This window comes from Streptomyces sp. NPDC043996, assembly GCF_056435225.1.
The window spans coordinates 10,256-63,543 of sequence record NZ_JBWKEY010000027.1 but is presented as its reverse complement, the minus strand read 5'-3'; the positions used below and the strand labels follow the sequence as shown (position 1 = coordinate 63,543).

Sequence of the window (53,288 nt, the reverse complement as noted above, 5' to 3'; positions counted from 1 at the left end):
GTTACATTCCGAACCCGGAAGCTAAGCCTCACAGCGCCGATGGTACTGCAGGGGGGACCCTGTGGGAGAGTAGGACGCCGCCGAACTCCTTTTGAAAGAGCTGGTCCCTGAACTTTGGTTCAGGGACCAGCTCTTTTTTATTTTGCGTCACTTGTTGTTCACGTTGCGCGATCAGCATCCGTGACATGGGCACAGAAGCTTTGCTGCGGGCCGCAGGAGTAGGGAGCGGTGACGAGGTCATCGTTCCCGCGTACGGGAGCGGCACGGTCGCCGAGGCCGTGGTCTCCGTGGGGGCCATGCCGGTGTTCGCGGACATCGACGCGACGACCTACTGCCTGGACGTCGACGCGGTGGACACCGTCCGCACCGAACGCACCGCGGCCGTCGTCGCCGTACGCCGATTCGGGAACCAGGCCGACATGCCCCGGATGCACGAGCTCGGGCAGAAGCACGGGCTGCTGGTCCTCGAAGAAGGCGAGCCCGACGCCACGTACGAGGACGTCGCGCGGCGGCGCGCGCACGCCGCGTACCTCACCGGGCGTCTCAACGGAGTGATCACGCCCGTCTGCGGTGAGAGCCACAGCTACCAGCAGTACGTCGTGCGCGTGCCCGGGAACGGGCGGCCGGACCGGGACGCCTTCGCACACGTGCTCCGGGCCAAGGGAGTCGACTGCCGGGTGCCGGTGAAGACACCCCTGCACCGCACCCCGCAGTTCTGGCGCGACGTGGAACTGCCGGAGACGGAACGTGCCGCCGAGGAGACGCTGGCGCTGCCCGTGGACGCCTGGCTGTCGCGGCGGGACCTCCAGCGGATCGTATCGGCGTGCAACGCGCTCGGAGGGCTGCTGCAGCCGGCGTTTTAACGGCGTCACCGGGGTGGTTCGAGACCGCCGGATGTTCGGGTAAGATTTATTCCGTTGCCGCGCGGGAAACCGCGAAAGGCGCAACTGGCCCCTATAGCTCAGTCGGTAGAGCGTCTCCATGGTAAGGAGAAGGTCAGCGGTTCGATTCCGCTTGGGGGCTCCATACGAAGCTCCATTAAGAAAAGGCCACCGCCTCGCAGGCGGTGGCCTTCTTTCGTTTCGGGGCCGGGACTCCGTCCTCCCCTTGAGGGAGTTCGGGCCCGGCCCTCGGGGGAGTTCAGCCCTGGAGCTCGGGGACGCGCATCGCCAGGATCGCCATGTCGTCGGACGGAGCGTCCGTCGCGAAGCGCTCCACCGCGCGCATGATCCGCGCCGCGACCGCGCCCGCCGTGAGGCCCGTACACGTCGTCAGGACGTCCGCGAGACCGTCATCGCCCAGCATGCGCGTGCCCTCGCGGCGCTCGGTGACGCCGTCCGTGACGCACAGCAGGACGTCGCCCGGGTCCAGGGTCACCGTCTGCTCGTACAGCTCGAGGTCCTCCATGACGCCGAGCAGGGGCTGCGGCTCCGCGTACGGCTCGACCGTGCCGTCCTGGCGCAGGCGCAGCGGCAGCGGGTGGCCGGCGCAGACGATCTTCAGGACCGCCGAGCCGTCCTCCTGCGGCCACAGCTCGCCGTACAGGAGCGTGAGGAAGCGGCTGCGGGCGCCCTCGTCGAGGATCGCCGCGTTCAGGCGCTTCAGGACGGCGGGGCCGCCGAAGCCCTCGCGGGCGAGCAGGCGCAGGGCGTGCCGGGCCAGGCCCGTGACGGCGGCCGCCTCAGGGCCCGTGCCGCAGACGTCGCCGATCGCGAAGCCGTACGCGCCGTCGCGGATCGGGAACAGGTCGTAGAAGTCGCCGCCGACCTCGTTGCCCTCGCCCGCCGCGCGGTAGATGACGTCGACCTCCACGCCCGGGACCTGCGGCAGGCCGGGCGGGAGCAGGCTGCGCTGGAGGGACTGGCTGATGGCCGTGCGCTCCGAGTACAGGCGGGCGTTGTCCAGGGCGAGGGCGGCCCGGCGGGACAGGTCCTCGGCGAGCTCCAGGATCTCCTGGCGGAAGTTCTCATCGGAGGGCTTGCCGAGCGTGAGCATGCCGATGACGCGGTTGCGGGCGACCAGCGGCAGCACGACCGTCTCGCCGCCCACCGCAGCCGCCGTGGACAGGGACGTGCCGATGCCCGAGACGGCCGACATGGGCTCGCCGAGACCGAGGTTGCGCATGGAGGTGCGCAGGGCCGCCTGGTGGGCGGCCTCCGCCGGGGCGCTCCAGACGCGGGCGCCGGGCGTGGGGACCGGGTCCGGCGGGGGCACCCTCGACAGGAGCGCCTTCAGGCCGTCGATGCGGTCCTCGTCCTCGTGCAGGACGTACGACAGATAGGGCTCCGAGGCCTGGTCGGCGATGGTGTAGACGGCGCACCACGTGGCGAGCGTGGGGACCGTCATCTGCGCCATGAGGGCGAGGGTCTGGTCCCGGTCGAGGGTGCCCGCGAGCAGGTCGGAGGCCTCGACGAGGAAGGACAGGGAGCCGCGCCGCAGCCGCTCCAGCTCACCGAGGCGGGCCGACTCCACGTTCAGGGCGATGCGGTCGGCGGCGAACTGGAGGCGCAGGGCCTCCTCGTTTGAGTACTGGTCAGGTGCCTCGGCGGCGACGCCGAGCGAGCCCGTGAGGCGGCCCTCGACCTTCAGCGGGACCGTGACCACCGAGCGCATGCCCGTGCCGTCGAGCAGGGGCACCGCGCCGGGCACGACCGTGAGGTCCTCGTGGACGGCGGGCATCCGCGCCGAGCCGTACCGGCCGGGGCTCGCCTCCACGCGGACGCGGGCGAAGCGCTGACGGGTCGACGGCAGGCCCGTGGAGGCGCGGACCTCGAGCTCCGTCTCGTCGTCCGTGGCGAGCAGCAGGAAGGCCGCGTCCCCGTCGAGCATGTCGCGGGCGCGCTCCACCGTGCGCTGGAGCAGTCCGTCCAGGTCGTCGGGGGGCGGGGAGCCGATGAAGACCTCGAAGGGGTCGGTGACGTGCGTCTCGCTGGCCGTGCCGGGCTCGGGGGCGGGGCCGCGCAGCGGGGTCTGGAGGACGGCGCGCTCGTCGTCGCGCACGAGGAGACAGACTGTGGAGGGCTCGCCGTCCGTATCGCGTACGCGCAGGTGCGAGGCGTACACGGGGGTGACGCGGCCGCTCGCGTCGCGGATGCCGTAACTGCCCTCCCAGCGGGAGAGCTGGAGGGCGTCGACGATGCCGGTGCTGGTGCCCGGCGTGTGCGGCCAGGCGGCGAAGTCGGTGAGGGGCTTGCCGGTGACCTGCTCGGCGACGTACCCGAAGAGTTCCTCCGCGTCCTCGTTCCAGGCGGAGATGGCGCCCGCGCGGTCGATCTGGACGACGGCGACGCGGACCCGGCCGTCGGTGAGGGGGAGCAGGTCAGCGGGCAGTGAGGGGCCCGCGGCGCGGGTGCCGACGGGGCGGTCGGGCAGGGCGAGTTGGAACCAGACCTGCTTGTGGGTCGAGGTGTAGTCCACGCCCCAGCGGCTGGCGAGCGCGGCGCAGAGCTGGAGGCCGCGGCCGCCCTCGCGGTCGGGGCTGCCCATGGTCGCGGGGGAGTTCTGCAGCGGGATCTCGCGCTCGGGATAGCGGTCGGAGACCTCGATGCGGACGGCGTCGTCGGTGCGCAGGCACTGGACGTCGGCGGCTGTGCCCGCGTGCACGACGGCGTTCGTGACCAGCTCGCTGGTCAGGACGACCGCGTCGTCGACGATGTCCGAGAAGCCCCACCCCTGGAGTGTGTCCCGGACGAACGAGCGGGCCGTCGCCACGGAACGCCCGACGGGTTCGAAAGTCGCAGCCGCGCGCGCGGTGATCACAGAGCTCCTCGTCCGTTGTCCCCCGGGAATCTGCAGTCCCATGGTGCGGCCGCCCCTCCGATGCCCGCTGTTATGTGTGCCACCGCCCTGGCCGGGCAGGACCGGGGTGGTTGGACAGCCGGATGCCAGGTTACTTACCTTCGCCGTCCATGCTGATGCCGGTCGCCAGTGTTTCCGCCCGGAGGGTGTGCGGACGGTGTGCGAAGCTGCCGAACTGTTATGGCCTGGTTCGGCCATGGTGAAACACTGGGCAGGCTTGAGACGAGCCCGAGCAGTACGGTCGACCCTTGCGGGAGGGACACAGTGGAGTCTGGCGCTGCGACGCGGGCCGCTAAGACGCGCGCGAAAGACGGACGGTCCCTGAACGGCCAGCGCAAGCCGCGCAGCGGTACGGCGGTGACGGTGGACGCGGCGGCTTTGAACAAGCTGCTGACCGCCCTCGTGGCGATGCGGGACGGGAATTTCCGCAAGCGTCTTACGGTCACCGGTGACGACGTGATGTCGGAGGTCGCCGCCGTTTTCAACGAGGTGGCCGACCGCAATATGCACCTCACCGGAGAGCTGTCGCGGGTGCGGCGCACGGTGGGCCGTGAGGGGAAGCTCACAGAGCGGCTCCAGGCGGGGGCGATGGAGGGCTCCTGGGCGTCCGCGATCGACGCCGCGAACGACCTCGTCGAAGACCTCGTACGACCGGTCTCCGAGGTCGGCCGGGTGCTCACGGCGGTCGCCGAGGGCGATCTGGAACAGCGCATGGAGCTGCGCGCGCAGGTGGAGGACGGCAACGGCCATCCGCTGCGCGGCGAGTTCCTGAAGGTCGGCCGTACGGTCAACAACCTGGTGGACCAGCTGTCGACGTTCACCGACGAGATCACGCGCGTGGCCAGCGAGGTGGGCACGGAGGGCAAGCTGGGCGGGCAGGCCCGGGTGCGCGGGGTCTCCGGTTCGTGGAAGGACCTCACGGACTCCGTCAACACGATGGCGTACCGGCTGACCGCGCAGGTCCGGGACATCGCGCTGGTGACGACGGCGGTCGCGAAGGGCGACCTGTCCCGGAAGGTCACGGTTCACGTCGCCGGCGAGATGCTGGAGCTGAAGAACACCGTCAACACGATGGTGGACCAGCTGTCCTCGTTCTCCTCCGAGGTCACCCGCGTCGCGCGCGAGGTCGGCACGGAGGGCGAGCTGGGCGGTCAGGCACAGGTTCCGGGTGTCGCGGGCGTGTGGAAGGACCTCACTGATTCGGTCAACTTGATGGCCGGGAACCTGACGGCACAGGTGCGCGGCATCGCCCAGGTCACGACGGCCGTCGCCAACGGCGACCTGTCGCAGAAGGTACGGGTGAGCGCGCGCGGCGAGGTGGCCCAGCTCGCCGGGACCATCAACCAGATGACGGAGACGCTGCGGACCTTCGCGGACGAGGTGACGCGCGTCGCCAACGAGGTCGGCGCCGAGGGCCAACTCGGCGGCCAGGCCAACGTGCCGGGCGCCGCGGGCACGTGGAAGGACCTGACGGACTCGGTCAACACGGTCTTCCGCAATCTGACGACGCAGGTGCGGGACATCGCGCAGGTGACGACGGCGGTGGCGAACGGCGACCTGTCGCAGAAGGTCACCGTGGACGTCGCGGGCGAGATGCTCGAGCTGAAGAACACCGTGAACACGATGGTGGACCAGCTGTCGTCGTTCGGCGCCGAGGTGACGCGGGTGGCGCGGGAGGTCGGCGTCGAGGGCGAGCTGGGCGGTCAGGCGCAGGTGCCGGGCGCGGCGGGCACCTGGAAGGACCTCACCGACTCGGTGAACACCGCCTTCCGCAACCTCACCGGCCAGGTGCGCAACATCGCGCAGGTGACGACGGCGGTGGCGAACGGCGACCTCTCCCAGAAGGTCACCGTCGACGTCTCCGGCGAGATGCTCCAGCTGAAGAACACCGTGAACACGATGGTGGACCAGCTGTCGTCCTTCGCCGACCAGGTCACGCGGATGGCGCGGGACGTGGGCACGGAGGGCCGCCTCGGCGGCCAGGCGCGCGTGGACGGCGTGAGCGGTACGTGGAAGGAGCTCACGGACTCCGTCAACTTCATGGCGGGGAACCTGACCTCGCAGGTGCGCCAGATCGCCCAGGTGACCACGGCGGTCGCGCGCGGTGACCTCTCGCAGAAGATCGACGTGGACGCCCGCGGCGAGATCCTGGAGCTGAAGAACACCATCAACACCATGGTCGACCAGCTCTCCGCGTTCGCCGACCAGGTCACGCGGGTGGCCCGGGACGTGGGCACCGAGGGCCGCCTCGGCGGCCAGGCGCAGGTGCCGGGCGTCGCGGGCGTGTGGCGCGACCTCACGGACTCCGTGAACGGCATGGCGGGCAACCTCACCACGCAGGTCCGCAACATCGCGCAGGTCGCCACGGCGGTGGCCCGTGGTGACCTCTCGCAGAAGATCGACGTGGACGCCCGGGGCGAGATCCTGGAGCTGAAGAACACCCTCAACACGATGGTGGACCAGCTGTCCGCGTTCGCCGAGCAGGTCACCCGCGTGGCCCGTGAGGTGGGTACGGACGGCATCCTGGGCGGTCAGGCCGAGGTGCAGGGCGTGTCGGGTACGTGGAAGGACCTGACGCAGTCCGTGAACGGCATGGCGAACAACCTGACGCTCCAGGTGCGCAACATCGCCGAGGTCACCACGGCGGTCGCCCGCGGCGACCTGTCCAAGAAGATCACCGTCGACGCCAAGGGCGAGATCCTCGAGCTCGTCACGACCGTGAACACGATGGTCGACCAGCTGTCGTCGTTCGCCGAGCAGGTCACGCGGGTCGCCCGCGAGGTCGGCACGGAGGGCAAGCTGGGCGGTCAGTCCCGCGTCCCGGGCGTCACGGGCATCTGGAAGGACCTCAGCGACAACGTCAACCTCATGGCCAACAACCTGACCATGCAGGTGCGGAACATCTCCCAGGTCGCCGCCGCCGTCGCCAACGGCGATCTGACCAAGACGGTGACGATCGAGGCGCGCGGCGAGGTCGCGCAGCTCGCCGACACCTTCAACACCATGGTCAAGACGCTGAGTTCGTTCGCCGACCAGGTCACCAAGGTGGCCCGCGAGGTGGGTACGGACGGCATCCTCGGCGGCCAGGCCCGCGTCCCCGGAGTCTCGGGCACGTGGAAGGACCTCACCGAGTCCGTGAACGGCATGGCGTCCAACCTGACCGGACAGGTCCGCAACATCGCGATGGTCACCACGGCCATCGCCAAGGGCGACCTCACCAAGAAGATCGACATCGACGCGCGCGGTGAGATCCTGGAGCTCAAGACGACCATCAACACCATGGTCGACCAGCTCTCGTCCTTCGCCGAGGAGGTCACCCGCGTCGCCCGCGAGGTGGGCACGGAGGGCCAGCTGGGCGGTCAGGCCCGGGTCCGGGACATCGACGGCACCTGGCGCGATCTGACCGAGTCCGTGAACGAGATGGCCGGGAACCTGACCCGGCAGGTGCGCGCGATCGCCGCCGTCGCCACCGCGGTGACCCGCGGCGACCTCAACCTGAAGATCGACGTGGACGCGGCGGGCGAGATCCAGGTCCTCCAGGACAACATCAACACGATGATCGCGAACCTCCGCGACACCACCCTCGCCAACAAGGAACAGGACTGGCTCAAGGGCAACCTGGCCCGGATCTCCGGCCTGATGCAGGGCCGCCGCGACCTGGAGGACGTCGCCTCGCTGATCATGAGCGAGCTGACCCCGGTCGTCTCGGCGCAGCACGGCGCGTTCTTCCTCGCCGTGGCCACGGACGACGCGCGCGACCTGGGGGGCAGCGACGACGCGTACGAACTGCGCATGCTGGGCAGTTACGGCTACTCGATGGGCTCGATGCCGACGTCGTTCCGGCCCGGCGAGACGCTCATCGGCACGGCCGCCAAGGAGCGGCGCACCATCCTCGTGGACAACGCGCCCTCCGGCTATCTGCGGATCGCCTCCGGGCTCGGCGAGGCGCCGCCCGCGCAGGTCATCGTGTTGCCGGTGCTCTTCGAGGACAAGGTGCTCGGGGTGATCGAGCTGGCCTCGTTCCAGCCGTTCACGCAGATCCAGAAGGACTTCCTGAGCCAGATCGCCGAGATGATCGCGACGAGCGTCAACACGATCAGCGTCAACACCAAGACGGAGATGCTGCTCAAGCAGTCGCAGGAGCTCACCGAGCAACTGCGCGACCGCTCGGAGGAATTGGAGAACCGGCAGAAGGCGCTCCAGGACTCCAACGCCGAACTGGAGGACAAGGCGGCGCAGCTCGCCCAGCAGAACCGCGACATCGAGGTGAAGAACACCGAGATCGAGGAGGCCCGGCAGGTCCTCGAGGAGCGCGCCGAGCAGCTCGCGGTGTCGATGCGCTACAAGTCCGAGTTCCTGGCGAACATGTCGCACGAGCTGCGCACCCCGCTCAACTCCCTGCTGATCCTCGCCAAGCTGCTCGCCGACAACGCCGACGCGAACCTCACCCCCAAGCAGGTGGAGTTCGCCGAAACGATCCACGGGGCGGGTTCGGACCTGCTCCAGCTCATCAACGACATCCTCGACCTGTCGAAGGTCGAGGCGGGCAAGATGGACGTCAGCCCGACGCGCATCGCCCTGGTCCAGCTCGTGGACTACGTAGAGGCCACGTTCCGTCCACTGACCGCCGAGAAGGGGCTCGACTTCTCCGTACGCGTATCGCCGGAACTGCCCGCGACGCTGCACACCGACGAACAGCGCCTGTTGCAGGTGCTGCGCAACCTGCTGGCCAACGCGGTGAAGTTCACCGACAGCGGTGCGGTGGAGCTCGTCATCCGGCTGGCCAGCAACGACGTGCCGAACGCGATCCGCGAGCAGCTCCTGGAGGCGGGTTCGCTGCGCGACCCGGACGCCGACCTGATCGCGTTCTCCGTAGCCGACACCGGCATCGGCATCGCGGCCAGCAAGATGCGGGTGATCTTCGAGGCGTTCAAGCAGGCGGACGGCACGACCAGCCGCAAGTACGGCGGCACGGGCCTCGGCCTTTCGATCAGCCGGGAGATCGCGCGGCTGCTCGGCGGCGAGATCCACGCGGCCAGCGAACCGGGCCGCGGCTCCACCTTCACGCTGTATTTGCCGCTGCACGTGAGCGAACTTCCGCCGCAGGGCTACGCCCAGCTCCCGCCGCCCGCCGTCGCCGCGCTGCCCGCCCTGGAGACCCTTGCCGAGGGCGCGGGGGAGGGGGCCGCCGCGGCCGGGACGACCGTGGCCGCGGAGAAGCCCGGGCACGGTCCCGCCGCGCTGTTCCGGCGCCGCCGCCGGGCCGCGCCCGCGCCCGAGACGGCGGGCACGCCCCTGGGGCAGCCGGAGGCGGGCGCCGTGGCCCCGGCGCCCGAGCCGTGGCCGGAGGGCACCGCGCAGGAGATCGCGCCCCCGCGCGCGCGGTTCCGGTTCGACAGCGAGAAGGTGCTCATCGTCGACGACGACATCCGCAACGTGTTCGCGCTCACCAGCGTCCTGGAGCAGCACGGCCTGTCGGTGCTGTACGCGGAGAACGGCCGCGAGGGCATCGAGGTCCTGGAGCAGCACGACGACGTGACGGTCGTTCTGATGGACATCATGATGCCGGAGATGGACGGGTACGCGACGACCACGGCGATCCGCCGGATGCCGCAGTTCGCCGGACTGCCGATCATCGCGCTCACCGCCAAGGCGATGAAGGGCGACCGGGAGAAGGCCATCGACTCCGGAGCCTCGGACTACGTGACGAAGCCGGTCGATCCCGATCATCTGTTGTCGGTGATGGAGCAGTGGATGCGGGCGGAGTGACACAGGGTCGCTGATGCCGTCTGGAGCGGTGCGGGGCCGCCGCACCGCTACACGGAGTTGCTGACAGAGTGTGGCCGACGCCGTGTAGAACCGCGGTATTCGGGGAACCTTCTGGTCCGCCACTACGTTTCTGCTACGTGCACAGTGACATCGCGGTGACAGGGTGTGGCGACGGGCGGGGTGCGGCTACCATGACCGGCACAAGGAAGGACGGCGCAAGGGAGTCGTCCCCTGGGGCGGCGCCCGGTGTACCGCCGGGGCGAGGAGGGCGGGCCATGGTGCAGAAGGCCAAGATCCTCCTGGTCGATGACCGGCCGGAGAATCTGCTGGCGCTGGAGGCCATCCTCTCTGCGCTCGATCAGACGCTGGTGCGGGCATCGTCCGGGGAGGAAGCGCTCAAAGCGCTGCTGACGGACGACTTCGCGGTCATTCTGCTGGACGTCCAGATGCCGGGGATGGACGGCTTCGAGACCGCCGCGCACATCAAGCGGCGCGAGCGGACGCGGGACATCCCGATCATCTTCCTCACGGCCATCAACCACGGCCCGCACCACACCTTCCGGGGATACGCGGCCGGTGCCGTGGACTACATCTCCAAACCCTTCGACCCCTGGGTGCTGCGCGCCAAGGTCTCGGTGTTCGTCGAGCTGTACATGAAGAACTGCCAACTGCGCGAGCAGGCGGCCCTGCTGCGCCTCCAACTGGAGGGCGGCGGCAAGGCGGCGGCCCAGGACACCAAGGAGCCCGCGGGCCTTCTCGCCGAGCTGTCCGCGCGCCTGGCCGCCGTCGAGGAGCAGGCCGAGGCGCTGTCCAAACAGCTCGACGACGACTCCGCCGACGCGGCGGCCGTCGCCACAGCAGCCCATCTCGAACGCAAACTCACCGGTTTGCGCAGGGCTCTTGACGCGCTGGAGCCGGGCACGGGCAGCGGCGCGCCCTCGGTGCCTTCGCAGAACTGACGGCGGCCCGCGCGCGGGGGCACTGGCCGGGTCTTTCGCCTCGGGGCCCGGCGGTGTCGCGAGCCGTGGCGGTGCCACAGACGCCGGAAGCGCCGCGCAGGCGGTGGAGGCGATGATTCCGTACGATGCGTCGATGGCTCCCGGCGTCCGGCCGTGAGCCTTCGTCAGCCCCCTGTGGAGCCTCGTCAGTTCGCCGCCCGCCCACGGGCGACACAGACGGGTGAAGCAGTAGGCACACGTGTCCACCGTCGCCTCCCCCGGTAACCTCACACCCATGGCCTCACGTCAGTCCGCAGCCAAGAAGACGCCCGCGAAGAAGGCGGCCGCGCCGACCAAGGCTCCGGCGAAGAAGGCCGCACCGAAGAAAGCGCCCGCCAAGAAGGCCCCGGCGAAGAAGGCGCCCGCCAAGAAGGCCGCGGCGCCCAAGAAGCCCGCCCCGAAGCCGGCGCCCAGCCCCACCAACGGCCTCTACCGCGTGGTGCGCGCCATCTGGCTCGGCATCGCGCACGCCGTCGGCGCGATGTTCCGCGGCGTCGGCCGTGGCGCCAAGGGCCTCGACCCGGCGCACCGCAAGGACGGCCTCGCCCTGCTCCTCCTCGGCCTCGCCCTGATCGTGGCCGCGGGCACCTGGTCGAATCTGCGCGGCCCCGTCGGCGACCTCGTCGAGATACTGGTCACCGGCGCCTTCGGACGGCTCGACCTGCTCGTGCCGCTGCTGCTCGCGGGCATGGCCATGCGCCTCATCCGGCACCCCGAGAAGATCGACGCCAACGGCCGCATCGTCATCGGCCTGTCCGCGCTGGTCCTCGGCGTGCTCGGCCAGGTCCACATCGCGTGCGGGTCGCCCCCGCGCACGGACGGCATGCAGGCCATAAGGGACGCGGGCGGGCTCGTCGGCTGGGGCGCGTCCACGCCCCTGACCAAGGCCATGGGCGAGGTCCTCGCCGTACCGATGCTGGTCCTGCTGACGGTCTTCGGGCTGCTCGTCGTCACGGCGACCCCCGTCAACGCCATCCCGCGCCGCCTGCGCGCGCTCGGCGTGCGCCTCGGCGTGATCGAGGCCCCGCTCGCGGACGAGGAACTCGCCGAGCACGCCGGATACACCGAGTACGCGGACGACGACGAGCGGTACGAGGAGCAGTGGCGCGAGGCCCTGCCCGCCCGCTCCCGGGGCCGCAGGGCGCCCGCCGGGGGCGCGGGGGCGCCCTCCCCGGAGCGGGCGGAGGAGGAGGCGCTGTCCAAGCGCCGCAGGCCCCGCCGCGCGTCCGTGCAGCCCGACCCCGATCGCCCCCTGGACGCGGTCGACGTGGCCGCGGCGGCGGCCGCCGCGCTCGACGGCGCCGTCCTGCACGGCATGCCGCCCTCGCCGCTGGTCGCCGACCTCACCCAGGGCGTCTCCGCCGACCCCGAGCAGCACGAGCAGTCCACGCCCGTGCCGCCCGCGCGCGGGACGGGCAAGGCGGGCAAGGCGGGGCAGCCCGCGAGCGCCCCCGCGCCCGAGGAGCCCGCGCGCGCCGGCGTCCCCGACCTGACGAAGGCCGCGCCGGAGGTGCCGCGCGACCTGCCGCCCCGGGCCGAGCAGCTCCAGCTGTCCGGGGACATCACGTACTCGCTGCCGTCGCTCGACCTGCTGGAGCGCGGCGGCCCCGGCAAGGCCCGCAGCGCCGCGAACGACGCGGTCGTCGAGTCGCTCACGAACGTCTTCACGGAGTTCAAGGTCGACGCCGACGTCACCGGCTTCACGCGCGGCCCGACGGTCACGCGCTACGAGGTCGAGCTGGGCCCGGCCGTCAAGGTCGAGAAGATCACGGCCCTCGCCAAGAACATCGCGTACGCCGTCGCGTCCCCGGACGTGCGGATCATCTCGCCGATCCCCGGCAAGTCCGCGGTCGGCATCGAGATCCCGAACACCGACCGGGAGATGGTCAAGGTCGGCGACGTGCTGCGGCTCGCGGACGCCGCGGAGGACGACCACCCCATGCTGGTCGCGCTCGGCAAGGACGTCGAGGGCGGCTACGTGATGGCCAACATGGCCAAGATGCCGCACATCCTGGTCGCCGGAGCCACCGGCTCCGGAAAGTCCTCCTGCATCAACTGCCTGATCACTTCGATCATGATAAGAGCGACGCCCGAGGACGTCCGCATGGTCCTCGTCGACCCCAAGCGGGTGGAGCTCACCGCGTACGAGGGCATTCCGCACCTGATCACGCCGATCATCACCAACCCCAAGCGCGCCGCCGAGGCACTCCAGTGGGTCGTGCGGGAGATGGACCTGCGCTACGACGACCTCGCGGCGTACGGCTTCCGGCACATCGACGACTTCAACGAGGCCGTGAAGGCGGGCAAGGTCAGCGCCCCCCTGGGCAGCGAGCGCGAGCTGAGGCCGTACCCGTACCTGCTGGTCATCGTCGACGAGCTCGCCGACCTGATGATGGTCGCGCCGCGTGACGTCGAGGACTCGATCGTGCGCATCACGCAGCTGGCGCGCGCGGCGGGCATCCACCTGGTGCTCGCCACGCAGCGTCCTTCCGTGGACGTGGTCACCGGTCTGATCAAGGCGAACGTCCCCTCCCGCCTCGCCTTCGCGACGTCCTCGCTCGCCGACAGCCGCGTCATCCTCGACCAGCCCGGCGCCGAGAAGCTGATCGGCAAGGGCGACGGCCTGTTCCTGCCGATGGGCGCGAACAAGCCGATCCGCATGCAGGGCGCCTTCGTGACCGAGGACGAGGTCGCGGCGGTCGTCCAGCACTGCAAGGACCAGATGGCGCCCGTCTTCCGCGACGACGTCACCGTCGGCACCAAGCAGAAGAAGGAGATCGACGAGGACATCGGCGACGACCTCGACCTGCTGTGCCAGGCCGCCGAGCTGGTCGTCTCCACCCAGTTCGGATCCACCTCGATGCTCCAGCGCAAGCTCCGCGTCGGCTTCGCCAAGGCCGGGCGGCTGATGGACCTCATGGAGTCGCGCAACATCGTCGGCCCGAGCGAGGGCTCCAAGGCACGTGACGTTCTCGTGAAACCCGATGAGCTGGACGGAGTGCTCGCCGTCCTTCGGGGGGAGGCTCTCTAAGAGCCTCGGTGACCCCGGTGCGGGGGGTCTGACCTCGGGCGACTGCCGGGTGCGCCGCGAGCGGGCCCCGGTCGGCCCGCCAGGGGGCCGCGCTCACCCGTACGGGAACGCGGGCAACCGTTTCCCATCGGCGTACGTCAAGTTGAGGGAAGAGCAGCACCATGTCCCACCATCAGGATGTCCGGCCATTCTGATGGCGTACAAAGTCCGTCCGCCCGGTTGCCCCACCCTTTCTCAGCCCCCCTAGACTGAATGTCCGGCAGGTGGCTACACGCTCGAAAGGCGCACCCGTGTCCATCGGCAACTCCCCTGAAGACGACCGCCCTTCAGACGACCGCCACGCAGACGACCGCCCCGCGGCGGACGCCCCCGCTCAGGAGCGTCCCGCGGCGGAACGTCCCCCGATCGGCCGCGTCCTGCGACAGGCGCGCATCGACGCGGGGCTGACGGTCGACGAAGTCAGCTCGTCCACCCGGGTGCGCATTCCGATCGTGCACGCGATCGAGCAGGACGACTTCTCCCGCTGCGGCGGCGACGTGTACGCCCGCGGGCACATCCGTACGATCGCCCGCGCCGTCCACATCGACCCGGCCCCCCTCCTCGCCCAGTACGACGAGGGGCACGGCGGGCGGCCCCCGGCCCCCACCCCGGCCGCACCCCTGTTCGAGGCCGAGCGGATCCGCTCCGAACCGCGGCGGCCGAACTGGACCGCGGCCATGGTCGCCGCGATCGTCGCCGTGATCGGCTTCGTGGCGTACACGGCCTTCAGCGGCGACGGCGGCGACGGCTCCCAGCAGGTGGCCGAGGGCACCACGCCCACCACCAGCAAGCCCGCCCCCAAGCCCAGCCCCTCCAAGCCCGCCGACCCCAAGCCGGACCCGTCGGACAGCGCCATCGCCGGGGTCCCCCGGGACAAGGTCACCGTCAAGGTGGACGCCGCCGACGGCCGCAGCTGGATCTCGGCCAAGGACCACAACGGCCAGCTGCTCTTCGACGGGCTGCTCAAGCAGGGCGACTCCAAGACCTTCCAGGACAAGAAGAAGATCTACCTCGTCCTCGGGGACGCCGGTGCGATCCGTCTCTTCGTGAACGGCAAGCCGGTCGAGAACGAGTTCGAGCCGGGCCAGGTGGAGCGCCTCACGTACACGAAGGGTGACCCTGAGGTCGGCTGACCCGCCCTCTTCCGAGCGCCCGTCGCGAGCACCAGGAACCCTGGCGGCGGGCGCCGACGCATGGACGAAGTAGTCTTGAGACCATGCCCGAACGCCGCACCGTCGCCCTTGTCACGCTTGGCTGCGCCCGCAACGAGGTGGACTCGGAGGAGCTCGCAGGCCGCTTGGAGGCGGACGGCTGGGCCCTCGTCGAGGACGCTGAGGACGCTGACGTCGCCGTCGTCAACACCTGTGGCTTCGTCGAAGCCGCCAAGAAGGACTCCGTCGACGCCCTTCTGGAAGCCAATGATCTGAAGGGTCACGGCCGCACCCAGGCCGTCGTGGCCGTCGGCTGCATGGCCGAGCGCTACGGCAAGGAGCTCGCCGACGCGCTGCCCGAAGCCGACGGCGTGCTCGGCTTCGACGACTACGCCGACATCTCCAACCGCCTCCAGGTCATCCTGGGCGGCGGCAGTGTCGAGGCCCACACCCCGCGCGACCGCCGCAAGCTGCTGCCGATCAGCCCGGCCGAGCGGCAGGACGCCGGGGCGGAGGTCGCGCTTCCTGGGCACGCCCCGGTCGACCTGCCGGACGGCGTCGCGCCCGCCTCCGGGCCGCGCGCGCCGCTGCGCCGCCGCCTGGGCGGGAGCCCGGTCGCCTCCGTGAAGCTGGCCTCCGGCTGCGACCGCAGATGCTCGTTCTGCGCCATCCCGTCCTTCCGCGGCTCGTTCATCTCGCGCCGCCCCTCCGACGTCCTGGGGGAGACGCGCTGGCTCGCCGAGCAGGGCGTCAAGGAGGTCATGCTGGTCTCCGAGAACAACACCTCGTACGGCAAGGACCTCGGTGACATCCGCCTCCTGGAGACGCTGCTGCCCGAGCTGGCGGCCGTCGACGGCATCGAGCGGGTGCGGGTCAGCTACCTCCAGCCCGCCGAGATGCGCCCCGGCCTGATCGACGTCCTGACGTCCACGGAGAAGGTCGCCCCGTACTTCGACCTGTCCTTCCAGCACTCCGCGCCCGGTGTGCTGCGGGCCATGCGGCGCTTCGGCGACACCGACCGCTTCCTGGAGCTGCTCGACACGATCCGGGGCAAGGCGCCGCACGCGGGCGTGCGCTCCAACTTCATCGTGGGCTTCCCCGGCGAGACCGAGGCCGACGTGGCCGAGCTTGAGCGCTTCCTGACGGGCGCCCGCCTGGACGCCATCGGTGTCTTCGGCTACTCCGACGAGGAGGGCACCGAGGCGGCGACGTACGAGCACAAGCTGGCCCAGGACGTCGTCGACGAGCGGCTCGCGCGGATCTCGCGCCTCGCCGAGCAGCTGACCTCGCAGCGTGCCGAGGAGCGCGTCGGCGAGCGGATCGAGGTCCTGATCGAGGCCGTCGACGAGGACGAGGGCGCGCTGGGGCGGGCCGCGCACCAGGCGCCGGAGACCGACGGCCAGATCCGTTTCGCGGACGCCACGCCTGGGGACGGCCTGGAGATCGGCCGTATGGTCGTGGCAAAGGTCGTCGGCACGGAGGGCGTGGATCTGGTGGCTGAGCAGTGCGAGGTCCTCGAGACCTCCGACCGACTCCAGGGCACCGGGGAAGGGACGGGCAGATGACGCAGGTCCCGGCGTCCGCGGCGGGCGGCTCCGGCGCGCCCGGCGCGAAGCCGGTGCGCGGCGGCAAGCTGGGCGCCGCGGCGATGGACCAGGCCAGTCTGTGGAACGTCGCCAACCTGCTGACCATGATCCGGCTGCTGCTCGTGCCCGGCTTCGTGATGCTGCTGCTCGGCAACGGCGGCTACGACCCGGCCTGGCGCTCGTTCGCCTGGGCCGCCTTCGCCGTCGCCATGATCACGGACCTCTTCGACGGGCATCTGGCGCGCACGTACAACCTGGTCACGGACTTCGGCAAGATCGCCGACCCGATTGCCGACAAGGCGATCATGGGGGCCGCCCTGATCTGTCTGTCCTGGCTCGGCGACCTGCCGTGGTGGGTGACCGTGGTGATCCTGGGCCGTGAGCTCGGGATCACACTGCTGCGGTTCTGGGTGATCCGTTACGGCGTCATCCCGGCCAGCCGCGGCGGCAAGATGAAGACGCTGGCCCAGGGCACGGCCGTCGGGATGTACGTCCTGGCGCTCACCGGGCCGCTGGCCACCCTGCGGTTCTGGGTGATGGCGGTGGCCGTCGTCCTGACCGTCGTGACCGGGCTCGACTATGTGAAACAGGCCGTCGTGCTGCGGCGCCAGGGCAAGGCGGAGGCCGCGGCCGAGGCCGCCGGGGCACGGGAGCCGGGGGCGGCCGAGGAGACGGCCAAGTGACGTCCGCCGGGTCCGCCGCGGCCGCGGCCGCCGCCGAGGTGCTTCGGCTGCTCGGGGAGCGCGGGGAGACCCTGGCGGCCGCCGAGTCGCTCACCGGGGGCCTGGTGGCCGCCGAGACGACGGCCGTGCCGGGGGCCTCACGGGTCTTCCGCGGGTCCGTGACGGCGTACGCGACGGACGTCAAGCGGGAGGTCCTGGGGGTCGACGGAGACCTCCTGGCCGCCCGCGGGGCCGTGGACGCCGAGGTCGCGCTGCAGATGGCGGCCGGTGTACGGCGGCTGCTCGGGGCGGACTGGGGCGTGGCGACGACGGGTGTCGCGGGGCCCGGGAGCCAGGACGGTCAGCCGGTGGGGACGGTGTTCGTGGCCGTTTCCGGGCCATCGGAGGAAGGTTCCCCACTTCGCTGTGAGGGGAAAGTGGCCGCGCTGCGGTTGAACGGAAACCGTACGGAAATCCGTATGGAGAGCGTCCGGAGCGTGCTAAGCCTGCTTCTTGAGCAGCTCGTCGGCGAACGGGCCAGGAATGGGCGGGCACAGGATACGGAACAGAACGGGGGGACTTGATGTTTGCAGCCCTGAGTGAACACGACATCGCTCCCCGCACGGCCGCCGCGCGAGGCGGTACGGTGGGGCGTGAAGGATGCGGCTACGCGGTCCGAGGAGGGAGCCACCGATGATTCTGCTCCGTCGCCTGCTGGGTGACGTGCTGCGTCGGCAGCGCCAGCGCCAGGGCCGTACTCTGCGCGAAGTCTCCTCGTCCGCCCGAGTCTCACTCGGCTATCTCTCCGAGGTGGAGCGGGGGCAGAAGGAGGCTTCCTCCGAGCTGCTTTCCGCGATCTGCGACGCGCTTGACGTACGGATGTCCGAGCTCATGAGAGAAGTGAGCGACGAGCTTTCGCTCGCCGAGCTGGCCGAGTCGGCAGCGGCCACGGAACCGGTGCGCGCACCGGTCCGCCCGATGCTCAATTCCGTCTCGGTGACCGGTGTGCCACCGGAACGGGTGACGATCAAGGCGCCCGCGGAAGCGGTCGACGTCGTCGCCGCGTGACGCTGGGCGACCACGCGTGAGGAGGGCCCCGGCCGGGTTGTCGGCCGGGGCCTTCGCTGTTTTGGGGCTGGGGCTGGGGCTGGGGCTGGGCGCTGAGGGCTGAGGGCTAGCTCTTGTCTTGGGGCAGCGGGGCTGTGGTGGTCGCGGGCCGGTGGTCGGGGCGCCCGAAGTGGCCGCAATGGGGTGGGTGCGCGATGGTTGATGAGGGTTTCGTGCCGGGGGGCACGGGTACCCGCGACTCCACGCATCCGAACGACTTCCGCACCCGGAGGTGGCCGATGAACGTCGTGAAGAGCCCACTGCCCGATGACGACCTCAAGACCGTGGCCGAAGCCCTGCAAGGGGCGCTCGTGGACCTCGTCGACCTGTCGCTCGTCGCCAAGCAGATCCACTGGAACGTGGTCGGACCGCGCTTCCGCTCGGTCCACCTCCAGTTGGACGAGGTCGTCGACACGGCGCGGCTGCACTCCGACACGGTCGCGGAGCGGGCCTCGACGCTCGGCGTCCCGCCCGACGGGCGCGCGGCCACCGTGGCGGCCACCAGCGGCATCAGCGCGGTCCCCGACGGCTGGGTCAAGGACTCGGACGCGGTGGGAACGCTCGTGGACGCCCTCGGGGCGGTGATCACGCGGATGCGGCAGCGGGTGAACGGCACCGGGGAGGCGGACCCCGTGAGCCAGGACATCTTCATCGGGATCACGGCTGACCTGGAGAAGCATCACTGGATGTTCCAGGCGGAGAACGGGTAGCGGGGGTGCGCCTTGCCGGGGGCCTCCCCGACCCCGCCCCTTCCCGAAACCAGGGGGCTTGCCCCCTGGGCCCCCCTTGATCGGCCTTCGGCCTCGTCCTCAAACGCCGGACGGGCTAACACCTGCCGGTCGCGGCGAGAGTTTCAGCCCGTCCGGCGTTTGAGGACGAGGCGCGTCAGCGCCGAAAGGCGGAAGGTGGCAACGGTGGCAGGGCGCATGCGGCGGTGGCCGTGGGCCGTGGGTCTCGCCGCGCTGTGGTGGTGGGCCGTGCTGCGGCTCGCGCTGCTGCCCGACGCGGGGGCCCTGGAGGGCTCTGTCGCCGCCGGAGGGTGGGGGCTGAGCCTGCTGCCGGTGCACTGCGTGCCCAAGGAGCGGGCGGCCGGGGTGGCGCGGTGGCGGCGCTCGTCGCCGGGGCGCGCCGGCGCGGGGCGTGTCACCAGGGCATCGCGACGCCGCCGTTGGGGCGGAGGATCTGGCCGGTCGTGAACGCGGCCGCGTCCGACGCCAGATACAGCACGGTGTGCGCGACGTCCTCCGGCACGCCGACCCTGCCGAGCGGCGACCGCCGGGCCATGAGGTCCTCGGTGCGGGTCCCGGCCGCCGCGTCGTGGTGGCCCGTCATCGGCGTACGGATCCAGCCCGGGGCCACGGCGTTGACGCGGATGCCGTGCGGGCCGACCTCCGTGGCCAGCGTCCTCGTCAGCTGGACGACCGCGGCCTTGGAGACGCCGTAGCAGAGCAGGCCGGGCCCGCCGGTGTCCACGGCACCCGACGCCATGGTGACGATGCTGCCGCCCGTGCCTGCCGCGATCATGACGCGGGCCGCCGCCTGGCACGCGTACAGGACACCTTTGACGTTCACCGCCAGGACCCGGTCGAGGTCCTCTTCCCGGGTCTCCAGGACCGTGCCGCTGTGCATGATCCCGGCGATCGCCGCGAGGACGTCCAGGCGGCCCGTGGCCGTGGCCGCTTCGGTCACCGCCTGCTGCACCTGTGCCCGGTCGCGGACGTCCAGGGGGTGCGGGTGCGCGGTGCCGCCCGCCGCCTTGATGAGCGCGGTCGTCTCGTGCAGCCCCTGCTCGTCCAGGTCGGCGCAGTGGACCGTGGCCCCCGCCTCCGCGAGCAGCACGGCACTGGCCCGGCCGATGCCGCTGGCGGCTCCGGTGACGAACGCGGTGCGGCCGGTGAGGTCGTACGCCTGGATGGGCATGTGCGGACCGTAGAAGAGTTTCTGACGGGTCGTCAACTGGTGGGGTGAGGCTTCGGGAACGCCTGTCCGCCTTGGGGGGCCGGGCCCTGCTGGCAGGCCGGGCACCAGTACGTCGGGCGCTGGCGGGTGCCGTCGCCTTGGTCCGCCGTGCGCACGGGGGTGCCGCAGCGCAGGCAGGGGCGTGGCGTGCGGCCGTAGACGAAGAGGCGCTGGCCGGGGCGGGCCGCGCCTGTGGTCGTGCGCGCCGGGCGGTCGCGGTTGGCCTCCAGGAGCTTCTTCGCGAGGGCGGGCAGGCGCTCCGCGGTCGCGGCGGGCAGTTCGCCGACGGGCAGCCAGGGGGTGACGCCGAGCAGGAAGCACAGCTCGCTCTTGTAGATGTTGCCGATGCCCGCGAGGTTGCGCTGGTCGAGGAGGGCCTCGCCGAGGGGGCGCTCCGGGGTGGCGAGGAGGTTGCGCAGCGCCTGGCCAGGGTCCCAGTCGGGGCCCAGGAGGTCGGGGCCGAGGTGGCCGACGGCGCGCTGCTCGTCGGCGGTGCGGAGCAGTTCGAGCACGGGCAGGCGGTAGCCGACGGCGGTGTGGTCGGCCGTCGCGAGGACGGCCCGGATCTGGTGGGCCGGGCCGCCGCGCCAGCGTTCGTGCGGGGCGTACACCTGCCAGGAGCCGTCCATGCGCAGGTGGGAGTGGAGCGTGAGGCCGCCTTCGACGCGGGTGAGGAGGTGTTTGCCGCGCGGGGTGACGTCCAGGACGGTGCGACCGGAGAGGTCGGCTGTGGCGAGCTTGGGGACGCGCAGGTCGGACCGTGTCAGGACGTGACCGGCCAGGGCCTGGTGCAGGCGGCGGGCCGTCTGGTGGACGGTGTCTCCTTCGGGCATGGGTCCAGGGTGGCCTTTCTGGGGCTGTGGGGGGCTCCGATCTCCGGTCGTTTGGTGTTGTGGCTGGGTGGCTGGGCTGGTGGGCTGCTGGGGGCTGGGCTGCTGTGCGGCCTTCCGGCTCAGGCTGGCCGGCGGTTGTTGAGGGCCGGTGCCGGTGCCGGTGGGGGCGGCGGCCGGGTGTGGTTACGCGCGCAGGCGCAGCCCCCGGGGTGTGGCGTGGAACCCTGCGTACTCCAGGAGGGGGGAAAGCGGCGATGTGAGGGCCGGAGTGCCGTTGATCCGCTCCACGGTGACCGTGCCCAGGGCCCCCGCCTTCGCCGCCGTCACCAGGGCGTTCGCGGCCGTCTGGAGGCGGAGGTCCTGGCTCGGCTCGGCTGCCGTCCAGGCCAGCACGGTTTTGCCGCCGCGCTCCATGTACAGCGTCAGCTCGCCGTCGACGAGCACGACGAGGGAGCCCGCCTTGCGCCCGGGCTTGTGTCCCGCGTCGGCCGGGGGGTCGGGCCAGGGCAGCGCGGCCCCGTACGCGTTCGCCGGGTCGGCGGCCGCGAGGACGACCGCCTGGGCGTCGGCGGAGTGCGTGGCGCCCGCGCGCTCGCGGGCGGCGGCCGCGGCGCGCAGCCGGTCCACGGAGCCGTCCATCGCGAACTGTGCCGCGCCGAGCCCCTCCACCACGTACCCCCGCCGTGCCTGGCCGTTGTCCTCGAACGCCGACAGGATGCGGTACGTCGCCGCGAAGCCGCCCTCGACGCCCTCGGCGGCGACCGCGCCGCGGGTCACCACGCCGTGCCGGTCCAGGAGGGTGCGGGCCAGGGCGTGGGCGCGCAGCGTCGGGTCGGGCTCCCGGGCGGGCAGCAGCGACCAGCGGCCCGCGACGGTCGGCGGGCCGGTGCGGGAGGCGGGGCGGGCGGCCGCGGTCAGGCTGCCGTAGCGCCCGCGCGGGATCGCGCGCTTCGCCCGGTGGGCCGTGGAACCCGCCGTGCGGCCCGAACCCAGCAGGGAGCGCATGGGGGCGAGCGTGTCGTTCGTGAGGCGGCCCGACCAGGCCAGGTCCCAGACCACGTCGGCCAGTTGGGGGTCGGTGACGTCGGGGTGCGTGGTGGCGCGGACCTGGTCGGCGATCTGGCGGAAGAACAGGCCGTACCCCCCGGAAAGGGCGTCCAGGACGGACTGGTGGAGCGCGGTGAGCTCCAGGGGGTGCGCGGGCGGCAGGAGCAGCGGAGCCGCGTCGGCCAGATAGAGCGAGACCCAGCCGTCCTTGCCCGGCAGGGCGCCCGCCCCGGCCCACACCACTTCCCCGGCCGCGGTGAGCTCGTCGAGCATCGCCGGGACGTATCCCGTCACCCGGGAGGGCAGGACGAGCCTTTCGAGGGCCGACGCGGGCACGGACGCGCCTTGCAGCTGCTCGATGGCGCGGACGAGGCCGTCGACGCCCCGCAGCCCGTGCCCGCTCAGGTGCTGCCACTGCGGCAGGAACTGGGCCAGCGCGGCCGGGGGCACCGGCTCCAGCTCCTGGCGGAGCGCGGCGAGGGAGCGGCGGCGCAGCCGGCGCAGGACCGTCGCGTCACACCACTCCTGGCCGATGCCCGCCGGGTGGAACTCGCCTTGTACGACACGGCCGTTCGCCGCTAGGCGTTGCAGCGCGCCCTCCGTGACGGCGGCGCCGAGACCGAAGCGGGCCGCGGCCGCGGCGGACGTGAAGGGGCCGTGGGTGCGGGCGTAGCGCGCGAGGAGGTCACCCAAGGGATCCTTGACGGGCTCGGTGAACGCCTCCGGGACACCGACAGGCAGTGCCGTCCCCAGGGCGTCGCGCAGGCGGCCCGCGTCCTCGATGGCCGCCCAGTGGTCGGCTCCGGCGATCCGCACGCGGATGGCGCGGCGGGCCGCCGCGAGGTCCCTGGCCCAGGAGTTCTCGGCGCCGCGCTCGGCCAGCTCGGCGTCCGTGAGCGGACCGAGCAGGCGCAGCAGGTCAGCGACGCCCTCGGCGTCCTTGGCGCGGCGGTCCTCCGTGCTCCACTGCAGCTCGCGCTCCAGCTCGGTGAGGACCTCCGCGTCGAGCAGCTCGCGCAGCTCCGCCTGGCCGAGGAGCTCCGCCAGGAGGCGGGAGTCCAGCGACAGGGCGGCGGCGCGGCGCTCGGCGAGGGGGGAGTCGCCCTCGTACAGGAACTGCGCCACGTACCCGAACAGCAGGGAGCGGGCGAAGGGGGACGGCTCGGGGGTGGTGACCTCCACGAGGCGGACGCGGCGCGACTCGATGTCGCCCATCAGCTCCGTGAGGCCCGGCACGTCGAAGACGTCCTGGAGGCACTCCCTGACCGCTTCCAGGATGATCGGGAAGGAGCCGAACTCGCTGGTCACCTCCAGGAGCTGGGCGGCCCGCTGGCGCTGCTGCCACAGGGGCGTGCGCTTGCCCGGGCTGCGGCGCGGCAGCAGCAGCGCGCGGGCGGCGCACTCGCGAAAGCGCGCGGCGAACAGGGCCGATCCGCCCACCTGGTCGGTGACGACCTGCGCGACCTCGCCCTTGTCGAAGGTCACGTCGGCCGCGCCGACGGGCGCCCGCTCCGGGTCGAAGGACGCGTCCGCGGTCAGGTCGACGGGCTCCTGGTCGAGCAGGTCGAGGCCCATCAGGTCGGCGTCCGGCAGGCGCAGCACGATGCCGTCGTCGGCGTGCATCACCTGGGCGTCCATGCCGTACTTCTCGGTGAGGCGGGCACCGAGGGCCAGGGCCCAGGGGGCGTGGACCTGCGCCCCGAACGGGGAGTGCACGACCACCCGCCAGTCGCCCAGCTCGTCCCGGAAGCGCTCGACCACGATCGTGCGGTCGTCCGGCACGTGGCCGCAGGCCTCGCGCTGTTCGGCCAGGTACGTCAGGACGTTGTCCGCGGCCCAGGTGTCCAGGCCCGCGGCCTCGAGGCGGCCGCGGGCGTCGTCCCGCGAGAGCGAGCCCACCTCGCGCAGGAACGCGCCGAGCGCGCGCCCCAGTTCGAGCGGGCGGCCCAGCTGGTCGCCCTTCCAGAACGGCAGCCGCCCGGGGACGCCGGGGGCGGGGGAGACGAGCACGCGGTCGCGCGTGATGTCCTCGATCCGCCAGGAGCTGGTGCCGAGCGTGAAGACGTCGCCCACGCGCGATTCGTAGACCATCTCCTCGTCGAGCTCCCCGACGCGGCCTCCGCCCTTCTTCGGGTCGGCGCCCGCGAGGAAGACGCCGAACAGGCCCCGGTCGGGAATCGTGCCCCCGGAGGTGACCGCGAGGCGCTGCGCGCCGGGGCGGCCCGTGACGGTGCCCGCCACGCGGTCCCACACCACGCGCGGGCGCAGCTCCGCGAACGCGTCGGACGGATAGCGCCCGGCGAGCATGTCCAGGACGGACGTGAACGCCGACTCGGGCAGGGCGCTGAAGGGCGCCGCGCGCCGCACCATCTCCAGGAGGTCATCCGCCTGCCAGGTGTCCAGGGCCACCATCGCGACGAGCTGCTGCGCCAGCACGTCGAGCGGGTTCGCCGGGACGCGCAGCGATTCGATGGCTCCCTGCCGCATCCGCTCCGTGACGACGGCCGCCTGGACCAGGTCTCCTCGGTACTTGGGGAAGACGACTCCCGTGGAGACCGCCCCCACCTGGTGACCGGCGCGGCCCACCCGCTGCAGCCCGGACGCCACGGACGGCGGCGACTCGACCTGCACCACCAGGTCGACGGCGCCCATGTCGATGCCCAGCTCCAGGCTGGACGTGGCGACCACCGCGGGCAGCCGGCCCGCCTTCAGGTCCTCCTCGACCTGGGCCCGCTTCTCCTTGGACACCGATCCGTGGTGCGCGCGGGCCAGGACCGGGGGTGCGCCCTTGGCGGCGCCGGACTCCGCCATCAGCTCCGCGGGGCTGTGGTCCTCCGGGAGCGGCTCGCCGGTCGCGCGCTCGTAGGCGATCTCGTTGAGCCGGTTGCACAGGCGCTCGGCCAGGCGGCGGGAGTTGGCGAAGACGATCGTCGAGCGATGGGCCTGGACGAGGTCGGCGATGCGCTCCTCGACGTGCGGCCAGATGGACGGGCGCTCCGCGCCCTCGCCGGAGTCCGCCACCGGGGAGCCGCCCAGCTCGCCCAGGTCCTCGACGGGGACGACCACGGAGAGGTCGAATTCCTTGCCGGACTCGGGCTGGACGACCTCGACCCTGCGCTGGGGTGACAGATACCGCGCGACCTCGTCCACCGGGCGCACCGTGGCGGACAGGCCGATGCGGCGCGCGGGGCGCTTCAGAAGGGCGTCGAGCCGCTCCAGGGACAGCGCGAGGTGTGCGCCGCGCTTCGTCCCCGCGACGGCGTGCACCTCGTCCACGATCACCGTCTCGATGCCCGTCAGCGCGTCCCGCGTGGCGGAGGTGAGCATCAGGAAGAGCGATTCGGGGGTGGTGATCAGGATGTCGGGCGGGCGCGTCGCCAGGGCGCGGCGCTCCGCCGCGGGGGTGTCTCCGGAGCGGATGCCGACCCGCACCTCGGGCTCGGGCAGCCCGAGGCGCACGGACTCCTGCCGGATGCCCGTGAGCGGGCTGCGCAGATTCCGCTCCACGTCGACGGCGAGGGCCTTCAGCGGCGAGACGTACAGCACCCGGCAGCGCTTCTTCGGGTCGGCCGGGGGCGGTGCCGAGGCCAGCTGGTCCAGGGCGGCGAGGAACGCGGCCAGCGTCTTGCCGGAGCCGGTCGGCGCGACCACCAGCACGTCCGAGCCCTCCCCGATCGCCCGCCACGCTCCGGCCTGCGCGGACGTGGGCGCGGAGAAGGCACCCGTGAACCAGCCGCGGGTCGCGGGGGAGAACCCGTCGAGGGCGTCGGCGCTGTCTGCGGACCTGACCATGGATCCATCGTGCACCCCACCACTGACAATGGCCCCGACCTGCGCGAACGGCGGGTGAGGTGAGGGCGGGGGAAGGCCAGCGGGGGCCGCCGGGAAGATCGTTTCCGTGGGCGGCGCAGAATGGCGGTATGGCAGGTTCGGCGGAGCGGGCACGGCACTGGACGTATGCCGAGCTGCCCGGCGTCGACCTGCTGCGGGCCCGCTACCTGCGCAAGACCTTCGTCCGGCACACCCATGAGCACTTCGTGATGGCCGCGGTCACCGAAGGCGTCGACGTCTTCCACCACACCGGTGCCGACCGGCACGCGGGCCCCGGCACCATCGCCCTCATCAATCCCGACACCCCGCACACCGGCCGGGGCGGCGGGCCCGAGGGCTGGCGGTACGGAGCCGTGTACCCCGCGCCCGAGGTGGTCGCGGCCATCGCCGCCGAGACGACGACGCTGCGCGGCACCCCCGGTTTCCTCCAGCCGGTGCTCGACGACGCCTATGCCGTGCATCTCGTGCACCAGGTGCTGCACGCCGCGGAGGAGGGCAACGCGCTCGCCGCCGACACCTTCCTGAGGGTGGCCGTGACCCGGGTGCTGCGGTTGAACGGCGGCCGTCTGCCGGAGCGCACCGTGCGGTCGGCGGGCGAGCGCACGGCGGCACGCGCGCGTGCCGTGCTGGAGCGGGACCTCGTCGACCCGCCGAGCCTGGAGCGGCTCGCCGCCGACCTCGGAGTCGGACCCTTCGCGCTGCTGCGCGCCTTCCGCGACGCGTACGGCATGCCGCCGCACGCTTGGCTGACCGACGCGCGCGTGCGCCGTGCCCGCCACCTCCTGGACACCGGGACGACGCCCGCCGAGGCCGCCGTCGCCGTCGGTTTCACCGACCAGCCCCACCTCAACCGCCACTTCGCCCGCATCGTCGGGGTGCCGCCGGGCGCGTACCAACGGGAGCGCAAGAACGTACAAGACCGTCGCGCCCCGTTCCTCGTAGCGTCCCCGGCGTGGCAGAGCGAACGACATCCGCAGACATACGCACCCCCTGTGCGGTCGGTGAACCGCGACCGGCCGCCGACGCCGGGCAACAGCGGCGAGGCGCCCCGGAACGGCGCGCGACGGGCCCCGGAGCCGTCACGACGGCCGACGGAACCCCGGGCGCGGGCCGGGCGGACTCCGCCGTCGTCCGTGACGCCCTCGGCGTCGGAGTCGCCGTCGGCCTCTCCGGGTTCGCCTTCGGCGTGACCGCGGCCGGCAGCGGCCTCACCGTGCTCCAGGCCTGCGCGCTGAGCCTCCTGGTGTTCACCGGCGCCTCACAGTTCGCCCTGGTGAGCGCGCTCGCCGGGGGCGGGAGCCCGTTCACCGCGGCGGCGGGCGCGTTCTTCCTGGGCGTGCGCAACGCGTTCTACGGGCTGCGGCTCTCCCAGCTGCTCGCCCTCCCGCGCGCGGTGCGGCCCTTCGCTGCCCACTGGGTGATCGACGAGACGGCGGCCGTGTCCCTCGCGCAGTCGGGGCGTCGCGGCGCCCGGGTCGGCTTCACCGTCACCGGGCTCAGCCTCTACGTCCTGTGGAACCTCACCACCCTCGCGGGCGCGCTGGGCGCCGAGGCGATCGGGGACACCGACACCTGGGGCCTCGACGCCGCGGGACCGGCCGTCTTCCTCGCCCTGCTGGCACCGATGGCGCGTACCGCCAAGGAGCGCGCGGTCGCCGCCATCGCCGTACTCCTAGGGCTTGGACTGCTGCCCGTGCTGCCCGCCGGAGTGCCGGTCCTGGTGGCCGCGCTGGCCGTGCCGATCGTCCTCTACGGAGCAGGCCTCCGCGCGCGAAGGAGCGACCGTTGAACATCTGGATCGCCATCGCCGTGACGGCCGTCGGCTGCTACGCCGTCAAGCTCGCGGGCCTGCTGGTGCCCGCGGGCGCCTTGGAGAGGCCCCTGGTCAAGCGCACGGCCGCCCTGCTGCCCGTCGCGCTCCTGGCCGCTCTCACGGCCCAGCAGGCCTTCGCCGACGGCCGCGCCCTGATCCTCGACGCCAAGGCCGCGGGGCTCGCGGCGGCCGCCGTGGCGCTGCTGCTGCGCGCGCCGTTCCTCGTCGTCATCGCCGCGGCTGTCGTCGTCACGGCGGGGGTACGGGCCCTGGCGGGATGAACCGCGCCTGGACGGACCCTCACGGGGGCTCTCCTGGGGTGACGGTCGCGCCTCCTGGGGCGACGGTCAGACCGTCACCCCAGGAGAAGCGCTTCAGCTGACCGGCCGCCCATGGGCCCGGAGCGTGCGCAGGGCGTCGATTGTCACGATCGGCCGCCACTCCAGGGCCGTCCCCGGGGCCCACTGACGCCACCGGATCGGCCAACCTCCGTCTTCTTGCTGGTCGTTCACGAGGAAGTCCAAGGAGCGCGCCATCTCCTCGTCCGTGAACCACGCGCGGGCCAGCGAGTCAGGGCTCTTCGCGAAGTCGTGCGCGAAGTGGTGCTCGCCCGGCGCGTACCCAGGAGACACCGGGTAGGCCTCGGCCCGCTCCGGCTCCAGGGCCACGAGGCGCTGCTCGCGCACGAGACGGCCGAGCCGGTCGGCCGCCGCCTCCGCGCGCGGGCGGTCCGGCGCGCCATCAAGGAAGGCGACCGCTGCCTGGATCTCGTACGGATGCGACTTCTCCAGTGACTCGACGGCCTGCCAGCAGAAGTCGGTGGCCCGGAACAGCCAGGCGTGCCAGACCTCGTTGCGGTGCAGCAGACCCACGACCGGACCGGTGGCGAGCAGCTCGCTGGGCGGGTCGTCCACCACGGGGACGAACGGCGCCACCGGGTAGCCGCGCTGGCTGGGATGGATCGCGGGCAGGGCGCCGTCGGACGTCGACACCGACGTCAGATAGCGGCACACGCGCTCCACCCGCAGCCCGCCGCAGCGCCCGATGGAGTCCAGGACCCGCAGCGCGTGACCGGTGTGCAGCGGCTGGCTGACGGGGCCGCGCAGATCGGGTTCGAGCGCGTGGCCGTACCCGCCGTCCGCGTTGCCGTACGCGGCCAGCGCTGTCTCGACCGCGTCGGCGCCGTCGCCGCTGTCCGCGCCGGCCAGGAAGTGATACGCGAATCGTCGCTGTTCGAGGACGCGCGCGGTGAGCCAGACGAACTGCTCGGCGCGCGCGAGTGGGGAGGACGCGGCATGCGAGGACGCTCCGTTTTCGGCCATGCTCCGACGGTAGGGCGGAATGCGCCGCCGACAAGCCCTCTGTGCCCGGCTGCACTCTCAGGGGCGCGATACTGGACGCATGCGGTTGACGGTCTTCTGGCAGCGGATGGCGGCCCACTTCGGTGCGGGCTACGCCGACTCCTTCGCACGTGACCACGTGATGTCCGAGCTCGGCGGGCGCACGGTGCACGAGGCACTGGACGCGGGCTGGGAGGCGAAGGACGTCTGGCGGGCCGTGTGCGCCGCTGTGAACGTACCGGCCGAAAAGCGTTGATCCACAGGGGTGGCGCCGGACGGCACCGGGGCTCCACGCGCGCGTAGCACCGCGAAGACACGGGGGCGACGGCCGAATGCCATCGGGGTGGGCGAGACTGGCACGGTGGCACCCAGAGACGACTCCGCACAGATCACCTCCGAGGCGGCGACCCCGCCCGGCACGACACCGCCCGCCCAGCCCCCTGAGGGGGCCGAGCAGGGGCGCGGCGCGGGCATGCCGCGCTGGCTGCCGCGGGCCATGGTGCTCGCCCTCGCGCTCGTCGCCTGTTTCCAGCTCGGCAGCTGGGCGTTCCACCAGCTGACCGGACTGCTGATCAACATCCTGATCGCGTTCTTCCTGGCCCTCGCCGTCGAGCCCGCGGTGAGCTGGATGGCGGCGCGCGGACTGCGCAGGGGCCTGGCCACGGGCATCGTCTTCCTCGGCGTGATCATCGCGAGCGCGGGCTTCGTCACGATGCTGGGCTCGATGCTCGCGGGCCAGATCGTCGACATGGTCGAGGACTTCCCGGACTACCTCGACAAGGTCATCAACTGGATCAACCAGACGTTCGACACGGACCTGTCCCGCGTCGAGGTCCAGGACAGCCTGATCCACTCCGACTGGCTGCAGAAGTACGTCCAGAACAGCGCGAGCGGTGTCCTGGACATCTCCACGCAGGTCCTCGGCGGCCTCTTCCAGCTCCTGACGATCCTGCTGTTCTCGTTCTACTTCGCCGCCGACGGCCCGCGGCTGCGGCGCGCGCTGTGCTCCGTCCTGCCGCCCGCCAAGCAGGCCGAGGTGCTGCGCGCCTGGGAGATCGCGGTCAACAAGACCGGCGGCTACCTCTACTCGCGCGGCCTGATGGCGCTGATCTCCGGGATCGCGCACTACATCGTGCTGCAGATCCTCGAAGTGCCCTACGCCCCGGTCCTCGCGGTGTGGGTGGGCCTGGTCTCCCAGTTCATCCCGACGATCGGCACGTATCTGGCGGGCGCCCTGCCCATGCTGATCGCCTTCACCGTAGACCCCTGGTACGCGCTCTGGGTGCTGGGCTTCGTGGTGATCTACCAGCAGTTCGAGAACTACGTGCTCCAGCCCAAGCTCACCGCCAAGAGCGTGGACATCCACCCGGCCGTCGCCTTCGGGTCGGTCATCGCGGGCACGGCCCTGCTCGGGGCGGTCGGCGCGCTGATCGCCATCCCGGCCGTGGCGACGCTGCAGGCCTTCCTGGGGGCGTACGTGAAGCGGTACGACGTCACGGACGACCCGCGGGTGCATGGACACCGCCGCCGCAGCGACAGCGCACCACTGCTCGCCCGGCTGCGGCGCGCGCTGACGTCGCCGGGCCGTGACAGCTGAAGGCCGCTCCCGTCACGCGACGAGGCGCGGCCAGGCCGCAGCGAGCGCGGCGTGACCGGCCGGAGTGGGGCGCACGCCGTCCGTGGACCAGCGCTCCGGCTCGGTCGTCGCGGTGAGCTCGGCGAACATGGCGTCGCCGATGCCGGTGTTGAGTCGCTGCCCGCCAAGGGGCGAGTGGATGTGCGCGGCGTCGCCCGCGAGCAGGACGCGGCCCCGCCGGTAGGTCGTCGCTCAGTGTGACGTCGGTGCCGGACACGCGGCGCGGAACCGCCTGGAGATGGTCACGGGCCGGTCGCCGCGAGTGGTCGAACGCGCCGCTGTCGAAGTCCATCATGGCGATGTGCCCTGCCGTGGGCATCTGGACGTACATGCCCGTCGGCGTCAGGTTGATCCCAGGGCTTAGCTTCTCGGGATCGACGGCAGTGGCGTACATGGTGTAGCCGGTAGGGCAGGGCGGCGACGTCCACCCGGGCCGGATCGAGCACCATGCCCGCGAAGTGGCCCACGCCACGAGGCTCGTCCACGTCGAGGTCCGCCCCGGGAGCGTCGTGCACGCCCGATGCCGTCAGGAGCGGGTCCAGCATCCCGCGACGGGAGAACGCCTCGACCGACGTGGCGAACAGGCCCCGCGGTCCGAGCGGGTCCCTCCGTAACCGGGAGCCGGGCTCCGGCTCCCGCTCGAGCACCAGGACAGAGCAGCCCGCGAGGCCGAGCTCACAGGCAAGGAACAGACCGATCGGGCCGCCCCGCCGCCCACGATCACCACGTCATGCACCAGAGATCCCCTTCCGAACCCCTAGCAGGGTCGGACACCCGGCGGGACCTCTCGAAAGGTGCCAGCCCCCGCCGACACCGGACCGACAGCCCCGAACTGCCATCGACGCCGCGCCGACAGCCCCCGTCGGGCCGAATCCGACGCTCATCGACGCTCAGACGGGCCGACTCGAGCCCTCTAGGGCCGGGTCGGCCGCCAGTCATGCGCGTCGGCCGAGCTCGGTCACACACGTCGGCTGGGCTCCGTCACACACGTCGGCCGAGCTCAGCGTGGTGCGCTTGACAGTAAAATCGAACATCCATTCTTATGGGGGTCCTGGCGGCGTTGTACCGGGGATTCACGGGGGGATTCCCGGGCGCGCCGGTGGCTGGCGGCGGGCCGAGCGCCTTGAGTTATCCACAGGCCGGGCGGGCGTCGGGGCGCATTGTCAGTGGCAGGCGTTAGCGTCTTTGACGTGAAGCGATCGACTCAAGCAAACCGGGTGGAACCCATGGCAGGAACCGACCGCGAGAAGGCGCTCGACGCCGCGCTCGCACAGATTGAACGGCAATTCGGCAAGGGCGCTGTCATGCGCATGGGCGAGCGGTCCCAGGAGCCCATCGAGGTCATCTCCACCGGCTCGACCGCGCTCGACGTCGCGCTCGGCGTCGGCGGCATCCCGCGCGGCCGCGTGGTGGAGATCTACGGCCCGGAGTCCTCCGGTAAGACGACCCTCACGCTGCACGCCGTGGCCAACGCGCAGAAGGCCGGCGGCGCCGTCGCCTTCGTGGACGCGGAGCACGCCCTCGACCCCGAGTACGCGAAGAAGCTCGGCGTCGACATCGACAACCTCATCCTGTCCCAGCCGGACAACGGCGAGCAGGCGCTCGAGATCGTCGACATGCTGGTCCGCTCCGGCGCCCTCGACCTCATCGTCATCGACTCCGTGGCGGCCCTGGTGCCCCGCGCCGAGATCGAGGGCGAGATGGGCGACTCGCACGTGGGTCTGCAGGCCCGTCTGATGAGCCAGGCCCTGCGGAAGATCACCAGCGCGCTCAACCAGTCGAAGACGACGGCGATCTTCATCAACCAGCTGCGCGAGAAGATCGGTGTGATGTTCGGCTCCCCGGAGACGACGACTGGTGGTCGCGCGCTGAAGTTCTACGCCTCGGTGCGCATGGACATCCGCCGCATCGAGACCCTGAAGGACGGCACGGACGCGGTGGGCAACCGCACCCGCGTCAAGGTCGTCAAGAACAAGGTCGCGCCGCCCTTCAAGCAGGCCGAGTTCGACATCCTCTACGGCCAGGGCATCAGCCGCGAGGGCGGCCTGATCGACATGGGCGTGGAGCACGGCTTCGTCCGCAAGGCCGGCGCCTGGTACACGTACGAGGGCGACCAGCTCGGCCAGGGCAAGGAGAACGCCCGCAACTTCCTGAAGGACAACCCCGACCTCGCCAACGAGATCGAGAAGAAGATCAAGGAGAAGCTGGGCGTCGGTGTCCGGCCGGAGCCCCCGGCGGCCGAGTCCGGCGCGGACACCGCGGGCGCGGCCCCGACGGAGGACGCCGCCAAGACGGTGCCCGCCCCCGCGGTCAAGGCCACCAAGTCCAAGGCCGCGGCGGCCAAGAGCTAGGCCGTGACGCGACGTACGGACTGGGCTGACCCCCCGGAACCCACGGGGCGCGGCCACGGGGACGACAGCGGGCCGGGCGCCACGGGTGCCGACGGGGGCGGCCCGTGGAGCGGCGACCGGCAGGGCCGGGGAGGCCGTCGTCGTCGGCGCGGCGGCCCCGGCGGCCATCAGGACAGCGGCTTCCCGCCCTCGTCGAGGGCCGAGGACGGGGAGCCGCCGACGGGTGACCCGGCTGAGCGGGCGCGGGCGATCTGCCTGCGCCTGCTCACCGGGACGCCCCGCACGCGCAAGCAGCTGGCCGACGCCCTGCGCAAGCGGGACATCCCCGACGACGTGGCGGAGAGCGTGCTGTCCCGCTTCGAAGAGGTCGGCCTGATCAACGACGAGGCCTTCGCGGACGCCTGGGTGGAGTCCCGGCACCACGGCCGGGGCCTCGCCCGCCGGGCCCTCGCCCGGGAGCTGCGCACCAAGGGCGTGGACACGGCACTGATCGACGAGGCCGTCGGCCAGCTCGACGCGGAGCAGGAGGAAGCCACCGCTCGCGAGCTCGTCGCCCGCAAGCTGCGCGCCACCCGGGGCCTCGACCGCGACAAGAGGCTGCGGCGCCTCGCGGGCATGCTCGCCCGCAAGGGCTATCCGGAGGGCATGGCCCTCCGCGTGGTGCGCGAGGCACTGGAAGCGGAGGGGGAGGACACGGAGGACCTGGGGTACGAGGGGTTCTGAGCGGCGGCTCCCCTCCCCGTACTGGGGATAACCCCCGTTGAAGACACCTGGCCGCCACCATGCACAGGAACCTGTGCACAGGCGACTGTGTACGCATGGTTCACAACCAGGGGAGAACGGACGCCACCGGCCCCATTGAGGCCGGTGTCGCCGCACCAGAAGCCGGTGCGGACGCACCAGGACGCGGTGCCGACGCACCCAGGGCCGCCAAGGGCGAGGCCGCTGAGAGCAGCGGCGCCGCCAGCGAAAGTGCCAAGCCCGAGGGCGCCGCACCCGACCGCGCCCCCGTCCCCGGCAGCGCCCCCGCCCCCGCCCCCGAGGAGCTGCGCGACCTGCGTGTGCTCAAGGCGCTGGCGCAGCCCCGGCGGCAGCAGATGCTCCAGCACCTCACCGTGCACGGGCCCGCCACCTCCGCGACGCTGGCCCGGGCGCTGGGCCTCAACACCGGAGCGACCAGCTACCACCTGCGGGAGCTCGCCAGATACGGCTTCGTCGAGGAGACGCGGCAGTCCGGGCGCGGGCGTGAGCGCTGGTGGCGCGCGGTCCCCGGAGACCGCCGCTTCCCGCCGCGCAGCCAGCAGAGCCCCGAGACACGGCTCGTCATGGACGAGCTCAACCACCTGGCGTACGCCGCCGACCTGGAGCTCTTCGAACAGCTCCAGCGGGAGAGCGGCGGCCCCGAAGCCGACGAATGGGCCGACGCCTTCCCATATTCGCGCGGCACCATGCGGCTGACGGTGGACGAACTGCGCGCGTTCTTCGAGGAGTACATCGCCCTCCTCAACCGCTACAAGCGCCCCGACGCCGACACCCCGCCCGGGGCCCGCACCGTTCTCACCCGCCTCCTCGCCTTCCCCGCACCCGCGCAGGACCCGGGAGCCACCCCTGCCGCCCCGGTGCCCTCCGACAACCGAAAAGAGACCGAGACGCCATGATGCTGGGCTACGCACTGCGGACCATCCGCGACCGGAAGGGCGGGTTCCTGGGGGCTTTCGTCGCGCTGATGTGCGCCGCCGCGCTCATCACGGCCTGCGGCACACTCCTGGAGACGGGCCTGCGCGGCACCATCCGCACCGAGCGCTACGCCGCCGCCCCCGTGCTGGTCTCCGCCGATCAGAACGTGCACCAGACCACCGTCAAGCACAAGAAGGGCAAGACCAAGGTCAAGCACAAGGCGAAGCCCATCGCCGAGCGGGCCTGGCTGCCCCGCAGCCTCACCGAGCGGCTCGACGGCGTGCCCGGGGTCCGCGCGGTCATCCCTGAACTCACCTTCCTGGCAGAGCCGTTGACACCCGCAGCGGCACCCGACCCGGACCGGCCCGTATACGGGCACGCCTGGGCGTCGGCCGCCCTCACCCCCTTCCGGATCGTCGACGGCCGTGCCCCGCGGGCCGCCGCCGACCTCGTCATCGACCGGGGCCTCGCCGACCGAGCCCGCCTGCGGCCCGGCGACCGGCTCACCGTCCAGTCGACGCGGGCCCCGCGCACGTACCGCGTCACGGGCATCGCCGCGCCCACGCGGCACGGCGGAGGGCAGACGGCGCTCGCGCACCAGACCTCGCTGTTCTTCTCCACGCCGGAGGCCGAGCGGCTCGCCGCCCACCCCGGCCGCGTCACCGCCATCGGCGTCGTACCGGCCACGGGCACGTCGGTGACGGCGCTCAAGGAAGCGGTCAAGAAGGCACTCGACGGCACGACCGCGCGCGTCACCAGCGGCGACGGCCGTGGCCCCGTCGAGTTCCTCGATGCGGCGGGCGCCCGCGTGAAGCTCATCAGCATGGGCGGCGCCATGGGCGGTACGTCGCTGCTCGTCGCCATCCTCGTGGTCGTCGGCACCTTCGCCCTGTCCATCCAGCAGCGCCACCGCGAGCTCGCCCTGCTGCGGGCCGTAGCCGCGAGCCCCCGGCAGCTGCGCGCGCTCCTTGGCCGCGAGGCCCTCGTCGTCGGAGTCGCCGCCGGAGCGCTCGGCGCGCTGGCGGGCATACCGCTCGGGGCGCTGCTGTACGGGGAGTTCATGGACAGGGGAGTGGTCCCGGCGACGCTCGACCGGGTCGTCAGCGTCTACCCGCCGCTGGCCGCCGTCGCCGCGACGCTGCTCGGGGCCTGGGCCGCCGCCCGGGTCTCGGCCCGCCGCATCGCCCGCATCCGCCCCGGCGAGGCACTGGCCGAGGCCCACGTGGAGCGGGCGCTGCCTTCCTGGGGGCGGATCGCCGCCGGACTCGTGCTGCTGGCCGGAGGGCTCGTTCTCGTCGGGGTGCTCAGCGTGCTGCGCACCGAACCCGCGTCGACTCCCGTCACGTTCCTCGTCGTCATCGTGCTCGCCTCCGCCATCGCCCTCCTCGGGCCGCTCGTCATGAAGGCATCGGCCGCGCTGCTCGGGCTCGTGCTGCGGCGCACCGGTCCCGTCGGCCGTCTCGCCCACGCCAACCTGCGCGGCAACGCGTCCCGCATGGCCGCCGTGGTGACCCCGCTCGTGCTGCTCGTCGGCATGACGTGCACCGTCCTCTTCACTCAGCCCACGCTCAACGCCGCCGCCCGCGACCAGGTGCGGGACGGCGTCCGCGCGGACTGGGCCCTCGCCGCGCAAGGCCCCGGCGTGCCGTCGGGGGCCGCGCGGCTGCTGCGGGCCACCGACGGCGTCGAGGCCGTCACCGAGGTCGTCCGCACCACCGTGCGCGTCGGGCTCGACAAGTACCCGACGCAGGGCGTGACCCCGGTGGGCCTCACCCGCACCTGGGACCCGGACGTCACCGAAGGCTCCCTCGCGTCCTTCGGCGCGGGCACCGCCGCCGTCAGTGAACTCGCCGCCGACCAGCTCGGGCTCAAGCCCGGCAGCACCCTGAAGCTGACCCTCGGCGACGGCACACCGGCCACCGTGAAGGTCGTCGCTGTCTATGCGCGCGGGCTCGGCTTCGGTGATCTGACGCTGGCGCACGACCTGGTCGCCCGCCACGTCGACAACCCGCTCGCCGCCACCGCCCTCGTGAAGAGCGACCGTACGAAGGACCAACTCGCGGCGGCCCTGCGAAAGTTCCCCGCCGTCCAGGTGCGGTCCCCGGCCGCCGTCGACCGCCTCCAGGCGGAGCGTGGACAGGCCAACGCCGAGGTGAACCTCCTCGCCATGGGCCTGGTCCTGGCGTTCACCGCGATCGCCGTCGTCAACACGCTCGCGATGTCGGTCTCCGAGCGCGTACGGGAGTTCGCGCTGCTGCGGCTCGCGGGCGCCACGCGCCGCCAGGTGCTCGGCATGCTGCGCACCGAGGCCCTGGCCGTCTTGCTCATCGCGACCGCCCTGGGCAGCGGTATCTCCCTCGCCGTCCTCACCGCGTTCAGCGTCGGTATGACCGGCTCGGCGGCACCGGTGGCCCTGCCCTTGCTGTACGTCGCGGTGGTCGCCGTCGCGGGCCTGCTCGCTCTGACGGCGACGGCGCTTCCGGGGCGCGCCGCCCTGCGACCGCTGCCGGTCACGGTGGCGACGGCCAAGGAGTAGCGCGACGCCCCCCCCGGGACGCACCCCCGCGACGCACCCCCGGGACGCACCACCCGCGGCGCCCCCCGGGGCACGCTTCCCGCAGCGCGCCCCAGCAAACGGCACGGTCGACAGGCAAGTAAGGACCGTGCACCAGGATGGGCGCCCCTTACCCGCCGTCTTCGGAGGGGAACGGGGCGCCCACGCGCGCGTACCCACGCACCGTGCCGTCCTACGAAGCCACGGGCAGCCCGGCCGCCCTCCACGCCTGGAAGCCGCCGATGAGGTCGGTCGCGTGGCGCAGTCCGAGCTGGTGCAGGGAGTGGGCCGCCAGGCTCGACGCGTACCCCTCGTTGCAGACGACGATGATCCGCAGATCGTGGCCGACCGCCTCGGGGGCGCGGTGGCTGCCCTGGGGGTCGAGGCGCCACTCCAGTTCGTTGCGTTCGACGACGAGGGCCTCCGGGATCAGGCCGTCGCGTTCGCGCAGTTCGGCGTACCGGATGTCCACGAGCAGGCCGCCCGAGCGGCTGATGGCGTGGGCCTCGGGTGGTGTGACCCGGTCGAGGCCGCTCCGTACCCGCGCCAGCAACTCGTCTATTCCCACGGGGGCGTGCGACTCCTCGGCGACCACCGGGGCCGGGGGCACACCCGGGGTGCCGTTCAACTCCAGGCCCGCGTTCACTGCCAGTCCTCCGGACGCTCGACGTGCTCCAGGCGTAGCACGGCTCCGGTGCGGCTGTACCGGCGGATCTGCGGCAGTGGCGGGTAATAGGCGTGCACGGAGATGGCGTGCTCCGTGGCGGACTCGTTGAGGACCTCGTGGACGTGGTTGCGGCCGAACGCCCGGCCCTGTCCGGCCGTCAAGTGGCGTTCGCGGTCGATGCCTTCGGTGAGTTCCAGGGTCTTCCAGCCGTCGGTGGGCAGCCGGGCGGCGAGGGAGTGCTCCTTGAGGGCACCCCGCGCGGTGGTGAAGGCGCCGACGGACTCGGCGTGGTCGTGCCAGCCGGTGCCCGTTCCGGGTGGCCAGCTGATCAGCCAGGCCTCGCTGCCGCCGGGCCCTTCGAGGCGCACCCAGGTGCGGCCCTCCGGGTCGAGGGGGAGCGAGGCGACGAGACCGGCGTCGTCGGCGGTGCGCCGCACGAAGCCGAGGAGGTCGGCGGAGGTGGGCGCGGGCGCCGGAACGCGCGCGGCGGATGAGGCGGAGCTGGAGGCAGACGCAGACATGAAGACCGTCCGGTGAGTTCGCTGAACAGCGCGCGGCAGAAGGGCGCGCGAGAAAGGGAATTGGCGAATTCAGCTCGACGGCTGACACACGCAGCCCGCATAGCGGACGAGGTCCATATGGACCCTCCGCCACAAACGGACAGCGGTGTCGGTCATGGTCGGGAGTAGACCATGGCCGTGGGAAGCGGTCAACTCGTGTTCATCATGCGGGCGGCCGGTCGTTTCCGCCGGTCGGACGGCCGCCGTCCCCGGGCGCGGGGCGAGCGCCGTGCCCCGGTCGGGGGCCGGGGCCGCGCCCCGCGGAGCCCCCGCCGCCGGGGCGTCCGCCGGACGCGGCGGCGTCCTCCTCTTCCGTCACGATGTCGAGTTCGTGGCTCGGGGCGGGCGCGGGTGTGGGGCCGGAGGTCCTGGGGCCACGGCCGCTCGTGCCGGGCGTGGCGCCTTCGGGCGCGCCGGGCGCCTTGGCCGCGCTGCCGCCGACGGCCCCACCTGGCGCGCTACTGCCGGTTCCGCCGGGCATGCCACTGCCGGTTCCGCTGGGCGTGCCACTACCGGTCCTGCCGGACGTGCCGCCGCTGGTCTCCCCAGATGTGCCGCCGCCGGTCTCGCCGGGCGTGGCACCGCGCGCCTCGCCGGACGCGCCTCCCGCGCGCGCGGAGTCCTCGCGTCCCGCCTTCCCCGCGCCCTGGCCGGACCGGCCCTCCCGGGCCTTGGCCCCCTTCGGCCCGGCGTTCGCGGGCTCGTCCGGGACCAGCTTGCCCAGCGCCGCCTCCGCGGCCGCGTACAGCTCCGCCGGGCGCACGCCGCTCAGCGCGGCGACCAGATGGCCGTCCGGGCGCACCAGCAGGACCGTGTGCGCCGCCGCGCCGGGGTAACTCTCCGCGACGAGGAGTTCGGCGGCGCACGGCAGCGCGGTCACGGCGGCGGCGAGGCGGGGCATGAGCCCGGCCTGCATCCAGTGCCGCCGGTCCCACACGACCGTGCCGGGCGCCACGAGCACGACGAGGAGCCGGCTGCGGCCGAGCCGCTCCCGCAGGCGTACGAAGGAGCCGTCGGGCGCCGTCACGCGCACGTCCACGACCGGAGCGCCCGGCTCCGTGGCGACCGCCACCGTGGAGTCCGTCGCTCCGGGCGTCAGCGGCGAATTGGCGTACGCCCCCGGCGCGCCCAGCTGGCCGCGCCCCACATGACCGTCCGTGAGCAGCGTGTCCTGCCCGCGCGCGACCCCCGGCACGTAGGAGCGCAGTCCTCCGCCGCCGCGCAGCAGCGGCAGCGACTGGTCGGCGGCGCGCAGGCGCGCGGTCACGGCGGCGCGCCGCTCGGTCTGATAGCTCTCAAGGAGACCCCGGTGCGGGCCGTGGTGCCAGGCCTGGGCCAGCTTCCAGGCGAGGTTGTCCGCGTCCCTGAGGCCCTCGTCCAGGCCCTGCGTGCCAAGAGCGCCGAGGAGGTGGGCGGCGTCACCGGCCAGGAAGCAGCGCCCGACGCGCCACCGGCGGGCCAGCCGGTGGTGGACCGTGTGCACGCCGGTGTCCAGCAGGTCGTACGGCGGTGTGGCGCCCCCCGACCAGCCACCGAGCGTCTCCCGGACGCGCGCCACGAGGGCGTCGGGCGTCACCAGGTCGCCGCGCGGCGGCAGCAGCCAGTCGATCCGCCACACTCCCCCCGCGAGCGGACGCGCCGTCACCTCCGAGCCCCCGCCGTGCCAGGGCGGGCTTCGATGCAACAACGCCTCACCGGGCCAGGGAAGTTCCGTCCGCAGCGCGGCGACGGCGTGTCGTTCCACCGCCGTACGCCCGGGGAAGCGGACGTCGAGCAGTTTGCGGACCGTCGACCGGGGCCCGTCGCAGCCGACCAGGTAACTGCCGCGCCACCAGGTGTCCTTGGGGCCGCGCGTATGGGCGGTGAGCCCCGAGGCGTCCTGCTCCAGGGCGTCCAGCTTGTTCTCGACGGCGACCTTCACCAGGCGCTCGTCGGCGATCGCGTCACGCAGGGCCCCGGTGAGCACATGCTGCGGCACGTGCAACGGGGAGGGCATTTCGTCACTGAACGTGAGCTGCCGCATGACCTGTTTGCGGCGCATCGACCGCCAGCCGCTCCAACGCGCCCCCGTCTCCGCGCTCCCGAAGGACAGCCCGGCGAGACGCTCGACGAGGGCGGCCGTGTCCTCCCGGAGCACGACGGTCCGCGCGGGCCGCTGCTCGTCCTTGCCGGGCCCCTCGTCCAGGACGACGCTGGGGACCGAGTGACGCGCGAGGGCCAGGGCGAGCGTGAGGCCCACGGGGCCGGCGCCGACGACGATCACCGGGTCCACGAGGCGCGCCCCTCCGCCCGACGGTACGGGACGTACGTACAGGAAATGGCGGTTGAAGCCCGGTGCACGATCACAGAACGTATGCAACCCACTGCCGGTGCTTGCGTCAAGCGACGAAGGCAGTGGCGCGGACGCCACTGCCTTCGTTCTTGCAGATCATCGGGTGAGCGCCCGGCGGTCGGCTCAGGCGCCGCCGCCCAGGCCGCCGCCCGCGCCGGTGGTCGCGGTGCCTTCCACGGCGGCCGCGGGTACCACCGCGCCGGTGGACTTCTTGGCCCGCCGCAGCCGCCGCTCCAGCCAGCTCGCGAACGACGTGAGGGCGAAGTTGAGCACGATGTAGATCACCGCGACGACCGTGAAGCTGGCGATGACGTTGGCGCCGTAGTAGCCGCTCATCGTGCTGACCGTCGAGAGGAGCTCGGAGAACGTGAGCAGGGCGCCGCCGAGCGCGGTGTCCTTCACGATGACCACGATCTGGCTGACGATCGCGGGCAGCATCGCCGTGACCGACTGCGGCAGGAGCACGGACCGCATGGTCTGGCTCTTGCGCAGGCCGATGGCCTTGGCCGCCTCGGTCTGGCCCTTGGGCAGGGCCAGGATGCCCGCTCGTACGATCTCCGCGAGCACGGAGGCGTTGTACAGGACGAGACCGGTCACGACCGCGTACATGGGACGGTCGTCGGAGGAGACATCGCTGTACTTGGAGAAGGCCTCGTTGGCGAACAGCATCAGGATCAGGACCGGGATCGCGCGGAAGAACTCCACGATCGTGCCGGCCACGATGCGCACCGGGAGGTGGTCCGAGAGGCGCGCGATGCCCAGGACGGCACCCAGCGGCAGCGCGATGACCATGGAGTACGCGGCCGCCTTGAGCGTGTTCTCCAGGCCGGGCCAGATGTACGTCGTCCAGGCCCTGCTGTCCGTGAAGAAGGGCTTCCACTTCTCCCAGTCGAGCTGGCCCTTGTCGGAGAGGGCGTTGTAGACCCACCAGCCCACCAGGCCGGCGGCGATCACGAAGACCACCGAGTAGATGATGTTGCGCTGTTTGGCGCGGGGGCCCGGGGCGTCGTAGAGGACGGAGTTCATCGCTTGACCGCCACCTTCTTGCTGACCCAGCCGAGGATCAGACCGGTCGGGAGCGTGAGGCAGATGAATCCGAAGGCGAAGACGGCGGCGATCGCGATCGTCTGCGCCTCGTTCTCGATCATGCCCTTCATCAGCAGGGCCGCCTCGGCGACACCGATCGCGGCGGCCACGGTGGTGTTCTTCGTGAGCGCGATCAGCACGTTGGCGAGCGGGGCCACCACCGAGCGGAAGGCCTGCGGGAGCACGACGAGTGTGAGGACCTGCGTGAAGCTCAGCCCGAGTGCCCGGGCGGCCTCCGCCTGGCCCATCGGCACGGTGTTGATGCCCGAGCGCAGCGCCTCACAGACGAAGGCGGCGGTGTAGGCGGTCAGACCGAGCACCGCGAGCCGGAAGTTGATGGTGGCGAAGTCCTCAGAGCCCAAGGTGATGCCGAGCGTCTGGTTCAGGCCGAGCGAGGTGAACACGATGATGATGGTCAGCGGAATGTTCCGCACGACGTTGACGTAGACGGCTCCGAAGCCGCGCATCAGGGGCACGGGGCTGACGCGCATGCCCGCCAGCACGGTTCCCCATATCAGGGAGCCGACCGCTGAGAGTCCGGTGAGCTTCACCGTCTCCCAGAAGGCCCCCCACAGGTCATAGCCTTCAAGAAAGTCGAACACGTTCTCCCGCGCTTCCGCGTAGAGGGACAGCTTCCGCGTAGAGGGCGAAGGGGCGTGCCGCTGTGGCGAGCGGCACGCCCCTCACGTCCCGCTTACTTGACGATGTCGCCGATCTTCGGGGCGGGCTCGTTCTTGTAGCTCGCCGGGCCGAAGTTGTCCTTCACGGCCTTGTCCCACGACCCGTCCTTGACCATCGCGGTCAGCGCGTCGTTGATCTTCTTCTTGAGGTCGGAGCCCTTCTTGACGCCGATCCCGTAGTTTTCGTTGGTCATCTTGAAGCCGCCGAGCTTGAACTTGCCCTGGAAGTTCTTCTGCGCGGCGTAACCGGCGAGGATCGAGTCGTCGGTGGTGAGCGCGTCGATGGCGTCGTTCTGCAGGCCGGTCAGGCACTGGGAGTACGCGCCGTAGTTCTGGAGCTGGGCCTTGGGAGCCAGCTTCTCCTTGACGTTCTGCGCCGAGGTCGAACCGGTGACCGAGCAGAGCTTCTTGCTGTTCAGGTCCTTCGGCGACTTGATCGACTTGTCGTCGGCGCGGACCAGGACGTCCTGGTGGGCGAGCAGGTACGGACCCGCGAAGTCGACCTTCTCCTCGCGCTCCGGCGTGATCGAGTAGGTCGCCGCGATGAAGTCGACGTCACCGCGCTGGAGCATCGTCTCGCGGTCGGCGCTCTTGGCTTCCTTCCACTCGATGTCGTCGGCCTTGTGGCCGAGCTTCTTCGCCACGTAGGTGGCGACATCGACGTCGAAGCCCTCGTACTTGCCGTCCGGCGTCTTCTGGCCGAGGCCGGGCTGGTCGAACTTGATCCCGATGGTGATCTTGTCGCCCCCGCCGGAGCCCTTGTCGTCCTTGTCGTCGCCGCCACACGCGGTGGCGGTGAGGGAGAGCGCGAGCAGGACCGAGGCTGCCGCGGAGACCTTGCGAACCTTCATGGTGAACATCCTTCGTTTCGGCGGAGGTGGGGAGACGCCGGCAGGCGTCTTACGTCCGGTGTGGCCTCCCGCGCGCGGGAGCCCGTGCGCTGTCTCAGTGGTGCAGGATCTTCGAGAGGAAGTCCTTGGCACGGTCGCTGCGCGGGTTGCTGAAGAACTGGTCCGGTGTGGCCTCTTCGACGATCCGCCCGTCCGCCATGAAGACGACGCGGTTGGCGGCCGACCGGGCGAAGCCCATCTCGTGCGTGACGACGACCATCGTCATGCCGTCGCGGGCGAGTTGCTGCATCACCTCGAGGACCTCGTTGATCATCTCGGGGTCGAGCGCCGAGGTCGGCTCGTCGAAGAGCATGACCTTGGGCCCCATGGCGAGCGCGCGGGCGATCGCGACGCGCTGCTGCTGGCCGCCGGAGAGCTGCGCGGGGTACTTGTCGGCCTGGGTGCCGACGCCCACGCGGTCGAGCAGGCCGCGGGCCTTCTCCTCCGCCTCTGCCTTGGCCGTCTTGCGCACTTTGACCTGGCCCAGCATCACGTTCTCAAGCACGGTCTTGTGCGCGAAGAGATTGAAGGACTGGAAGACCATGCCCACGTCCGCGCGGAGCCTCGCGAGCTCCTTGCCCTCCTGGGGCAGCGGCTTGCCGTCGATCGTGATCGCGCCGGAGTCGATGGTCTCCAGGCGGTTGATCGTGCGGCACAGCGTCGACTTGCCGGACCCGGAGGGGCCGATCACGACGACGACCTCGCCGCGGGCGATGGTCAGGTCTATGTCCTGGAGGACGTGCAGCGCGCCGAAGTGCTTGTTGACGTCCTTCAGCACGACAAGGTCGTCCGCCGCCGGTATGGCGTCCTTGGTCACCGATACTTCGGTCACGGCTTGTTGCTCCATCCTCCTCGGGTTGGGAGGACAGTAGTAACCCGGTGCGACCAGCGTCATTACATCTGAGGGGAAATTGAGCATAACGATCCGGCCGCAACCGGACACTCCGTGTGAAGAGGGCGCCCCGTCTGCGTACCGGGTGCATAACGGAACGTGTCCGTGACCCGAAGGGCCTTGACGCGGTCCTTATCCATCGGCGTGGATGCCTTGGGGCGCGCGGAGCGCGTCCGGCACACGACTGGGACCGCGCGCACGCGCGCGTAGGCGACACCCCGGCAGCGGGCGTGGACCCGGTGAGAGCGGGAACGGAACGATCAGTGAACTACAGGGGGGCCGATGGGCTGGAGGAGGGCCGCATGAGACTGCTGCTCGTCGAGGACGACGACCACGTGGCCGCCGCCTTGTCCGCGGTCCTGGCCCGGCACGGCTTCGCCGTCACCCACGCGCGCAACGGCGAGGAGGCCCTCCAGGCCCTCCTGCCGTGCGAAGCGGCACCCTACGGAGTGGTGCTGCTCGACCTCGGCCTCCCCGACCAGGACGGCTACGAGGTCTGCGGCAAGATCCGCAAGCGCACCGCGACCCCGGTCATCATGGTGACGGCCCGCGCTGACGTGCGCTCCCGCATCCATGGTTTGAACCTCGGGGCCGACGACTACGTAGTGAAGCCGTACGACACAGGGGAGCTCATCGCCCGCATCCACGCGGTCACCCGGCGCCCGTCCGCCGACGCCGCCGCGCCCCCCGTAGAGACTGAACTGCGGCTCGGCGCCGTACGCATCGAACTGCCGACCCGTCAGGTGAGTGTGGACGGCGCCAGGGTGCAGCTCACCCGCAAGGAGTTCGACCTGCTCGCGCTGCTCGCCAAGCGGCCCGGCGTCGTCTTCCGGCGGGAACAGATCATCAGTGAGGTGTGGCGCACCAGTTGGGAGGGCACGGGGCGCACGCTGGAGGTCCATGTGGCGTCCCTGCGCGCCAAGCTGCACATGCCCGCCCTGATCGAGACGGTGCGCGGAGTCGGCTACCGGCTCGTCGCCCCGGCGTCGTAGCGGGCCCAGGTGCGCGCCCGACTCCTGCCGCTCCTCATCGTCCTGATGGCGGGCGTCCTGCTCGCCCTTGGCGTCCCGCTCGCGGTGAGCGTGGCGTCGGCGCAGCAGCAGAAGGTCGTCGTCGACCGCATCGACGACACGGCGCGCTTCGCCTCGCTCGCGCAGTTCGTCACCAAGCGGCCCTCCGGCTCGCGCGTCCTCGACAAGGACGAGCGGCGCGAGACCCTCCAGAAGGAACTCGACTACTACCACCGGGTGTACCGCATCAAAGCGGGTGTCTTCTTCCGGGACCGGTTCCCCATGGCGCACGCCCCGAGCGGCTGGTTCCTGCCCGCGAAGGGCCACCCCGTGCGCGACGCCTTCGAAGAGGCCCTGCGCTCCCGCGGCAGCCACGATCCGCCCCAGGTGTGGCCCTGGGAGGACGACGGCCGGATCGTCGTCGCGACCCCGGTGATCCGCGACGGTGACGTCGTCGCCGTCGTCGTCACCGAGTCGCCCACCGACCGCATGCGCGCCAAGACGGTACGCGGCTGGATGTTCATCGGGGCGGGTGAGTCGGCGGCCATGCTCCTCGCGGTCGGCGCCGCGCTGCGCCTCACCGGCTGGGTGCTGCGCCCGGTACGGGTCCTCGACGCCACCACGCACGACATCGCCACCGGGCGCCTCGCCTCCCGGGTCGCGGCGGCGGGCGGACCGCCGGAACTCCGCCGCCTTGCCCGCTCGTTCAACGAGATGGCCGACCACGTCGAGGACGTACTCGAACAGCAGCGCGCCTTCGTCGCCGACGCCTCCCACCAGCTGCGCAACCCCCTGTCCGCCCTGCTCCTGCGCATCGAACTGCTGGCCCTCGAACTGCCCGAGGGCAATGAGGAGATCGCCTCGGTGCGCACCGAGGGCAAGCGCCTCGCCCAGGTCCTCGACGACCTCCTGGGCCTGGCGCTCGCCGAGCACGCGGCCGCCGACCTCCAGCTCACCGACATCGGCGAACTGGCCGCCGAGCGGGTCGCGGCCTGGCGCCCGCTCGCCGACGAGCGGGACGTGCGCCTGGAGGGGCACTGCCCGGCGACGACCGGCTGGGCGGACCCGATCGCGCTGTCCAGTGCCCTGGACGCGGTGATCGACAACGCCCTGAAGTTCACGCCGGAGGGGGAGCGCGTCGAGGTGCGGGTCGCCTCGGCGGACGGCGCGACGACCGTCGCGGTCACCGACGGCGGCCCCGGACTCGCCGAGGACGAACTGGCCCGCATCGGCGACCGGTTCTGGCGCAGCAACCGCCACCAGAACGTCAAGGGGTCCGGCCTCGGCCTGTCGATCTCCCGCGCGCTGCTCGCCGCGGGCGGCGGCTCACTGACGTACGAGCGCCACGAACCGCACGGCCTGAAGGTGACGGTCGGCGTGCCCCGGCAGGCGCCCGCGGAGCGCGAGGCGGCGATCCGCCAGAAGGGACCTAGGGCTTGACCGAGCGGTAGTAGCGCCGTGCGCCTTCGTGCAGGGCCAGGGGGTGCGTGTACAGGGCCGTGCGCAGGTCCACCAGCTGCGCCGCGTGCACGCGCGCGCCGATGCGGTCCCGGCTGTCGATGACGGCGCGCGTGAGGCCCTCGGTGAGCTTGGGGTCGGCCCGGTCGGTGGTCACCAGGAGGTTGGCCACCGCGAGTGTCGGCACGGAGGCGTTCCGCTGGGCCTCGGGGTAGGCGTCGGCGGGCATCACGGCGGCGCGGTAGTAGCGGGACTCGCGGCCCTGCCGGTGCAGGGCGTCCACGAGGTCACCGAGGGGCACGAGGCGGATGCTGAGGCGTTCGGACAGCTCGCGCACGGACGTCGTCGGCAGCCCGCCCGACCAGAAGAAGGCGTCGATCTTGCCGCGCCGCAGCAGTTCGGGCGCGGTGTCTATGCCGACGGGCAGCGCCGTGAGGTCCTTGTCGAGGTCGAGCCCCGCGGCCTGGAGGACGCGGTCCGCGATCAGATGCACACCGGAGCGCGGCTGCCCGACGGCGACCCGCTTGCCGCGCAGGTCCCGCGCGGACTCGATGTCGGACGAGCGGCGCACGACGATGTGCACGTAGTCGTCGTAGAGCCGCGCGCACCCCCGCAGCCGGTCCGCGCCGGGGCGGCCGTCGAGGCGGTACTTCTCCACGGCGTCGGCCGCCGCGATGGTGAAGTCGGCCTGCCCGGTGGCCACGCGCTCGACGTTCTGCTGCGACCCCTGGCTGTTGCGCAGGTCGATGTCGACGTCGGGCATCTCCTTGGCGACGGCGCCCCGCAGCAGCTTCCCGTACGTCTCGTAGACGGCGCCTTTGACGCCCGTACTGAAGTCCATCCGCCCCCGGGGCGACTCCTCGCCCACCGGGAGCAGCCACCACAGAAGCAGCCCGAATACCACGAAGGCGACGGCCGAGCCCTGGAGGGCGCGTCGTCGGCTGAGGCGGGGCGGCGGCGTGCACATGGCCGCGATCCTGCCATTCCCCTCGCCGCGGTGACCAGGGCCGGGGCTCCGGCGGCCGCGCTAGCGCACCACGGCCCGCAGCAGCAGCTCTTGGAGCGTGTCCTGCTCCTGGTCGGAGAGGGGGCCGAGAGGTGACCGCTCGGAGAGCAGGGCGAGGAGGCGCTCGCGCAGGGCGCTGCCCTGGGGGGTGAGGATCAGCTGCTTGGCCCGGCGGTCGCTGGGGTGGGGGCGGCGCTCGACCAGGCCCTGCTCCTCGAGCCGGTCGGAGACGAACGTGGCGTTCGACGGCTCGCAGCTCATCCGCTCCGCGAGCTCCCGCAGCGTCATGGGGGCGGTCAGCTCCCGCAGGGCGACGGCCTGCGGCGCGGTGAGGCCGACCGTGGCGGCGTGCTCGCGCACATGCGCCTCGATCCGCCGGGCGAGGGCGTTGACGAGGCCGCAGACGCGCCAGTCGGCCGCGGTGGGGCTCTCGGCCGCCTCCGGCGCTCCCGGCGCCGTGAGGACCTCCTGGTCGCCCTCCTGGGAGCTCCTGCGCGTGTTCGCCATGGCGCCCAGCCTACTCACTCGCTTCATCCAACTTGAATGGTTGCAACTCGAATGGTTCTAGCTCTAACGTTTCGGTGGCGCGGCGGAACCACGACCGCGCCGACGGCGGAACCACGACCGCGCCGACGGCTGAACCGATGGCTGAACCGACTGCCCTGGAGGGCCTATGCCCACGTCCGAGAACACCGCCCCGGAGCACACCGAAGGCACCGAAGGCACTGCGGGGCCGCGACCGGAAGACACCGGGGCGCGGCTGCGCAGGCCCGCCCGCACCCGCACCTTCCACCTCGGCGACCTGCGGATCAGCTACGTGGCCGACGGGGCCGTGGGGCTCAAGCCGCGCGGCTGGCTGCCGGACGCCACCGACGCGGACTGGGAGGCGTACGCCGATCACCTGGACGAGAACGGGCACCTCGTGGCCAGCGTCGGCGGGCTGCTCGTCGAGCACGGCGACCGGGCCCTGCTGATCGACGCGGGCTTCGGCCCCATGACCTTCCCCGACGCCCCGGACAACGACCGGATCGGCGCCCTGACCAGCGGCGAACTGCTCACGAGCCTCGCCGAGGCCGGGCGTGACCCGGCCACCGTCGAGGCCGTCGCCTTCACGCATCTGCACGGCGACCACATCGGCTGGGCCTGGAGCCCCGCCCCGGGCGGCACCGAGCCCGCCTTCACCCGCGCCGCCTACCTCTTCGGCGAGCCCGAGTGGGACCAGCGTCACCTCGCCGAGAGCCACGGGGCGACCGAGGAGGTCCTCGCGGTCCTCGCGCCGAAGGCGCGCACGGTCACGGACGGCGAGGAGGTCTTCCCAGGGGTACGGGCGCTCCTCACGCCGGGCCACACGGTGGGCCACGTGACCTACGAGATCGCCTCGGGCGGCGAGCGGCTCCTCGCCTTCGGTGACGCGCTGCACTCGCCGGTGCAGATCACCCACCCGGAGTGGTCGGCGGCCGTCGACCACGACCGCGCCGAGGCCGCCGACTACCGGAAGCGGCTCGTCGACGAACTGGGCAAGCCCGGAACGCTGGGCTTCGGCATCCACTTCGCGGACGTCGTGTTCGGCCGGGCGGAACGGGACGCCCAGGGGCGCACGGTCTGGGCCCCGCTCGACTGACCGGCCCTCTAGGAGGGCGCGGTCCGGGCCCCGCCTCCCTGCCCGGGCATCCGGGACCCTCGTTCGACCCACCCGCCCTGACCGGCGGCTCAGCCCTTGCGGGCCACGCCCGCGTACATCGCCACCTCGTCCGGCAGTCCTTCGGCGGCGTCCTCCGGGCGCCACCGCGAGCAGGACACCACTCCGGGGTCCAGCAGGTCGAAGCCCTCGAAGAAGCGGGCCACCCGCTCCGGGGTGCGCTGGGTCAGCTTCGGGGTGCCGTGCTCGTTCCAGAAGGCCACCGCCGCGTCCACGTCCGGCATCGCCGGGCTGGTGATCGTGTGCGACAGGACCAGATGGCTCCCGGCGGGCAGGGCGTCCATGAGGCGGCGTACGAGACCGTAGGCCTCCTTGTCGTCGTCGACGAAGATCACGACCCCCAGGAGCATCAGCGCGACCGGCTCGCTGAGGTCCAGGGTGCGCGCCGCGTGCTCCAGGACCGTCTCCACGTCCCTCATGTCGGCGTCCAGGTAGTCGGTGCGCCCCTCGGGAGAGCTGGTCAGCAGGGCACGCGCGTGCGTGAGCACCAGCGGATCGTTGTCTACGTAGACGATGCGTGACTCCGGGGCGATCCGCTGGGCCACCTCGTGGGTGTTGTCCGCCGTCGGCAGTCCGGTACCGATGTCGAGGAACTGGCGCACGCCGCAGTCGGCCACCAGATGGCGCACGGCACGCCCCAGGAACAGGCGGTCCGCGCGCGCGTAGTCGCCGATGCCGGGGTGCAGCTCGCGGATGCGGTCACCCGCCTCCCGGTCGACCGCGTAGTTGTCCTTGCCGCCCAGCCAGTAGTTCCAGATCCGGGCCGTGTGCGGCTGCGCGGTGTTGATCCGGCTCCGGACCGCGTCAGCGGCGTCCTTGGGGGACGGGTCCCGGGGGGCGTGGGGGGACGGGCTCGCGGTCACGTGATCGCCTCCTGGCGCGAGGGGTGGGCCGGCGCGTACGACCCGCGCCACTGCCAACACGCAATCTAGCGGGGAGAGTTGCCGATCGCCGACCCGCCCGCTCCCCGGACGGGGCGAGCGCCCGCCACACGCCCCCGGAGCGGGCCCTGGGAGCCGGTCCGTACGGCCTACTGATCCAAGCCCTTACCCTGGACGGGTGAGCGGAGTCGACGTGGCTGGTGGAGCAGTGGGCGGATTGAAGACCTACGAGGTGCGCACCTACGGGTGCCAGATGAACGTCCACGACTCCGAGCGGCTCTCCGGTCTCCTGGAGGGCGCGGGGTACGTGCGCGCGCCCGAGGGCTCCGACGGCGACGCCGACGTCGTGGTCTTCAATACCTGCGCGGTCCGCGAGAACGCCGACAACCGCCTGTACGGCAACCTCGGCCGCCTCGCCCCCAGGAAGGCCTCGCGGCCCGGCATGCAGATCGCCGTCGGCGGCTGCCTGGCCCAGAAGGACCGCGACACCATCGTCAAGAAGGCCCCCTGGGTCGACGTCGTCTTCGGCACGCACAACATCGGCAAGCTGCCGGTCCTCCTGGAGCGCGCCCGCGTCCAGGAAGAGGCGCAGATCGAGATCGCCGAGTCCCTGGAGGCCTTCCCCTCCACGCTGCCCACGCGCCGCGAGAGCGCGTACGCCGCGTGGGTGTCGATCTCCGTCGGCTGCAACAACACCTGCACCTTCTGCATCGTCCCCGCCCTGCGCGGCAAGGAGAAGGACCGCAGGACCGGCGACATCCTCGCCGAGATCGAGGCGCTCGTCGCCGAGGGCGTCTCCGAGATCACCCTGCTCGGGCAGAACGTCAACGCGTACGGCTCCGACATCGGCGACCGCGAGGCCTTCAGCAAGCTCCTGCGGGCCTGTGGCGCGATCGAGGGCCTGGAGCGGGTCCGGTTCACCTCCCCGCACCCGCGCGACTTCACGGACGACGTGATCGCCGCGATGGCCGAGACGCCGAACGTGATGCCCCAGCTGCACATGCCGCTGCAGTCCGGCTCGGACCCCGTCCTGAAGGCGATGCGCCGCTCCTACCGCCAGGAGCGCTACCTGGGGATCATCGAGAAGGTCCGCGCCGCCATCCCGCACGCGGCCATCACCACCGACATCATCGTGGGCTTCCCCGGGGAGACCGAGGAGGACTTCGAGCAGACCATGCACGTGGTCCGTGAGGCCCGCTTCGCGCAGGCGTTCACCTTCCAGTACTCCAAGCGGCCCGGCACCCCGGCCGCCGAGATGGACGGCCAGATCCCCAAGGAGGTCGTGCAGGCGCGCTACGAGCGTCTGGTGGCCCTCCAGGAGGAGATCTCCTGGGAGGAGAACAAGAAGCAGGTCGGCCGCACCCTGGAGCTGATGGTCGCCGAGGGTGAGGGCCGCAAGGACGGCGCCACGCACCGCCTGTCCGGCCGCGCCCCCGACAACCGCCTGGTCCACTTCACCAAGCCCGACACCGAGGTGCGCCCCGGCGACGTGGTGACCGTCGAGGTGACGTACGCCGCGCCGCACCACCTCCTCGCCGAGGGCGCCGTGCTCGACGTGCGCCGCACGCGCGCGGGCGACGCCTGGGAGAAGCGCAACGCCACCGAGGCCGCGAAGCCCGCGGGTGTGCTGCTCGGGCTGCCCACGGTCGGCGTCCCGGAGCCCCTGCCGGTCGCGCCCGCCAACGCCTGCGCCCGCGACTGACGGACCGGCGCCCGGCGCCTGTCCCTCGGGCCGTCCGACGACCCCGCTGACCGCGCGCGCCGCTGTCAGCGGGGCGCGTTACGCTGCGGATCATGCTTGTCGCCGCAGCCGTCTGCCCCTGTCCGCCCCTGCTCGTGCCCGACGTCGCAGCGGGCGCCGCGCCCGAGCTCGACGCCGCGCGCGCGGCGTGCTCGGACGCGATCGCCGTCCTCGCGGCCTCCCGGCCCGACCTCCTCGTGGTCGTCGGACCGGCCGGCCAGAGCGGCCAGGGCCCGCACCCACAGGGTGCTCCGGGATCGTTCCGCGGCTTCGGCGTGGACCTCGACGTCACCCTCGGGGGCCCGCCCGAGGGGCGTCCCGCCGCGCCGGAGCGAGGGCTCCCGGCGTCCCTCGCCGTGGCCGCGTGGCTGCTCGACCGCACGGAGTGGGCCGCCGCCCCCGTGGAAGGCCTCGGTGTGGGGGAACCTCTGGAGGCCGAGCGGTGTATCCAGAGCGGGGAGGGCATCGCAGCGAGTGCCGACCGGGTGGCGATGCTGGTGATGGGCGACGCCAGCGCGTGCCGCACGCTCAAGGCGCCCGGGTATCTCGACGAGCGGGCGGAGGGTTTCGACGCCCAGATCGCCGAGGCGCTCGGCGCGGCGGACGTGGCGGCGCTCAAGGCACTGGACACCGAGCTGGCGTCCGAGCTGAAGGCGGCGGGCCGCGCGCCCTGGCAGGTGCTCGCGGGCGCCGCCGAGGGCGCGGGCCTGCGCGGCGAACTGCTCTTCGACGACGCGCCGTACGGCGTGGGCTATCTGGTGGCGGCCTGGTCCTAGGCGGGGCCGCGGCGGCGGGCGCCACCCGCCGTGCTCGCTGGCCGCGTCCCGGTGGCACTGAGGGGGCTTGTGCTCGTTGCGCTCGGGCTGTGTGCCGGTAGGGCTGGGGGCCCTGTGTCCGCCGCTCGCTGGCCGCGTGTCCGTGGAGCTGTGCGGCCTGCGTTCGACGCCTCGATGGCCGCGTGCCCGGAACTGTGCGGCCTCGCGTTCGACGGCTCGCTGGCCGCGTGCCGGTGGCGCTGAAGGGGCGTGATGCTCGAAGTGTGTTGGCTGCGCGCCGGTGGGGCTGAGGGGCCCTGTGTCCGTCGCTCGCTGCCCGCGTGTCCGTGACGCTGTGCGGCCTCGCGTTCGACGGCTCGCTGGCCGCGTGCCGGTGGCGCTGAAGGGGCGTGATGCTCGAAGTGTGTTGGCTGCGCGCCGGTGGGGCT

The 53,288-nt window shown here is 72.1% G+C and carries 38 protein-coding genes, 1 tRNA gene, 1 rRNA gene and 3 pseudogenes; 26 read left to right on the top strand and 17 right to left on the bottom strand.

Annotation, left to right across the window (positions count from 1 at the left end; translation table 11 throughout):
• The 3 genes from rrf to AC07A4_RS41280 all read left to right on the top strand — a co-directional run.
• Positions 1-86 (top strand): 5S ribosomal RNA (gene rrf / locus AC07A4_RS41290); the annotation flags it as partial.
• A gap of 99 nt (positions 87-185) precedes the next feature.
• Complete coding sequence (locus AC07A4_RS41285; protein WP_478609744.1) at positions 186-863, top strand: DegT/DnrJ/EryC1/StrS family aminotransferase; 678 nt, start codon at positions 186-188, stop codon at positions 861-863.
• Positions 864-950: 87 nt separating this feature from the next.
• A tRNA-Thr gene (locus AC07A4_RS41280) sits at positions 951-1,026 on the top strand.
• 114 nt (positions 1,027-1,140) lie between these two features.
• On the opposite strand, the gene AC07A4_RS41275 is transcribed toward AC07A4_RS41280, so the two are convergent.
• Positions 1,141-3,801, bottom strand: a complete 2,661-nt coding sequence (locus tag AC07A4_RS41275) for a SpoIIE family protein phosphatase (protein ID WP_478609742.1) — start codon at positions 3,799-3,801, stop codon at positions 1,141-1,143.
• 261 nt (positions 3,802-4,062) lie between these two features.
• Between AC07A4_RS41275 and AC07A4_RS41270 the strand changes: the two genes are divergently transcribed.
• From AC07A4_RS41270 to AC07A4_RS41230, 9 genes are all read left to right on the top strand, one after another.
• Entirely contained in the window at positions 4,063-9,567 is a 5,505-nt protein-coding gene (locus AC07A4_RS41270) for a HAMP domain-containing protein (protein ID WP_478609739.1), read from the top strand.
• Between the two features lie 275 nt (positions 9,568-9,842).
• Positions 9,843-10,526 (top strand): response regulator, encoded by a 684-nt coding sequence (locus AC07A4_RS41265; RefSeq protein WP_478609737.1) that lies wholly within the window; start codon positions 9,843-9,845, stop codon positions 10,524-10,526.
• Between the two features lie 274 nt (positions 10,527-10,800).
• Complete coding sequence (locus tag AC07A4_RS41260; protein ID WP_478609735.1) at positions 10,801-13,596, top strand: DNA translocase FtsK; 2,796 nt, start codon at positions 10,801-10,803, stop codon at positions 13,594-13,596.
• A gap of 290 nt (positions 13,597-13,886) precedes the next feature.
• Complete coding sequence (locus AC07A4_RS41255; protein ID WP_478609732.1) at positions 13,887-14,768, top strand: helix-turn-helix domain-containing protein; 882 nt, start codon at positions 13,887-13,889, stop codon at positions 14,766-14,768.
• An 83-nt stretch (positions 14,769-14,851) separates the two neighbouring features.
• Complete coding sequence (rimO, locus tag AC07A4_RS41250) at positions 14,852-16,351, top strand: 30S ribosomal protein S12 methylthiotransferase RimO (protein WP_478609729.1); 1,500 nt, start codon at positions 14,852-14,854, stop codon at positions 16,349-16,351.
• The gene (pgsA, locus tag AC07A4_RS41245; RefSeq protein ID WP_478609727.1) at positions 16,348-17,055 is read left to right on the top strand and encodes a CDP-diacylglycerol--glycerol-3-phosphate 3-phosphatidyltransferase; all 708 of its coding nucleotides are present in this window, start codon (positions 16,348-16,350) and stop codon (positions 17,053-17,055) included. Before rimO ends, pgsA begins: the two co-directional genes overlap by 4 nt.
• Positions 17,052-17,618 (top strand): CinA family protein, encoded by a 567-nt coding sequence (locus tag AC07A4_RS41240; RefSeq protein WP_478609724.1) that lies wholly within the window; start codon positions 17,052-17,054, stop codon positions 17,616-17,618. Before pgsA ends, AC07A4_RS41240 begins: the two co-directional genes overlap by 4 nt.
• A 109-nt stretch (positions 17,619-17,727) precedes the next feature.
• Positions 17,728-18,102 (top strand): helix-turn-helix domain-containing protein, encoded by a 375-nt coding sequence (locus tag AC07A4_RS41235; RefSeq protein WP_030688912.1) that lies wholly within the window; start codon positions 17,728-17,730, stop codon positions 18,100-18,102.
• A gap of 278 nt (positions 18,103-18,380) precedes the next feature.
• The gene (locus AC07A4_RS41230; RefSeq protein WP_478609721.1) at positions 18,381-18,851 is read left to right on the top strand and encodes a Dps family protein; all 471 of its coding nucleotides are present in this window, start codon (positions 18,381-18,383) and stop codon (positions 18,849-18,851) included.
• Between the two features lie 433 nt (positions 18,852-19,284).
• On the opposite strand, the gene AC07A4_RS41225 is transcribed toward AC07A4_RS41230, so the two are convergent.
• The 3 genes from AC07A4_RS41225 to AC07A4_RS41215 form a co-directional block, all read right to left on the bottom strand.
• Positions 19,285-20,061, bottom strand: a complete 777-nt coding sequence (locus AC07A4_RS41225; protein WP_478609718.1) for an SDR family NAD(P)-dependent oxidoreductase — start codon at positions 20,059-20,061, stop codon at positions 19,285-19,287.
• Between the two features lie 32 nt (positions 20,062-20,093).
• Entirely contained in the window at positions 20,094-20,933 is an 840-nt protein-coding gene (locus tag AC07A4_RS41220; protein ID WP_478609716.1) for an Fpg/Nei family DNA glycosylase, read from the bottom strand.
• Positions 20,934-21,116: 183 nt separating this feature from the next.
• Entirely contained in the window at positions 21,117-25,772 is a 4,656-nt protein-coding gene (locus tag AC07A4_RS41215; RefSeq protein ID WP_478609713.1) for an ATP-dependent helicase, read from the bottom strand.
• Between the two features lie 128 nt (positions 25,773-25,900).
• Here AC07A4_RS41215 and AC07A4_RS41210 point away from each other — a divergent pair.
• The 3 genes and pseudogenes from AC07A4_RS41210 to AC07A4_RS41200 all read left to right on the top strand — a co-directional run.
• A pseudogene (locus tag AC07A4_RS41210) lies at positions 25,901-26,650 on the top strand (AraC family transcriptional regulator); the annotation flags it as partial.
• Between the two features lie 140 nt (positions 26,651-26,790).
• The gene (locus tag AC07A4_RS41205; RefSeq protein WP_478609756.1) at positions 26,791-27,600 is read left to right on the top strand and encodes an AzlC family ABC transporter permease; all 810 of its coding nucleotides are present in this window, start codon (positions 26,791-26,793) and stop codon (positions 27,598-27,600) included.
• Entirely contained in the window at positions 27,597-27,905 is a 309-nt protein-coding gene (locus tag AC07A4_RS41200; RefSeq protein ID WP_478609710.1) for an AzlD domain-containing protein, read from the top strand. The genes AC07A4_RS41205 and AC07A4_RS41200 overlap by 4 nt, the downstream gene beginning before the upstream one ends.
• Before the next feature lie 93 nt (positions 27,906-27,998).
• Here the strand turns inward: AC07A4_RS41200 and AC07A4_RS41195 are convergent, their stop codons facing one another.
• Positions 27,999-28,946, bottom strand: a complete 948-nt coding sequence (locus AC07A4_RS41195; protein ID WP_478609707.1) for a hypothetical protein — start codon at positions 28,944-28,946, stop codon at positions 27,999-28,001.
• Positions 28,947-29,025: 79 nt separating this feature from the next.
• Between AC07A4_RS41195 and AC07A4_RS41190 the strand changes: the two genes are divergently transcribed.
• Both AC07A4_RS41190 and AC07A4_RS41185 read left to right on the top strand, forming a co-directional pair.
• Positions 29,026-29,220 (top strand): DUF3046 domain-containing protein, encoded by a 195-nt coding sequence (locus AC07A4_RS41190; protein ID WP_478609704.1) that lies wholly within the window; start codon positions 29,026-29,028, stop codon positions 29,218-29,220.
• Positions 29,221-29,325: 105 nt separating this feature from the next.
• Positions 29,326-30,561: an AI-2E family transporter gene (locus AC07A4_RS41185; protein WP_478609701.1), complete on the top strand. Its 1,236-nt coding sequence runs from the start codon at positions 29,326-29,328 to the stop codon at positions 30,559-30,561.
• Between the two features lie 126 nt (positions 30,562-30,687).
• On the opposite strand, the pseudogene AC07A4_RS41180 reads toward AC07A4_RS41185, so the two are convergent.
• Positions 30,688-31,336 (bottom strand): annotated as a pseudogene (locus AC07A4_RS41180) (FAD-dependent monooxygenase); the annotation flags it as partial.
• 490 nt (positions 31,337-31,826) lie between these two features.
• On the opposite strand from AC07A4_RS41180, the gene recA reads away from it, so the two are divergent.
• The 4 genes from recA to AC07A4_RS41160 all read left to right on the top strand — a co-directional run bounded on the left by recA (position 31,827) and on the right by AC07A4_RS41160 (position 37,164).
• Positions 31,827-32,951: a recombinase RecA gene (gene recA, locus AC07A4_RS41175; RefSeq protein ID WP_478609698.1), complete on the top strand. Its 1,125-nt coding sequence runs from the start codon at positions 31,827-31,829 to the stop codon at positions 32,949-32,951.
• Positions 32,952-32,954: 3 nt separating this feature from the next.
• A complete protein-coding gene (recX, locus tag AC07A4_RS41170; protein WP_478609696.1) occupies positions 32,955-33,674 on the top strand; it encodes a recombination regulator RecX in 720 nt (239 codons plus the stop codon).
• Positions 33,675-33,769: 95 nt separating this feature from the next.
• Entirely contained in the window at positions 33,770-34,609 is an 840-nt protein-coding gene (locus tag AC07A4_RS41165) for a helix-turn-helix domain-containing protein (protein ID WP_478609693.1), read from the top strand.
• Positions 34,606-37,164, top strand: coding sequence for an FtsX-like permease family protein (locus AC07A4_RS41160; RefSeq protein ID WP_478609690.1), 2,559 nt, complete (start codon positions 34,606-34,608; stop codon positions 37,162-37,164). Before AC07A4_RS41165 ends, AC07A4_RS41160 begins: the two co-directional genes overlap by 4 nt.
• A 211-nt stretch (positions 37,165-37,375) precedes the next feature.
• Here AC07A4_RS41160 and AC07A4_RS41155 read toward each other — a convergent pair whose 3' ends face one another.
• From AC07A4_RS41155 to AC07A4_RS41120, 8 genes and pseudogenes are all read right to left on the bottom strand, one after another.
• Positions 37,376-37,792 (bottom strand): rhodanese-like domain-containing protein, encoded by a 417-nt coding sequence (locus AC07A4_RS41155; RefSeq protein ID WP_478609753.1) that lies wholly within the window; start codon positions 37,790-37,792, stop codon positions 37,376-37,378.
• 32 nt (positions 37,793-37,824) lie between these two features.
• Positions 37,825-38,370 (bottom strand): cupin domain-containing protein, encoded by a 546-nt coding sequence (locus tag AC07A4_RS41150; protein ID WP_478609687.1) that lies wholly within the window; start codon positions 38,368-38,370, stop codon positions 37,825-37,827.
• Positions 38,371-38,439: 69 nt separating this feature from the next.
• Positions 38,440-38,526, bottom strand: a complete 87-nt coding sequence (locus AC07A4_RS41145) for a putative leader peptide (RefSeq protein ID WP_478609751.1) — start codon at positions 38,524-38,526, stop codon at positions 38,440-38,442.
• Between the two features lie 562 nt (positions 38,527-39,088).
• Positions 39,089-40,681 (bottom strand): annotated as a pseudogene (locus AC07A4_RS41140) (FAD-dependent monooxygenase); the annotation flags it as partial.
• A gap of 183 nt (positions 40,682-40,864) precedes the next feature.
• Positions 40,865-41,767, bottom strand: a complete 903-nt coding sequence (locus AC07A4_RS41135) for an amino acid ABC transporter permease (protein ID WP_478609684.1) — start codon at positions 41,765-41,767, stop codon at positions 40,865-40,867.
• A complete protein-coding gene (locus AC07A4_RS41130) occupies positions 41,764-42,429 on the bottom strand; it encodes an amino acid ABC transporter permease (RefSeq protein ID WP_478609681.1) in 666 nt (221 codons plus the stop codon). Before AC07A4_RS41130 ends, AC07A4_RS41135 begins: the two co-directional genes overlap by 4 nt.
• A gap of 92 nt (positions 42,430-42,521) precedes the next feature.
• A complete protein-coding gene (locus tag AC07A4_RS41125) occupies positions 42,522-43,358 on the bottom strand; it encodes a glutamate ABC transporter substrate-binding protein (protein ID WP_478609678.1) in 837 nt (278 codons plus the stop codon).
• A 94-nt stretch (positions 43,359-43,452) separates the two neighbouring features.
• Positions 43,453-44,229, bottom strand: coding sequence for an amino acid ABC transporter ATP-binding protein (locus AC07A4_RS41120; RefSeq protein ID WP_478609675.1), 777 nt, complete (start codon positions 44,227-44,229; stop codon positions 43,453-43,455).
• Positions 44,230-44,591: 362 nt separating this feature from the next.
• Between AC07A4_RS41120 and AC07A4_RS41115 the strand changes: the two genes are divergently transcribed.
• Positions 44,592-45,281 (top strand): response regulator transcription factor, encoded by a 690-nt coding sequence (locus tag AC07A4_RS41115; RefSeq protein WP_478609672.1) that lies wholly within the window; start codon positions 44,592-44,594, stop codon positions 45,279-45,281.
• A 9-nt stretch (positions 45,282-45,290) separates the two neighbouring features.
• The gene (locus AC07A4_RS41110; RefSeq protein WP_478609670.1) at positions 45,291-46,739 is read left to right on the top strand and encodes a sensor histidine kinase; all 1,449 of its coding nucleotides are present in this window, start codon (positions 45,291-45,293) and stop codon (positions 46,737-46,739) included.
• Here the strand turns inward: AC07A4_RS41110 and AC07A4_RS41105 are convergent.
• Both AC07A4_RS41105 and AC07A4_RS41100 read right to left on the bottom strand, forming a co-directional pair.
• Positions 46,729-47,724 (bottom strand): TAXI family TRAP transporter solute-binding subunit, encoded by a 996-nt coding sequence (locus tag AC07A4_RS41105; protein ID WP_478609667.1) that lies wholly within the window; start codon positions 47,722-47,724, stop codon positions 46,729-46,731. The two genes, AC07A4_RS41110 and AC07A4_RS41105, sit on opposite strands and share 11 nt — an antisense overlap.
• A gap of 60 nt (positions 47,725-47,784) precedes the next feature.
• Positions 47,785-48,270, bottom strand: coding sequence for a MarR family winged helix-turn-helix transcriptional regulator (locus AC07A4_RS41100; RefSeq protein WP_478609664.1), 486 nt, complete (start codon positions 48,268-48,270; stop codon positions 47,785-47,787).
• Positions 48,271-48,436: 166 nt separating this feature from the next.
• Here AC07A4_RS41100 and AC07A4_RS41095 point away from each other — a divergent pair, with 166 nt between their 5' ends.
• Positions 48,437-49,384, top strand: a complete 948-nt coding sequence (locus AC07A4_RS41095; RefSeq protein WP_478609661.1) for an MBL fold metallo-hydrolase — start codon at positions 48,437-48,439, stop codon at positions 49,382-49,384.
• Positions 49,385-49,473: 89 nt separating this feature from the next.
• Here the strand turns inward: AC07A4_RS41095 and AC07A4_RS41090 are convergent, their stop codons facing one another.
• Entirely contained in the window at positions 49,474-50,250 is a 777-nt protein-coding gene (locus AC07A4_RS41090) for an SAM-dependent methyltransferase (protein ID WP_478609748.1), read from the bottom strand.
• Between the two features lie 286 nt (positions 50,251-50,536).
• Between AC07A4_RS41090 and miaB the strand changes: the two genes are divergently transcribed.
• Positions 50,537-52,045 (top strand): tRNA (N6-isopentenyl adenosine(37)-C2)-methylthiotransferase MiaB, encoded by a 1,509-nt coding sequence (gene miaB, locus AC07A4_RS41085; protein WP_478609746.1) that lies wholly within the window; start codon positions 50,537-50,539, stop codon positions 52,043-52,045.
• 92 nt (positions 52,046-52,137) lie between these two features.
• A complete protein-coding gene (locus AC07A4_RS41080) occupies positions 52,138-52,860 on the top strand; it encodes a class III extradiol dioxygenase subunit B-like domain-containing protein (RefSeq protein WP_478609659.1) in 723 nt (240 codons plus the stop codon).
• The last annotated feature ends 428 nt before the right edge of the window (positions 52,861-53,288 follow it).

Coding starts and splice junctions, on each gene's coding strand:
- AC07A4_RS41285 (WP_478609744.1), top strand. CDS start 186: ATGGGCACAGAAGCTTTGCTGCGGGCCGCAGGAGTAGGGAGCGGTGAC.
- AC07A4_RS41275 (WP_478609742.1), bottom strand. CDS start 3,801: ATGGGACTGCAGATTCCCGGGGGACAACGGACGAGGAGCTCTGTGATC.
- AC07A4_RS41265 (WP_478609737.1), top strand. CDS start 9,843: ATGGTGCAGAAGGCCAAGATCCTCCTGGTCGATGACCGGCCGGAGAAT.
- AC07A4_RS41260 (WP_478609735.1), top strand. CDS start 10,801: ATGGCCTCACGTCAGTCCGCAGCCAAGAAGACGCCCGCGAAGAAGGCG.
- rimO (WP_478609729.1), top strand. CDS start 14,852: ATGCCCGAACGCCGCACCGTCGCCCTTGTCACGCTTGGCTGCGCCCGC.
- pgsA (WP_478609727.1), top strand. CDS start 16,348: ATGACGCAGGTCCCGGCGTCCGCGGCGGGCGGCTCCGGCGCGCCCGGC.
- AC07A4_RS41235 (WP_030688912.1), top strand. CDS start 17,728: ATGATTCTGCTCCGTCGCCTGCTGGGTGACGTGCTGCGTCGGCAGCGC.
- AC07A4_RS41230 (WP_478609721.1), top strand. CDS start 18,381: ATGAACGTCGTGAAGAGCCCACTGCCCGATGACGACCTCAAGACCGTG.
- AC07A4_RS41225 (WP_478609718.1), bottom strand. CDS start 20,061: ATGCCCATCCAGGCGTACGACCTCACCGGCCGCACCGCGTTCGTCACC.
- AC07A4_RS41220 (WP_478609716.1), bottom strand. CDS start 20,933: ATGCCCGAAGGAGACACCGTCCACCAGACGGCCCGCCGCCTGCACCAG.
- AC07A4_RS41215 (WP_478609713.1), bottom strand. CDS start 25,772: ATGGTCAGGTCCGCAGACAGCGCCGACGCCCTCGACGGGTTCTCCCCC.
- AC07A4_RS41195 (WP_478609707.1), bottom strand. CDS start 28,946: ATGGCCGAAAACGGAGCGTCCTCGCATGCCGCGTCCTCCCCACTCGCG.
- AC07A4_RS41190 (WP_478609704.1), top strand. CDS start 29,026: ATGCGGTTGACGGTCTTCTGGCAGCGGATGGCGGCCCACTTCGGTGCG.
- recA (WP_478609698.1), top strand. CDS start 31,827: ATGGCAGGAACCGACCGCGAGAAGGCGCTCGACGCCGCGCTCGCACAG.
- AC07A4_RS41165 (WP_478609693.1), top strand. CDS start 33,770: ATGGTTCACAACCAGGGGAGAACGGACGCCACCGGCCCCATTGAGGCC.
- AC07A4_RS41160 (WP_478609690.1), top strand. CDS start 34,606: ATGATGCTGGGCTACGCACTGCGGACCATCCGCGACCGGAAGGGCGGG.
- AC07A4_RS41150 (WP_478609687.1), bottom strand. CDS start 38,370: ATGTCTGCGTCTGCCTCCAGCTCCGCCTCATCCGCCGCGCGCGTTCCG.
- AC07A4_RS41145 (WP_478609751.1), bottom strand. CDS start 38,526: ATGACCGACACCGCTGTCCGTTTGTGGCGGAGGGTCCATATGGACCTC.
- AC07A4_RS41135 (WP_478609684.1), bottom strand. CDS start 41,767: ATGAACTCCGTCCTCTACGACGCCCCGGGCCCCCGCGCCAAACAGCGC.
- AC07A4_RS41125 (WP_478609678.1), bottom strand. CDS start 43,358: ATGAAGGTTCGCAAGGTCTCCGCGGCAGCCTCGGTCCTGCTCGCGCTC.
- AC07A4_RS41115 (WP_478609672.1), top strand. CDS start 44,592: ATGAGACTGCTGCTCGTCGAGGACGACGACCACGTGGCCGCCGCCTTG.
- AC07A4_RS41105 (WP_478609667.1), bottom strand. CDS start 47,724: ATGTGCACGCCGCCGCCCCGCCTCAGCCGACGACGCGCCCTCCAGGGC.
- AC07A4_RS41100 (WP_478609664.1), bottom strand. CDS start 48,270: ATGGCGAACACGCGCAGGAGCTCCCAGGAGGGCGACCAGGAGGTCCTC.
- AC07A4_RS41095 (WP_478609661.1), top strand. CDS start 48,437: ATGCCCACGTCCGAGAACACCGCCCCGGAGCACACCGAAGGCACCGAA.
- AC07A4_RS41080 (WP_478609659.1), top strand. CDS start 52,138: ATGCTTGTCGCCGCAGCCGTCTGCCCCTGTCCGCCCCTGCTCGTGCCC.